This is a genomic window from Blautia sp. DFI.9.10 (assembly GCF_024461705.1).
Classification (GTDB): domain Bacteria; phylum Bacillota; class Clostridia; order Lachnospirales; family Lachnospiraceae; genus Blautia_A; species Blautia_A fusiformis.
Genome location: NZ_JANGAA010000002.1, coordinates 114,954 through 172,624, shown reverse-complemented (window position 1 = coordinate 172,624; position 57,671 = coordinate 114,954). Strand labels below are relative to the sequence as shown.

The following is a 57,671-nucleotide window of genomic DNA, read 5'->3' as shown; positions in this document are numbered from 1 at the left end:
TATACCCTCGGCTTCACACCCTTCGTATCTCTCTTAGCCAGCTTAACTTTATTCAGCACATACGGCTTATCATGATATTCAATGGCATACTCCTGCCTGCTTTCCAAAAGATACGCATGGTGGATCCGGTCTTCGCCGGTAAGCTTCATGCCGCGGACACCCATAGCGTTTTTCTTAGTGACGGAGATCTCGGTTTTCATGATACGGAGAAAGTAACCCTTTTCAGACTGGAACACAACCTGATCCATCTCGTCCGCTGCTCCTACGAATACAAGGCGGTCATCCTCTGCAAGCTTGGTGGAAACAATGGTACGCTTGGAAGCACGGAACTCTTCTCCTTTTACCAGCTTGCACATGCCGTTCTCTGTAACAAAGAGCACTGTGGAGGCTGCCACCTGGCTCAGCGGTGCCACATAAAGGATCTGCTCGGAAGTACTATCATAATTACCCAGATTATCTGCCGGAACACCTTTATCACGGAAACGCACCAGCGGGATATCCTCTGCCTTCACGGTGTGGAGCTTGCCGGTATCTGTAAAGATACAGATCTTGTCCGTATTCATGCAGGTAAAGACATAGCGGCTCTCTGCATGAGCGGCATCCTTATTACGCTCGTAGGCATTCTTGTCAATGAGACGCATATATCCGAAACGATCCATCAGGAAGCAGACTTCGGTCTCTTCCATCTTCTTCTCCTCATAAACAGCTTCCTCGGCGTTTTCAATGGAAGTCTTACGCTTACTGCCGTATTCCTTCTTGATCTGATCCAGTTCACCCATGATCACTGCTGCCATGGAGTCATAATTATTCAGGATATCCTCATAAGCAGCAATGTTCTTCATGGTTTCCTCATGCTCCTTCATCAGAGCATCGATCTCCAGACCGATCAGCTTGTAAAGACGCATGTCCAGAATAGCTGCGGCCTGTTTTTCTGTGAATTTCAGGGTTTTTGCCGCTTTTTCGGAGGTCTTGGTCTTGAATTTAATCCCTTCTGTGATACCATCGGTCAGGCATTTCTTTACCTGGTCACGGCTCTTGCTGCCACGGAGGATCTCGATGATCAGATCAATGACATCGCAGGCTTTGATAAGGCCTTCCTGGATCTCCCGTTTCTCCTGTTCCTTGGCAAGAAGGGTTGTATATTTTCTGGAATTTACTTCAAATACAAAGTCCACATGGTGAGCAATGATCTGCTTCAGTCCCAGTGTTTCCGGTCTTCCGTCTGCAACTGCCAGCATGTTGACACCGAAGGTATCCTCCAGTCGGGTCTTCTTATAGAGCATGTTGGTAAGGTTCTCCACGTCTGCATCGCGCTTCAGTTCCAGAACGATACGGATCCCCTCTTTGGAGGACTGGTTGGAAATATCCACGATATCTGTGGTCTTCTTGGTCTCTACCAGGGTTGCGATATCATTAAGGAATTTTCCGATGTTTGCACCGATCATGGTGTAAGGAATCTCTGTGATCACCAGCTGCTGGCGACCGCCCTTCAGCTTCTCTATTTCCACCCGTCCACGGATACGGAGCTTACCTGTTCCAGATTCATAGATCTTTACAAGGTCGTCCTTATTTACTACGATACCACCTGTCGGAAAATCCGGGCCCTTGAGATAACGCATCAGCCCACGGGTGCTGATATCATTATTCTTCATGTATGCCTTCACAGCATCCACCACTTCGCCCAGGTTATGCGGCGGGATACTGGTAGCCATACCAACGGCGATTCCGTCTGCTCCGTTTACAAGGAGATTTGGGATACGCACCGGAAGTACTACCGGCTCCTTCTCTGTTTCATCAAAGTTCGGCATGAAGTCCACAACGTTCTTATCAAGGTCTTCCAGAAAAACCTCCTGGGTCAGCTTCTCCAGGCGGGCCTCTGTGTATCGCATGGCTGCGGCTCCGTCGCCTTCAATGGAACCAAAGTTTCCATGTCCGTCCACCAGTGTACGACCCTTTTTAAATTCCTGCGCCATGACTACAAGCGCATCATAAATGGAGCTGTCACCGTGGGGATGATATTTACCCATAGTATCTCCTACGATACGGGCACATTTACGGTACGGGCGGTCGTAACGGATGCCAAGCTCATACATATCGTAAAGGGTACGGCGCTGTACCGGCTTCAGTCCGTCACGTACATCCGGCAGTGCTCTGGAAATGATAACGCTCATGGCGTAATCGATATATGATTTCTGCATGATCTCCGCATAATCGGTGCGGATGATATTGTCCTGTTTCGTATTCATAGTTTATTCTCCCAATCAAATATCCAGCTCTGCATCTGTTGCATGCTCATAGATAAAGGCCTTACGTGGCGGAACATCGCTTCCCATCAGGATCTCTGTCACATCGGAGGCCATGCGGGCATCTTCGATCTCCACACGCTTCATCATTCTTGTCTCAGGGTTCAGGGTAGTCTCCCAGAGCTGCTGGGCGTCCATCTCACCGAGACCTTTGTATCTCTGGAGCGTGAAGCTTCCCGGTTTATGGCTCTTACGGTATTTCTCAAGAGCCTTGTCATCGTAGAGATATTCCTCCTGCCCCTTCTTCGGCATTACCTTATAAAGAGGTGGCATGGCAATATACACATGTCCCTCATAGATAAGCTCCGGCATAAAACGGTAAAACAAGGTCAGAAGCAGAGTAGAGATATGAGCACCATCCACATCCGCATCGGCCATGATCACGATCTTGTCATAACGAAGCTTCGTGATATCAAAATCATTTCCGTAGCCTTCGGAAAAGCCGCAGCCAAAGGCATTGATCATAGTCTTGATCTCTGCGTTGGCCAGCACCTTGTCGATGGTAGCCTTCTCTACGTTGAGGATCTTACCGCGGATTGGAAGGATCGCCTGATAGTTACGATCTCTGGCTGTCTTGGCCGAACCGCCGGCGGAATCTCCCTCTACGATAAAGATCTCACACAGTGACGGATCCTTTTTCTCACAGTTGGCCAGCTTGCCGTTGGAATCAAAAGAGTATTTCTGTTTGGTGAGAAGGTTTGTCTTGGCACGCTCCTCGGTCTTACGGATCTTGGCCGCCTTTTCCGCACAGGAAAGGACGATCTTCAGTGTTTCCAGATTTCGGTCAAAAAACAGTACCAGCTGTTCTCCTGCTACCTTGCCGGTGGCTCTGGATGCGTCCTGGTTATCCAGCTTGGTCTTGGTCTGTCCCTCAAAGCGGGGTGCCGGATGTTTGATGGAGACTACAGCAGTCATTCCGTTTCGGATATCTGCACCTGTAAAATTGGGGTCTTTATCCTTCAGTACACCGATCTCACGTGCGTAGGTGTTCATTACCGTTGTGAATGTAGTCTTAAATCCGGTCAGATGAGTTCCTCCCTCTGCATTGTAGATATTATTGCAGAATCCGAGAACGTTCTCACGGAACTCATTGGTAAACTGAAAAGCAACCTCCACCTGGATCCCGTCTGCCTCTCCTTTAAAATAAACCGGATCATGGAGAGGCTGTGCATTCTTGTTAAGGTCACGGATAAAGCCTACGATCCCCTCCGGCTCATGATACTCGATATCCTCAGGAGTGTCCCCTCTTCGATCCTCAAAATGGATGGTAAGCTCCGGATTCAGATAGGCAGTCTCATGAAGACGGCTCTTTACATCCGCTGCTCCAAATCTTGTTTTCTCAAAAATCTCCGGATCCGGAAGGAAATTCACACAGGTTCCGGTACCTCTGGTCTTCCCTAATTTGGGGAGAAGTCCTGCTTCCAGTTCAATGGTAGGGATTCCTCTCTCATAGTGGTCATGATGTATATAGCCATCACGGCTGATCTTAATATCCAGATACGTAGATAATGCGTTCACTACGGAAGAACCTACACCATGAAGTCCGCCGCTTGTCTTATATGCGGAATTGTCAAACTTACCGCCTGCATGAAGGGTTGTAAAAACAAGACGCTCCGCAGATATTCCCTTGGCATGCATATCCACCGGGATCCCTCGTCCATTATCCTCTACTGTACAGGAACCGTCCTTCTCAAGAACTACATGGATACGGCTGCAGTACCCTGCAAGGTGCTCATCCACCGCATTGTCTACGATCTCATATATCAGATGGTTCAGTCCCTTTCTGGATACGCTTCCGATATACATACCGGGGCGCTTTCGCACGGCCTCGAGGCCCTCCAGGACAGAGATACTGCCCGCATCATAAGTGTCTTTTTTTGCCATTCCACTGATTCCTTTCTTTTTTATATTCGAACATTTGTTTGTATTATACTCAAAATATATGTACTTGTAAAGTCCACATGATCATCTTTTCTCTGCAATTTTTCCAAAAGATACGCGTGGCAGTTCAAGGAACCGGTCTTCCGAAAAATCGCTTTCTTCAGCCGCCACAGCCTATCTATTCTATCAAAAGTATCTGTAAACTTCAAGCAATTTGTGTCTGTCTGAATACAACAGGCGGAAAACCCTGCTTTTTATGAAAGCATGTTTTCCGCCTGTTTCTGATCATTTCAGGAAATTTTTTCCAGAAGCTTCTCCTCGCACAGGGGCCTGGAAAAATAATATCCCTGTATCATATCCACACCCCATTTTTCCAGAAGCTTTACCTCCTTTTCGGTCTCAGCGCCTTCTGCGATCACCTTATATCCCATATGCTGCAGGATCATGACAATGCTGCGATAAAAGGTAGCCGTCTGAGGATCGCTGCTGACCCCGGACAAAAGAGAACGGTCCATTTTTACTGCTGAAAACGGGATGCGAAGAACTGCGTTCAGATTTGCATAACCGGAACCGAAATCATCCAGGCACATGTGGATCCCCACTTCTGCAAAATCATCAATGGCTGTGCAGAAGCTTTCGCTGTATTCGGTTGCCACGTTTTCCGTGATCTCAAACTGAAAATATCCCGGATCTAATCCATACCCCTGTATGATCCCGATAAGCACATGGCTGTATCCGGGTTTCATCAGTTCGGAAGGAGAAAGATTGAATTTCACATTCCGGATCTTCTTCATGATATATTCATGTTCTTTTATAAAACGGCAGACCTTGTGAAGCTGAAGACATCCCACTGCAGAGATCATTCCCTGTTTTTCCGCGATCCCGATAAACACATCCGGCGGGATCATTCCCAGAGCAGGATGTTTCAGCCGGCTCAGTGCCTCCAGAGTAATAAAATCCTGGTTTTTTATAGAATATACCGGCTGATAATATACTTCAAACAGATCCTCTTTCACAGCCTTCTGAAGAAAATGCTCCACTTCCTGTTCATAGCGAAAGCCCTCCAGGATCTTGCTGTCCGACTGAATCAGGACCGTATCCTGACGGTTCTGTATCAGAGAGATCATATATTCAATATAAGAAAGAATACTATCCTCTTTTTCCAGTTTTTCCGCATTCATGATCCCGCAGATTGCAGCATGGAACGACACCTTTTCGTTTTCGATAAAAAACGGCTTTTTCAGAAATTCTTCTATGCCATCTCTGGCTTTTTCATAATCTGTCAGCGAGTCCAGCACTGCCAGAAAGCAATTGCCTGTGATACGAAAGATCTGCACTGAATCCGTGATCTCCCGAAATCCCTTCGCCGCCCGGATCAGCAGCTGATCTCCCACTCTGGTACCGTAGATCCGGTTGATCTGCTTCATATTGCGGGCATCCACAGCAAGCAGATGAAAGCTTTCTTTTCGATAGAGCTTTTCTCCGATCCATTTGTCAAAATACTGTTTGTCAAATAAACCTGTCATACTGTCCGTATATTCACCTGGATTGTTCATAGTAAGATAGATCAGCCAAAGTCCTACAGAAAGTCCGAAGCCGGTAAGCAGTATTCTTTCCGCGGCAATCTGGAGAAACAGGCAGGCTGCTTCGATAAACCAAAATCTCCATATGGTGCGCCGTATTTCTTTTTCTGCTGTTTTTCCATAAAGTAACATAAATGCAACGATCACCAGCATAAAAAAGAATACATATCCATAGAGCAGAAAATGAAAACTTCCCCGGATAAATCTACCTTCCTGGTCAAAATAAAAAAGCCATCCCGTCCGTAAGTTTGCTGTAACTGCCAGCAGCATTGCAGCTGGCAGGACCACCCAACCGGTTTTCAGCCATTTATATTTCTCCTTCTGTCTTCCGGTGATGATCCGAATGTAGCAGAAAAGCCCGTAGGTAAGTATGACATCACAGAAATAATAGAGCGTCAGGACCAGCGCTGACATTCTGCAGCCTTCGCTGCTGCCGCCTCCCGCGATCACCGCACTCAGCATATCCAGCAGCACGTAAACGCCGCTGAAAGCCAGAAAACATACAAAATTCCTGTTTTCCGCATTGTTCAGTCTTTTATGAGAAAAATAATGTATCGCGATCATCGTCACCAAAACAAGGGATGTGATCTGAAAACAGTTAATATACTCCATTTTTCAAATCCCCCTTCTTTTTGTTCTCATAAAGCTTCCTGTCTGCCTCATATTTCCATTCTCCCATGGATTTCAGAGAGCCATCCTTATTTCGCAGATGGCTGCATCCCAGGGACAACGAAAAACGATGTCTGCATCCTCTCCCGATATTCCGGAGTTCTTCTTTCAGGCGTTCCGACCAGAATTCGTCCGGTACTTCCGGATCATAGACCAGAACCGCAAATTCATCCCCGCCGATGCGGTAGCAGGTTCCTTTTTCCCGGAAAACGTTCTCCACACATCTGGCCGAGATCACCACCATCTCGTCTCCTGCAGCCCGTCCGTATTCTTCGTTGATCACGCGAAGCTGATCGATATCGATATACATAAGAAGGATATCCCGGTATCTGCCCATATCTGCGGAAATACTTTCCAGTTTTTTCTCAAAATTGGCTCTCGTCTCAAGTCCTGTCATCCCATCCTCTCTGGACAGTCGTTCGTAAGCCTGGGATTCCAGACGGTAACGGACGTTGTCTGCCATCATCATGACTGCGTCTGCAATGACCAGCACAAGAAACACAAGATTTCCCAATTCAAAAATGGATCCATAGTAGGAAATCTCGAACAGCCAGTACAGGATCAGCGCTATGATACCGCTTGCTCCCACGATGATATATGCAATGAGAAGCAGATGTATCTCACGCTGTTTATGCTTCCGGTACTCCCGGATCAGAAGTACCGCTGATATCAGGACCCACACAACCAGCAGGATATGTGTTACAAACAACATATCCTTAAATTCAAAGGCTCCCAGGATCACCAGAACTCCCTGTAAAACAGCATTCAGATAAAATGTAAAGATTCCAAGATCCAGGAGCCTGTATTTTTTCATGTTTCCGATATTCTGCAAAAAACGCAGCATCGGAACTGCCAGCAGCATGAACATATAAAAAGAAATGAGACATAATACTTCGGGGCATCTGCTGTAGCTTTGTGCCAGTGATGAGTCCGTCACCAGCCAGATACTGCACATCATAAGGAACAGTGCCACATCCCGGAACCGTCTGTCCGGCATCTGCCTTATTCTCATATAGATGCAGATGCACAGGGCGATCATACTTAATACGATCATGATCGTTGCCGCCCCTAAAGGAATGGCTGCTTTTCTGATCTGATACCAGGCTATTGCACTTCCGGTTCCTATGCATACCGGCTCTATAACATATTTTCCTCTCTGAGGCGCAGAATAGCTGAACGTCAGGACTTTTCCCTCTGTGTCATTACCCAGAGCGGCGATGCACTGCACCTTGGAACGCATCTGCACATTTTTGGAAAACATGGCCTCCTTATATTCATACAGGATCTTTCCATTCAGGCGTATCACCAGATCGTACTGGGCTCCTGTAGAAACCACGGTCATCCCTCTGCTTTCCGCTCCCAGACTTTCATTGTACAGGATCAGCTTTTCACCTGTTTTTGCCGGAATTTCCGCAGGCAGGGTGATCTCCTGTTTTTTTCCGTCTTTTATGTAGTACCATCCTTTGTTAAGAAGCTGTACACTGTCCTGCTTCTGGATCAGCCCCCCTGTGTGGATCGCCGCAAAGATCGCGCCAAAAACCAGCAGTACCACAACAAAAAGAAAGGATTCTCCCTTCCATATCAAACTTTTCTTTTTTCTGTAATCCATACTCTTCCTCTTTATATTTTTTTATTCCATTTCATTTTGTATCTATCATATCATCAATAGATTTTTCCGTCAAAAAAATTATCAAAAAACAGGGTGAAAATTTTTTTCAAAAAAAGAAAAAAAGTGCTTGCATTTTGTAAAAAAGTATTATATACTAACGAAGTCGGTTGCGGGAAACAACAGAAATCAAGAGCAAACGACACAAATGAATATGGCCAGTTGGTCAAGGGGTTAAGACGCCGCCCTCTCACGGCGGAAACACGGGTTCGATTCCCGTACTGGCTATCAACTGAAAGCAGTTAGGATTTTTATTCTGACTGCTTTTTTGTGATTGTTCTACTTCACTTTTTCCTGTTATTGCTTTCAAACTTTGCTCTGAACATTGCATATAAAAATTTCGTTCTTCCTGTTTATCTGTTTTCTGTATTTTCACATATATTATTTTGCATTTCTTTCTCTTCTGTTTTATAATTTCCCCTGAAAATACTTAAGATAAGGGGTGACTTCTCATGCATCACAAACATTCTTTTCGCAGAAAGCTGCAGACATTTTTTCTTTCTCTGCTGCTTGTTCTGCTAACAGTCGCAGGAGTTCCCTCTGCTGCTTACACAGCCGAGGCTGCTTCTGCTGACACAACAATGGCTGTACACTTTCTGGATGTAGGGCAGGGGCTTTCGATCCTGGTCCAGTCACAGGGGCAGAATCTCCTGTATGACGGCGGTGACCGAGGACATTCCAGTTTCGTGGTTTCCTATCTGCAGAAACAGAATATTTCCATCATTGACTATATGATCTCCTCCCATTATGACGAGGACCATGTGGCTGGTCTTGTAGGATGCCTGGACAGCTTTTCCGTAAAAAATGTGATCGGTGCAGATTATGTACAGGATACAAAGATCTATCAATCTTTTGAAAACAGTGTTGCCGCTCAGGGATTAACTGTGCAGCATCCGGAGCCCGGAACGGATTTTACTTTCGGAGGCGGAAAATTTACGGTGCTTTCTCCTCAATCGATCAGCAGCAACGATAACGACAATTCTGTTGCGATCCGGCTGGAAAACGGAAATAACCATTTTCTTTTTACTGGGGATGCAGAATCTGCCGGGGAGGAAGCGATCTGTGATCTGGGACTTGATCTTTCCTGCGATGTGATCGTTCCGGGACATCACGGTTCTGCCACTGCCACCACCTGGGATCTGCTTCAGAAGACTGTTCCGGAATATGCAGTGATCAGCTGCGGCGCCGGCAATTCCTACGGACATCCTCATAAGGATACCATGGATAAGCTTGCGGATATGGGAATACAGGTATTTCGTACTGATGAGCAGGGTACGGTGATCGCAGTCAGCGACGGAAACAATATCCAGTGGAACCAGAGTCCCTGTAATGATTATTCTGCTGGAGATGAATCGGATACCGGCACACAGCCTTCCTCCGTTTATAAGGATTCCGGTGCGTCCGGCTATGGATCTTCTGATTCGGCTGCTGCAGATCCTCAGACCGGAGTGCAGGCCGATCCGGAGCCAGTGGGTGATATGGTCTGGATCTCCGCTACCGGAAGCAAGTACCACCGGATCCCTAACTGTGGAAATATGAATCCGGATAATGCCACAGAGATGACACGCTCCCAGGCTGAAGCTGCAGGGTATAAAGCCTGCAAGAAGTGTTATTAGAAACGCCCGCATGCTGTCAGGTTTTCTGAATATCATGCAGTATTGACGTAATATGGATAATCTTTGAGAACATTATTTAAGGACAGCTGTATCATAAATTGATATGACAGGCTGTCCTTTTCTTTTACTATTTTATAATATCCTCCGCCGGTTCAGCCGGTACGAAAACTCTCTTCTTTTCTTTTTTCTCCTTTTTTGCTGCCTTTGCCCGCTCGGTAGCCTCCCTGCAAAATTCCATCTGGGAATTTATCAGCGTTTTGCCACGTTTGTCCTGCTTCTCATACAAACCGGAGGGCTGCAGGATATGTGCTTTTACATTGTCACGGAATTCCAGATCCAACACATGCATGATCTCTTCCTTGATCCGCTCATCTTCCACAGGAAAAACAATCTCCACACGACGGTCAAGGTTACGTGGCATCCAGTCCGCACTTCCCATATAGATTTCATCGGAACCGCCATTGCGGAAATAGAAAATACGGCTGTGCTCCAGGAAATTACCGACGATCGAACGCACGTGGATATTTTCGCTGATACCCGGAATGCCCACCTTCAGGCAGCAGATGCCGCGGATCAGAAGATCGATCCTGACACCACAGGAAGAAGCATAATACAGCGCTGCAATGATCTCAGGGTCACACAGAGAATTCATCTTTGCCGCAATGTGAGCCTCTTCTCCCTTTTTCGCATGCTCCGCTTCTCTTTCGATCATTTTTACAAAACGGTCCTTCATCCAGATCGGTGCAACGATCAGGCGATTCCAGCGCTTCGGCTCGGAATATCCGGAAAGCATGTTGAACACAGCAGTTGCATCCTCTCCAAACCGTTCGTCACAGGTAAATATACCACAGTCTGTATAAAGCTTGGCTGTGGAATCGTTATAGTTTCCGGTTGCCAGATGCACATATCTGCGGATCCCGTTTTCTTCTCTTCTCACAACAAGAGTGATCTTACTGTGTGTTTTCAGGCCCACCAGACCATAGATTACATGACAGCCTGCCTTTTCCAGCATTTTTGCCCAGACGATATTGTTTTCCTCATCAAAACGCGCTTTCAGCTCTACAAGAACAGAAACCTGCTTGCCGTTTTCTGCGGCTTGAGCAAGTGCCGCGATGATGGGTGAATTGCCGCTGACGCGATACAGGGTCTGCTTGATTGCCAGTACATCCGGGTCCTTTGCCGCCTGACGCACGAAATTCACCACCGGATCAAAGCTCATATACGGATGATGCAGGAACACATCACCCTCCCTGATCACCTGAAAAATATCTTTATCATTCTGAAATGCAGGCACTGCTGCCGGTTTGTATTTCGGTTCCTTGAACTGATCGTATCCGTCAATACCATAAACCTTCATCAGCATGGTCAGATCCAGCGGTCCGTTGATAAAAAAGATATCATCTCCATGAACCTGAAACTCCATTTTCAGAATATCCAGAAGCCGCGGATCCATCTTATCTTCCACTTCCAGGCGGATCACCTCTCCCCACTGGCGTTTTTTCAGCTGTTTCTGGATCTCAACCAGAAGATCCTCTGCCTCATCCTCGTCAATAGGAAGATCCGCATTACGCATGATCCTGTACGGATGGGCACAGATCACATCATAGCTTAAGAACAGCTTGTCGATGTTGCGCTCAATGATCTGTTCCAGAAGTGTTACGGTTGTATGGTCTTTTTTCTCAGATGGAATGACCACTACTCTCGGAAGTACAGAAGGCACCTGTACAGTGGCAAAATCAATCTCTTCTTTTCCTTTTTTGGTATCTTTTTTGGAAAGAAGCGCTCCGATATTCAACGTTTTATTACGGATCAGAGGAAACGGTCTGGAAGAATCCATTGCCATTGGTGTCAGGACCGGATATACATTATCTTCAAAATACTGATCCACAAATTCTTTCTGCTTCTCGGAAAATGCCTCGTGCTCAAAGATCACATGAAGTCCTGCTTTTTCAAGTGCAGGGACCAGAGACCGGTTTAATGTACTGTACTGTACGTGAACAAGATCATGTGTCTGCCGGCTGATGGCTTTCAGCTGTTCCTTGGCTGTCATTCCTGCAATATCTGTTTTTTTGTACCCTGCATGAACCTGATCCTTCAGGGATGCAACACGGACCATATAAAATTCATCCAGATTGGATGAGGTGATACTCAAAAATTTCAGTCTCTCAAACAGAGGTAGATTTTTGTCTCTGGCTTCACTGAGCACACGATCATCAAATTTGATCCAGCTCAGCTCTCTGTTTACAAAATATTCCGGTTTGTCAAATTCCTTAAATTTCATACAAAAACCTCCTCCGTTATCTTCTTCCCTTCCGTCTCATTACAAGCCGGATTCCAAACACCTCTTCAAAAAATTCCTTTTTATCTTTCAGAAGCCCCAGCTCCAGAGAAACATCCCTTGCGGAATCCACCACCAGGTAAAGAATCCTGTCTTTTAAGGTTACATTAAGCGCTTTTACCTTCTGGTAATGGCTTCTGTCCATAGCATTGGCCAGGCGGAGAATCGCGGTCAGCTTCGCAGTTAGGAGATAATTTTCCCTGCTCATGGATGTTTCACGGTTGATCTCTTTGTAGCAGCCGAATTCTCTGGTATTGTACCTCACCGCACTAGCGATCACCTGCCGCTCCTCTGTGGAAAGACCTATGATCTCCGTAGCCATGATGATCCGGTAAGAGCATTCTGCCACCTCACTCATACTGATATATTTTCCGCAGTCATGAAGAAGAACTGCGATCTGCAGAAGAAGCCGTTCACGTTTTCCCATGCCGTGGATCTTCCTTGTACTGTCAAAAATATCCAGTGCCACATCGGTAGTTCCTGCAATGTGGTTCTTTCCGCTGGAATACCTTTTGGCAATGTTCCTGGATGCCACCAGAATATCATTTTCAAAATTGTGTACACTTTTCAGATATTTGTTTTTTTCCGCATGGTCATAGGCAATCCCGTCCAGAAGAGAAACACCCGGGATCCAGAGTGCTTCTGCCTGAAAGATTTCTATAAAATTTCGGATGATAACCATGTTCGGCACGATCAGAGACGCATATTCCGGTTCCAACTCCATGGATTCGGCAAGGTCATGATCGGACATGTTTACAATGGTCTCGTATTTCTTCAGGAATTCATCCTTTGTGATGATATTCTCTCCGGATCTGTCCTGAAAGATCGTATCTGTGAGAAAATCTCCCATCAGGATCAGATTGGAGATTTCCTTGTCCTTAAGATAAAGACGTTGAAAGCTTATCAGATCATTTCGGATAAATTCCTCTATCAGCCGGTCATAATGTGGAGTTGTTTTCTCCAGTTCTTTCAGACGTTCGCGGATACGAAGACTTCCCATACGGATACTCTGGGTCAGCACCAGAGCATCTTTATCAAAGAGAGAAATCTGCAGATTTCCTCCTCCGATATCCAGGATCGCCGTACCCTTCTGAATAGCCTTTTTGAAGCCGGATTCAATGGCAGCAATGGATTTATATCCCAGAAAATGCTGTTCCGCATTACTCAGGATCTCTACCCGGATACCAGTTCTCTGATAGATCTGCTCCAGGATGATCACCGGATTTTCCAGCTCACGGAGAGAGCTTGTTGCACACGCACGCCAGCTTTCTACCCCAAATTCAGCCATCATGCGTTTAAAATCATTAAGGATCTCGCAGAGCTCATCCACAGTCTCCATCTCAAGCCGTCCTGCAGCATAAGTTCCACGGCCCAGTTCCAGCTGGTAACGGACATCATTGATCTCCCGGAAGCCGATCCGCTTTGACATTTCAAAGATCTTCATACTGACTTCATAGGAGCCTATATCAATTGCCGCAAAGGTTGTCACCGCCATAGTTTTCATCCTTTCCCCCAATACACAGGTAAACTATTTCTTTTTTTCTTCCTCTGTTCCCACAATGTAATCAATAAACTGCTGCGCTGCACGTCCGGTCAGTCCGCCGTGAGAAATCTCCCACTGGTTGGCTTTCAGAAGCAGTTCCTCCTCCGGCATGGTAACTCCATAACGGGCTGCCAGTGTGCGGACGATCTCCTGGAACTGTTTTTTGTCCGGTTTGCCAAAGTAGATACGGACGCCAAAACGATATACCAGGGAAAGCTTCTCCTGCACGGTGTCGGAGGAATGCAGATCATTGTCATCTGCGATCTCCAGCTTGTCTGTGGCACGCTCACGGACAAGATTACGCCGGTTGCTTGTGGCATAGATCAGGACATTGTCCGGTTTTTTCTCAAGACCGCCCTCGATCACGGCTTTCAGGTATTTATATTCGATCTCAAATTCCTCAAAGGAAAGATCATCCATATAAATGATAAAACGATAGTTACGGTTTTTGATCTGGGCGATGACTTCATTAAGATCCTGGAACTGATGCTTATAGGCCTCAATGATACGAAGTCCCTGATCATAATACTGATTCAGGATTCCCTTGATACTGGAAGATTTACCGGTTCCCGCATCACCAAAGAGCAGACAGTTGTTCGCCTTTCTCCCCTGTACAAATGCCTCTGTATTATCAATGAGCTTTTTCTTGGCGATCTCATATCCTACCAGATCATCGATCTTCACATGTGCGATCCTTGTGATAGGCTGGATCTCCACCTTTCCCTCCTCATCGTGACCGATACGGAATGCCTTATGGAGACCAAGCTTGCCAACACCGAAATCTTTATAGAAGGATACCATATCATCCATAAATTCTTCGGTTGTGGTGGCTGCTGCCAGGGTTTTGCTCATCTGACAGATACGGTCACGGATCCTGGTATTAAAGAGCTTGCTGTTCTCATCCGGTGTCTGGTAATCACAGATCACCCTGCAGCATACAGTTCCGAACACTTTATCAAAGACCGTGATGTCAAAATCATACAATTCCTTGAAAATCTGGAAATCATTTTTTGCCAGGTCGTTAATGCTGCCCTTGATCGCTCCTCGTATCTCGCTTGCCATACTGAAAGCATTCTCATGATTTACCAAAAGGAAGGTAAGATATGTATGCCAGATATTTCCGGAAAAACCGTACATTCCTGCCAGCTCCACCAGCCCGTTGACACTTTTGAAAAACTGGTCTTCTCTTGCCTTGAGTGCTTCTTCATCTGCTTCATAAAGATTAATAAGTTCTGTCATATCGTCCAGTATCTCACCGTTTGAAAATCCACGGTAAAGGATACATTCCTGAATTCTTGCCAACATAATAATTTAACTCCTCTGTATCTTAATAGTTTCCAAGAACACGGAGAACATTCGCCTCCGCCTCGATTCCTCTTAACGCATTCTCCACAGCGCTTTCGCCAAGTTTCCCTGTGAAATCCACGAAAAAACGGTATTCCCAGGATTTTCCCGGAATCGGACGGGATTCAATTTTGGTCATGTTCAGTCCGTTGTAGATAATATGGGAAAGCATGTTGTAAAGAGTTCCGCTTTCATGAGGCAGCTCAAAACAGATGCTGATCTTCCCGGCCTTTTCCTCGTATTCCGGTTTCCTGCTTACAATAATAAAACGTGTAGAGTTTGCTTTTTCTCTGCAGATATTTTCTGCAAGGACCTTCAGACCGAATACCTCACCAGCCTCACGGCTTGCGATAGCTGCCACGCCTTTGTCCCCCACCTCACTGACCTTTTTGGCCGCGCCTGCGGTGTTTTCCACTTCCTTCTTTTTCCAGGAAGGGTTTTCCTCCAGAAATGCCTTGCACTGGGCAAGCCCCTGAGGATGAGAGCAGACTTCCCTGATATCCCCTATCTGTGCATCCGGCATGCCCAGAAGCACATGATCCACACGGATGATCTGCTCGCCTACGATATACAGCTTGTACTCCATAAGAAGGTCATAGATATCAGCCACGATACCTGCAGTAGAATTCTCAATAGGAAGTACCGCATAATCGGCCTTGCCATGGGTTACATCCTCCATAGCTGTCCTCCATGTTTTTACATGGTAGCTTTCGATATTTTTCCCAAAGTACTGCCGCATAGCCGCATAGCTGTAGGCTCCCTCTACACCCTGGAACACAACCGTTGCGTTTTCAAGGGGAACATGCTTCACAGTTGTGAAATTGCGCTCTCCGTAAATCCCATGCTCTGTCAACAGCTGGTACTGTCTCTTACGGCTGATGGCCATGATCTGACGAAAAAGCTCCTGCACGCCGAGGCTGTTAAAGTCCCCGTGGGCCTTGTTTTTCAGCGTATGGATCTTCTGGCTCTCACGTGCCGGATCCAGTACCTGCTTACCGGTTTTTATTTTATATTCAGCGACTTCCTCACTCACCTTCATTCGTTTTTCAAAGAGACGTACGATCTCACTGTCGATCTCATCGATCTCGTCTCTGTATCTTTCCAAATCCGTCATTGGTTTCCTCCGTTATGTTTCCTGATAATTTCTGTAAGATCCCCCAGGAACGCCAGGGAACCAAAAGCAATGATCACATCCTCTTTTCCTGCCAGCTGATAGGCCTCTGCCACTGCGGCTTCGATGTTGTCAAAGGGCCTTACATCAGAATGAAATTCCCGCACCGCATCTGCCAGCTCCTGCGGGGTCAGAGCCCTGGGGTTATCCGGTGCCGCAATCGTCAGGATGGTATCTGCGTATTTTTCTGTTTTCTGGATGACCTTGCGGTAATCCTTGTCACGGAACATTCCCATGATGTAAATGATCCTTTTCCCCTTAAAATACCGTTCAATGGATGCAGCCAGCATGTCTGCCGCTGCAGGGTTATGAGCTCCATCAACCACAAAATCCGGTTCTGTCCCGAGAAGTGCAAATCTTCCCGGCCAGGTGGTACGTTTCAATCCATCCTGTCTCTGGACCAGTGTTGTGGGATATCCCTGTTCATTCAGGATTTCCAGTGCCCGGAGCGCTGCCACCGCATTTTCCTTCTGATAGGCACCTGCCAGGGATATTGTATATTTTTCTCCTTTATAAAGAAAGGTCTGGCCGGTTATGGATGCTTCCAGTACCTCTGCGCTGTCCTGGTCTGCTGCCTCGTATGGCACATTCTGTTCTGCGCATATTCTTCGTATGACCGCCTCTGCCTCCGGCTGCTGCTTTACAGTTACCATATGACTGTTCGGTTTAATGATGCCGGCCTTTTTTTCTGCTATCTCGCCTAGGGTATTTCCAAGAAATGCCGTATGATCCATACTGATGGATACCAGAATGGAAAGAACTGTAGTACTTATAATGTTGGTGGCATCCAGATCACCGCCCATACCAACTTCCATTAATACCAGATCGCATTTCTCATCCCGAAAATAAAGAAATGCGGCTGCAGTTTCAATTTCAAATACTGACGGATGCGGTTTTCCCTCTTTTACGATCTCATCGATCACCTCCGCGATCCTTGTCACATATGCTGCAAATTTCTCTCTGCTGACAGGTTCTCCGTTAACCTCCATCCTCTCTCTGTAGGAATAGACCGCCGGGGAAATATATCTTCCGACCCGGTAACCTGCACCTGATAAAGCGGAATACAGATATGCGATCACAGAACCCTTTCCGTTAGTTCCCGCTACATGAACATACTTCAGTTCATCCTGGGGATCTCCAAGCCGCCTCATCAGTTCTCTCATATTTTCCAGTCCCAGAACAATTCCCTTTTTCAATTCCGCAGCTCTGATGTAGGCACGACTTTCTTCATAATTCATCGTCTGTTTTCTCCTTCCGCATGTGTTGATGATCCATTACTGCTTTTTCACTTTGCAGTAATAATTTTGTTCATTATAACCCACGTGTATATTTTTTTCAAGGCAGGGAAGGCTATTAAAGACGCTTTTCCACGTTAAATATATTTAAAGTCCAGGCGGATATTCGCAGCCCCGCAGGGGACTTTCTTAATTCAGTTAAACTGACATTTTTCCGGAAAGCGCAGGATTTCTGCTGATGAGAAGGAGCTTTAAAATGCAAAAGAAGGATTTTTTTCTATGTGGTTTTACAGGCTGGTGTCTGGAGATCTTATGGACAGGACTGCACTCTCTTGTCACCGGACATTTTACTATGATGGGCAAAACCTCTCTTCTGATGTTCCCTGTTTACGGACTTGCAGCACTGATCCGTCCGGCTTACTACAAGCTTGCCCGCTTTCCGGTTATGGTACGGGGGATCATTTACAGCTGCGGGATTTTTTTCGTGGAATTTTTAAGCGGATCTTTTTTTCAGAAGCTTCACATCTGTCCCTGGGATTATTCTCATGTTCCGCTTCAGTATAAAGGAGTGATCCGGCTGGACTATGCTCCTCTGTGGTTTTTTACCGGTCTCTTTTTCGAATGGCTTCTTCGACAAAATCCTCGGAAAGTCTCTTGAAAATCTCACAGTTATATTATATGATAACTGGAAGGAATCTTATTTCCAGTAAATAATTGGAGGTACAACATGAGACATTTAATGAGTCCATTGGATTTCTCGGTTGAAGAGCTTGATAAGCTTCTGAATCTCGCCGACGACATCGGGAAAAATCCAAAAAAGTATGCGCATACCTGTGATGATAAAAGGCTTGCGACATTGTTTTACGAACCAAGTACACGTACACGTTTAAGTTTCGAAGCAGCCATGATGAATCTTGGAGGAAAGGTTCTCGGTTTTTCTTCTGCTGATTCCAGCTCCGCATCCAAAGGCGAAAGCGTTGCCGATACTATTCGCGTTGTTTCCTGTTATGCAGATATCTGTGCTATGCGTCATCCGAAAGAGGGTGCTCCGCTTGTAGCTTCTATGTCATCCAATATTCCGGTGATCAATGCCGGTGATGGCGGCCACCAGCATCCTACCCAGACATTAACCGATCTTTTAACTATCCGCTCCCTGAAGGGCAGACTTGACAATATTACCATCGGCCTCTGCGGTGACCTGAAATTCGGCCGTACCGTTCACTCTCTGATCGAGGCTCTGGTCCGTTATGAAAATGTGAAATTTGTTCTGATTTCTCCGGAGGAGCTTCGTATTCCAAGCTATATCCGTGAGGATGTTCTGAAACGCAACAATGTCGAGTTTGTCGAGGAGGAACGTCTGGAGGATGCACTTCCGGATCTGGATATCCTGTACATGACCCGTGTTCAGAAGGAACGTTTCTTCAACGAAGAGGATTATGTCCGCATGAAAGATTTCTATGTTCTGGACAAACAGAAAATGGAGCTTGCACCGAAGGATATGTATGTCCTCCACCCACTCCCACGTGTTAACGAGATTTCTGTTGAAGTGGATTCTGATCCACGTGCCGCTTATTTCAAACAGGTCCAGTATGGTGTGTATGTCCGTATGGCCCTGATTCTTACATTACTGGAGGTGGAACTGCCATGTTAAACGTAGGTGCTCTTCGTGAGGGTTATGTTCTGGATCATATCAAAGCCGGCAAGGCAATGACGATCTATCATGACCTGAAGCTGGATAAGCTGGACTGTACGGTTGCTATCATCAAAAATGCCCGCAGCCAGAAAATGGGAAAAAAGGATATCATCAAGGTTGAATGCCCCATCGAGGATCTGGATCTGGATATCCTTGGTTTTATCGATCATAATATTACCGTAAATATCATCAAGGACGAAAAGATCGTTGCAAAGAAAGAGCTGAAGCTGCCGAAGCAGGTTGTGAACGTGATCAAATGCAAGAATCCTCGCTGCATTACTTCCATCGAGCAGGGACTGGATCAGATTTTTGTTCTTGCAGATGAAGAGAATGAGGTTTACCGGTGTAAGTATTGCGAGGAGAAATATAGAGGCAAACGGAATAAATAGAGTTCATATGAGCATGATTAACAAACGGACGCGTCCGGTCCCCGCTTCGATATTTGGCTGTTTCGGAGCCTAGTAATACTAAGCCTGCGAAAGACTGCTAAAAACATTTTCCAAAATCATGAACTCGCTCCTGACGTCGCTCAGACAGCATGATTTTGAAAAATAACGCAGTCTCCCGCAGACCAAGTATTACTACGGCTCCTGCAAAGGCCTGAATATCGACGCGGGGACCGGGCGCTGTGTTTTCATAGATTTTGAAATGGTGGGTTTCTGCTCATTGCTCCTCTGTTTTTTTATTGTTGACTTTTTGTGTTAGATATTTTATTCTTTTAGAAACAGATTTGCATTTCCGGAAAGGATTGTCTGTATTACATTTTTTAGTTTTTCTATTTCTATTCTTATTATAATCTACCGATTCTGGTATTTTTTCATTTTATCAAGTTTACATACACATAGCTGTTGCGCAAAGGAAAATGTATTGTCTGTTTTTATTTTTTCTGTTATATTGTAATCAGACAATTTCTTTCTGATTTCCTTTTGCAGGAAGGATTTTTTATGACACAGAAAGAAATGATTACAAATGATAAAATCGGTTCTGCAACTGTATTTCAGCATGAAGATACGGTTCTAAAGACTGCCGCTCAATTCTTTGCCGAGGAGCTGATTCCTTATCTTGGCATTGATGGAAAGGTTGTATCTTCTGCTCCTACAGAGTCCATTGTTCTTAATCTTAAGAAATTCTATGAAGATATCAATCTCATCATGGAAGATGGTACGTGGAAACACTTTGAATTTCAGAGTAAGAATGAAGGGATTCCCGGTTTGAAGCGTTTTCGATCCTATGAAGCTGTGACCAGTTATCAGTATGGCGTTTCTATCACCACATACGTTCTTTATTCGGGAAATATCCGAAATCCGGTCACTTCATTTACTGAAGGAATAAATACTTATCGTATTATTCCGATCATAATGAAGAATCACAATGCAGATAGGCTGATTGAAACGCTGAAAGAGAAATTTTCCTCTGAAGACATTCTTACAAAGGCTGATCTCGTTCCGTTAACACTTATCCCTCTGATGGATGGTCAACTTTCTCAAAAGGAACGATTCATTCAGGCATTCTCTCTGACCGAAAATACAAAAGATATTCCATCGGAAGATCTGCAAAAAATTGAGGCAATGCTCTACACTATGGCAGATAAGTTTCTTGAAAATGATGATTTTGAACATGTAAAGGAGTGTATTCGTATGACACGTTTGGGTCAGATGCTGTTTAATGATGGTTTTAATGATGGTTTCAACAATGGTTCCCAGAAAAAGCAGCTTGAAATTGCCCGAAATCTGATAGGAAAACTCAGTGATACTTCTATCGCTGAAACTACCGGTTTGTCTTTGGATGTGATTTTGGAGCTGAAAAAAGAAAAAACTATGAAACTATAAAAAGCTGTCATTCTTTATCAAAAAAGCAACTGGTATTTCACAGATCAGATCTGCAAAATACAGTTGCTTTTATTATGTGCTTATTATCATACACAGTCAGACCGATAAGCCGGGTTATGTCGTTGGGTGATCATCTATCTAGGCCTTCCGTTGCCAGAAGGCTCCAGCGACCTACCTGAAAGCACGACGGGCCGCCGTATGGCTTTCTTCTCGGTCTTGCTTCGAATGGAGTTTACATGTGCCCGCTCTGTTACCACAGCGGCGGTAGTCTCTTACACTGCCTTTCCACCCTTACCCCGCAAAACGGGGCGGTTTATTTCTGTTGCACTGGTCTGGGAGTTACCTCCACCGGACGTTATCCGGCATCCTGCCCTGTGAAGCCCGGACTTTCCTCGTCTGGACCCTTTCGTCTGTCCAGCCGCGATCACCTGGCCTGGCTGCGCACCTGCTATTTTAACACAGGTGTATAGACTTGTAAAGTTGGAATTTTCTTGGTCTCCTATGTCTTTTACATGGAAATCCATCCAAATGCATTTGCCACAGAACTGAAAAGAATGATCGCCGCAAAGATTGGGCAAAGATACTGGATCATAAAATTAAAGATTCTTTTTCTGCGGAAAGTACCACCTTCCTGCAGTACTTCCTCTTCAATCTTCTTTGTACCAACTACTCTGGATATCAGAAGACAGGTAGCAATCGCTGCAATCGGCATCATGACAGAGTTCGTCAGGAAATCAAAGAAATCAAGGAACTGCATTCCAATGATCTTAACACACGCCAGAGGACCATAGCCAAGAGAAGAAAGACTTCCGAGAACAACCATGATAATTCCGACAAATACTGTCGCCTTCTTGCGCCCCCATTTCAGTTCATCCTGAAAAGTAGATACTGCACTCTCAGTCAGTGCAATAGAACTGGTCAGAGCTGCACAGAGAACCAGTATAAAAAACAGGATTCCAACCAGAGTTCCAAATCCCATGCTTGCGAATACCTTCGGAATCGTAATAAACATCAGTGCCGGTCCCGCCTGTAACGTATCCGGATCTCCACCGGAGAATGCAAACACAGCCGGAATGATCATCAGACCTGCCATCATTGCGATCGCTGTGTCAAAAATTTCTACATTTTGTGTAGACCCTTCAATAGATACATCCTTTTTCATATAAGAACCAAAAGTTACCAGAATACCCATTGCGATCGACAGAGAATAAAACATCTGTCCCATTGCCGCAACCACTGTCATCCAGGAGAAGTTTTTGATATTTGGTATCAGAAAATATTTCACACCTTCCAGTGCTCCTGGCCTCGTTACCGAATAAATGACAATGACCACAGACAAGAATACCAGTATCGGCATCATTAATTTGGAAACTCGTTCCACGCCATTCTGCACACCTGCATAAATGATCACCAGCGTAAGCAGTGTAAAAAACAGGAAACAGGTTTCTGTAGAAAATCCATCCGCTATAAAAGCAGAAAAATATCCGTCTTCAGCAAGAGTCTGACTGCCTCCCTTTACATACTCCACCAGGTATTTAATCACCCAGCCACCGATCACGGAATAATACGGCACGATCAGAACCGGTATGATCGCATTGATCCAACCGCCCAAAGACAGCCACTTTGATTTACCAAAAGTTCCAAACGCACCTACCGGACTTTTCTTTGTCATACGTCCCAGAGCTGTCTCTGCCACGATCATAGAATATCCGAAGGTCAATGCCAGAATGATATAGATCAGTAAAAAAATTCCACCGCCGTACTTTGCCGCCAGATAAGGGAATCTCCATATATTCCCAAGCCCTACCGAAGCACCAGCTGCAGACAGTACAAATCCAATCTTCCCGGAAAATGTACTTCTCTCATGTTTATGTTTCTCCATAATTCTTCCTTTCCCGTCACATTTTTCATATTCTTTCTTTATGTCTTCTCAATTTCCGCTCATATGATAATACCATGCTTTTATCCCTCAGGCAAACAATATATTAAAAAAATGCAGAGCCTATATTTCCTGAATTACTGTTCACTCCATTCTCAATAACACGCTTCGCGGTGCACAGAATTTATGCTAATCACATAAATTCGCGCAGTATGGCTCGGGTTTTCTGTGACCTTCGCTCACAAAAAACACCTCGCGGAATATTACCAGTAAACAGTAATTTTCCTGTTCTGCATCCCACAACCATACTCTCCGCACATTTTATATTTTTCCTGCCAGCTGGATGCACCAGCCTGGGGGAGAGGATATCGGTTTGGGCTGCTGCGGAGGAGGGGTGATAACTACTTGGGCTGCGGGAGTCGGCGTTATTGCGGCAGGGTCAGCTGTCTGAGCCAACGGCGAGTTCTGGCCCTGCCGCAATGCTTTTAGCCGACTCACGGAGTCCTAGTAGTATCCCCCGACGGAGTCCCTGCCCGGACCGATATCCTCTCCCCCAGGCGTCCGTCGTCCGCCATCCGCCATCCATCATTCTGCTTCCACCACTTTCCCCAGCAGTATCCCCCCTACGCAACCATCCACTCTGACGTTATCGTCCAAACATTCGTTCGTAAATTAATTTCCTACCGGATCTCCAACGTCCACTCCCGCCGATCCACAACCTCACCGATCACCCCAGCCTGCAGACCAGCCGCATCCAGCCGCTTCATGATCTCCGGCACATCCCTCTCCGGAACCGCCGCCAGCAATCCCCCAGAAGTCTGCGGATCAAACACCAGATCCTCCCGCCAGAGCTCTGCCACACTTTTCACTCCGGTTTTCTCAGCAAACTCCCGGTTCCTGTAAGCCCCACCCGGAATCAATCCCATAGAAGCAAACTCCTCCACATCCGGAAGCACCGGCAGCTTCTCCGTATCGATCACAACCGTCCGGTCACTGGCCACAGCCATCTCCGTAGCATGTCCCCCAAGACCAAACCCCGTCACATCCGTACAGGCATGAACCTCAAACTCTTTAAAAACCTCACAGGCATCCCGGTTCAGTTTCTTCATGGAAGTCAAAACCGCCTTACGTGCACCTTCCGTCACCAGATCCGCCTTGATCGCCGTATTCACGATCCCCGCACCCAGCGCCTTCGTCAGGATCAGCTTATCTCCGGTCTGCGCTCCAAAATTCTTCCAGAACTTCCTCGGATCTACAAAACCCGTCACACTGAGCCCATACTTTGGTGTATCATCCTGGATCGTATGGCCACCGGCAAGAACCGCACCAGCCTCCATCACCTTATCTGCACCACCACGCAGGATCTCCCCGAGGATTTCCACATCCATATCCTTCGGAAACGCCACAATATTCAAAGCCGTCTTTGGAGTTCCACCCATAGCATATACATCACTCAACGCATTGGCCGCCGCGATCTGCCCGAAATCATAAGGATCATCTGCCACAGGCGTAAAAAAATCCAGTGTCTGGATCAGCGCCAGATCATCACTCACCCGGTAAACTGCAGCATCATCCGAAGTGTCCGTTCCAACCAGAAGATCCGGATCACAGAACTTTGGCAGCCCGCCAAGAACTCCCGCCAGAGTCCCCGGTCCTACCTTAGCTGCACAGCCACAGTTTGGAGCCAGTTTTGTCAATTGTATTTTTTCTTTCATGATCATTTTCCCTTTCCTTTAAGTCCTGTAAATCCCGTCATCCATCCGCAGCACCACAGAGGACTTTAACTTTTCCGATTCACACTCAAAAGGCTCCACACACCACAGATCCTATGCACAGAGAAATCCTAATCTTCTCATCTTTGTGCCAACCGATATCTGCATTGCATAGAGCCTTATATCTACACATAGCTTTTTTTATTCATACAATTAATTTATACATTAAAACAACTACCGCCAATAAACTCCCTCAGAAGCGAATTAAACGGAACGCCTTCACTGGGCACCGGCACAAAATAATCCAGGAACTTCAAAAGCCGCTTCGCCTCCTGATACTCCGGTTCACTCTTGTCAATTCCAAAAAGCAGCGGTTCCGCATAAACCTTCAGGCAGGCAAGCTCATACACAAGAGCTGAATTAAACATCACATCTGCTTCCTCCTGGAACGGAAAAATATTCTGCTCCTCGCCTCTCCGTACAGAAGGCCACCTTGCAATGGTATCCTTTGCGGAAGTTCCACGTGTACGTGCATCACGGACAATTCGGCGTATCAGTCTTCCATCCGTTGTGGGGATCCGGTTATGCTCATCAATGTTCAGCTGTGTCAGTGCACTGATATAGATCTTAAACTTACTCTCTTTTGGAAGGGCATAACTCAATTTGTCATTGAGCCCGTGGATACCCTCAATGACCAGGATATCATCTTTTCCAAGCTGAAGCTGGTCTCCCCGGTATTCCCTGCATCCGGTCTTGAAATTAAATGTAGGAAGATCCACGGTTTTTCCCGAAAGGAGATTCAGCATATCTTCATTAAACTGCTGCGTGTCAATGGCTTCCAGACACTCATAATTCTTTTCTCCGAATTCATCCAGCGGCGTATGTTCACGATCCACAAAATAGTTATCCACAGCAATGGGATGCGGCTTCAGACCATGAGCAGAAAGCTGAATAGATAATCTGTGAGAAAAACTGGTCTTTCCGGAAGAAGACGGACCTGCGATCATTACGAACTTTACATTGCCCCTTCTCCGGATCTCCTCGGCAATCGAAGAAATCTTGGCCTCATGGAGTGCCTCCTGAATCAGCATCAGGCTCTGCACACCTTCTCTTGTGATCCGGTCATTGAGATCTCCTACAGTGGCAACATCCAGCTTATCGCCCCACTCTTCCGATTCCTTCTGCACATGGAAAATCTTATCCTGGGGTTCAAAAGGCTCCAGCACATCCGGGTTCTTCTGCCTCGGAAGGATCAGCACAAAGCCTTCATCATAAAGCTGCAGATCAAAATGCTTCACATAGCCGGTATCCGGTGCCATAAATCCATAAAAATAATCCTCGAAATTTTCCAGGCTGTAAATATTCACTCTGGAAACCCGCCGATAACGGAACAGCTTTTCTTTATCATACATATGATGCCTGTGGAACATGGAAACGGCATCATCCGTGCTGACACTGCGTTTGCAGATCGGAAGCTTCCGGTCTACCAGTTCCCACATCCGCACTTTTACCCGGTCAAGAAGCTCCTGATCCAGGGTAGCACTGCCTTTCATGGTAAAATAAAGAGCATTTCCGATAGAATAATGGATCACAACATGATCCACATTCTCTTTTCCAGCTACATCAAAAATTGCCTTCAAAAGAATAAAGATCGCACTTCTCCGATAGGTTTTTCGACCGGCACTGTCCTTTGCGGTTATAAATCCCAGTGTACAGTCATGCTGAAGCTTCTTGTGAAGCTCACGGAGCTTTCCGTTCTCAGTCACAAGGATCACCGGATACTCTGTTTTGCCCTCATAATCCCTTATGATCTCAGAATACGGTGTCATTTTGGGGTATTCCCTTGTTTCTCCGTTTATGGTCACTTTAATCATTGTCTGTTCCATAACGATCCCCTCCACAGGCTTATATATTTATACAGCTGCCCGATTTTTCGGACAGCCATGTGTTTCACAATTCATTTTTCCGAAACAGATAATCGTATTCCATCCCACTACATATTCATGAATACAAGCACTTTTTGCAATCCGCTTTTACAAAACAGTATATGGATTTTTCACACTGGCGCAGGTTGTCTTAAGCGCAGAGAATGCCGCATTCAGTTCCTTCTCCATAGCTTCCGCAAAAATATACTCCGTACCGTAATGTCCGGCATCTACGATTGCCAGACCATCTGCCATAGTATCGATGGCAGTATGATAATCAATATCTCCGGTCACATATACATCCGCACCGGCGGCCATTACATCACCGATCATACTCTTTCCGCTTCCTGTACAGATCGCCACCGTCTCGATCTTCCGATCCAGATCACCGTAAACCCGCACATCCGGAAGATGATTGCATTCTTTTACATATTTTCCAAACTCATCAAGAGTCATAACATGGGGAAGCTTTCCCACTCTTCCGAACCCCTCCGGCTGCTCCCCGGATCCATCGGTAACTGTAAGCACCCTTGTATCCTGAAGCTTCAGATGCTCTGCGCTTAAATCTGCCATTCCGATCACATCATAATTGGTATGCATGGCAAAATACGGGATATCCTCCTTTATCAGACGGAGGATCTTTCTTCCGGTAAAGGTATGATTGTTGATCTTTTTGATTCCAGAAAAGATCATTGGGTGATGGGTAAGGATCATATCCGCACCAGCAGCCACCGCCTCATCCAACACCGGTTCCGTAAGATCCAGTGCAAGAAATACATGGGAAATCTCTTTCTGGTCATCTCCCACCAGCAGTCCCACATTATCCCAGTCCTCCGCAAATTTTTGCGGATGGTGCTCATTCAGCCATTCGATCAGTTCATATGCTTTCATATCGTTTCAGAGCTGTATGGATCAGCTCCATTTCCTCCTTTACTTCTGCCAGACGAGTTTTTGCGGAAACAGACTCTGCCCCGGAAAGACCGGCAAGTATTTTCTTACGGATCATTTCCTCCCGTAGAAGATACTCTTTAAGGACCGGGTGACATTTTTTCAGAAGGAGAGGTCCAAACCAGGCCTCTTCCTCTGTGTAAACAGTCTTTTCTCCCGCATTGTTACGTACCGCTTTCATCATAGGATAAAATTTTCCGTCTTCTTTTATCATTTCTTCCCTTACGATCTCCCAGCCGATCTCAGAAAGAAAATGCCGGAAATGAGGAAGGTCCGACTGAGGCTGCAGGATCAGTTCCTGAAACCCCTCCCGGACCTTCGCTCCATCCTTTAATATCCTTTCCATCAGAGGACCACCCATTCCCGCGATCACCAGGGTATCACCTTCTCCCGGCTCAAGCTTCGCAAGCCCGTCGCTCAAACGGGTCTCTATGTAATCTTCAAGGCCATAACGGGTAATATTCTCCCTGGCTCTTGAAAGCGGTCCCGGACGTACATCCATGGCAATGGCTGACGGAACTGTTTTTTCACTGACAAGCCAGATCGACAGATAGCCATGGTCACATCCTACGTCTGCCAGCCGTTTTCCTTTTGTTACCATACCGGCAATGGCACGAAGACGCATGGAAAGCTGTACGGATATATTTTTATCAGTCAAGATAATCCTTCAGCTTGCGGCTGCGGCTGGGATGACGCAGCTTGCGCAGAGCTTTTGCCTCGATCTGACGGATACGCTCTCTTGTGACATTGAACTCTTTACCAACTTCCTCCAGAGTTCTGGCACGTCCGTCGTCCAGTCCGAAACGGAGGCGGAGAACCTTCTGTTCACGGTCAGTAAGCGTACTTAAGACTTCTACCAGCTGCTCCTTCAGAAGTGTAAATGCAGCTGCATCTGCAGGTACCGGAACATTATCATCCTGGATGAAATCGCCAAGATGACTGTCTTCCTCCTCACCGATAGGAGTTTCCAGAGATACCGGCTCCTGAGAGATCTTAAGGATCTCACGTACACGGTCTACCGGCATGTCCATCTCCTCAGCAATTTCCTCCGGCGTAGGTTCACGTCCAAGCTCCTGGAGCAGCTGACGGGAAACACGGATCAGCTTGTTGATAGTCTCAACCATATGCACAGGGATACGGATGGTACGTGCCTGATCTGCAATGGCTCTTGTGATAGCCTGACGGATCCACCAGGTTGCATAGGTACTGAACTTGTAGCCTTTTCTGTAATCAAATTTTTCAACAGCTTTGATAAGGCCAAGATTTCCCTCCTGGATCAGGTCGAGGAACAGCATCCCACGTCCAACATAACGCTTTGCAATGCTGACAACAAGACGGAGATTGGCCTCTGCCAGACGTTTCTTGGCAGCTTCATCCCCCTTTTCCATTCTCTTGGCAAGCTCGATCTCCTCATCTGCACTTAACAGACTGACTTTACCGATCTCTTTCAGGTACATACGGACCGGATCCTCGATGCTGACACCTTCCGGTACAGAGAGGTCGATCTTATCAAGCTCTACCTCTTCTTCATCTTCCATCCCATCCATATCCATATCGTTATCAAGGAGGAGTTCGTCACCGCTATTTTCTGTGATACGGAGAACGTCCACACCGCTGGCCTCCAGGAAGTCAAAAACCTTCTCCATCTGATCCACTTCCAGTGGAGAGTCCTTGAAAAAGTCGCTGATCTCCTGATATTCCAGCACATTCTTTTTCTTTTTTGCAAGTTCAAGAAGCTCTACAAGTTTCTCGCTGAATTTTGCCATATTCATTTCCATAGGTGCTCTATACCTCCATATAGTGTTTATATTTTATCCTTAATTGAAAGAAATATGCAGCTGCTGCCTCTTTCTTCCAAGGTCTTCCAGTTCTTTTTTTGCTTTTATCAGTTCCTGAAGCCCGGCCATGTCTGACGGGTCCCAGGTACGGTTTTTTTCTTTGAGGCTTTCTTCCTTGATCCGCAGCAGCGCATCGGAAAAAGCCCTCTGCTGTTCTCCTTCGTTTTCCAGATGGATGGTGGCGTTAAAAAGAGATGCCACCTCCCGCTGCTCCTCACTGTCTGTAAAGGCGTTGAGAAGCTTTCCCGGATTGGTCTCTCCCTCCTTATGCTGTTCAAACAGCATCTGGGCTACCTCTTTATACAGCGGTACCACAAAATCGGAAGGGGAAATGTATTTTTCCACCTGTTCAAAAATACCCGGATAATTTACAAGCCAGGTCAGCATCAGCTTCTGTGCTTTGTCTGCGGCGGATTCCTTTTTCTTTGTTTCCGGAGTCCCGGACTTTGGCTGGATCCGTTTCTCTGCAGGCGTTCCCTTCAGAGCCAGCGTGTTGACCCTTTTCCGGATATCCTCCGTGCCCACTCCATAGCGGCCGTATTCCTTTACAATGGCTTCTATATAAAGATTCCTCTCCAGTTCATCGGAAAGCTCCAGAAGCATCCCGGCACACCGCTCAAAAAACTGATTCTGTCCCTGGGGTGCATCCATGGCAAATTCCTGTTCCGCAATATGTACACGAAACATAAAGCTGTCCATGGCCCGGTTCAGACGTTCCTCAAAGGCCTCCGCTCCTTCATTCTTGATGAACTCGTCCGGATCCTTCCAGGGCTTCAGGCTTACTACCCTGGACGTGACTCCCGCCTCCCGCAGGATCGGAATCGCACGAAGTGCCGCCCGGATCCCTGCACCGTCACTGTCATAAAGAAGCAGGACTTCCTTGGTGTAACGTTTCACAAGACTTGCATGTCCAGAGGTCAGTGCAGTTCCAAGCGACGCCACTGCATTGGTAAAGCCAGCCTGATGCATGGCGATCACATCCATATATCCCTCACAGAGGATCAGATAATTCTTCCTGGTGGTCCTGGCCACATTCAGCCCGTAAAGATTCCGGCTCTTATCAAAGATCTTCGTCTCCGGTGAATTCAGGTACTTGGGCTTGCCATCTCCCATGACACGACCTCCGAAACCAATGACCCGGTTGTTTACATCCATGATCGGGAAGATCACACGATTCCAGAACTTATCATACATGCCTCGCCGCTCATCTACATTGAACAGGCCGGATTCCCGGAGGAGTTCATCACTGTAGCCCTTCCCCTTAAGATATTTGTACAGATCATCACTGTACTTGTCCGAATATCCAAGACCGAATTTACGGATGGTTTCCTCGGAAAGACCTCTTCCTGTCAGATATCTGTAAGCCGCCTTTCCGCCTTCTCTCCGGAGCTGATAATAAAAGTACTGCGCTGCCAGCTTGTTGATCTCCAGAAGATTTGCTCTCTGTTCTGCTTTTTCTCTGGCTTCTCTGGAATACTCGATCTTCGGAAGCTCTACCCCTGCCCGGTCAGCCAGATGTGACAGTGCCTCACCAAACGAGTAATTCTCATATTCCATGATAAAATTGTATACGTTTCCTCCTGCTCCGCAGCCAAAGCAGTAATACATCTGCTTGGATGGTGTTACGGAAAAGGAAGGGGTTTTCTCATTATGGAAGGGACACAGCCCAAAATAGGAACTCCCCCTCCGTGTCAGTTTCACATACTGGGATATCACGTCTACAATGTCATTTTTCATTCGGACTTCTTCTATGATGTCATCTGAATAACGCATGCTTATCCCTCTTTTCCATTTAATAGACCTCCCAGGCTCTCGGTATATAGATCTCCCTGAATTTCTCCATGGAATACTGATCCGTCATTCCCGAAATATAATCACATACTGCCTGTTCCTTAGGTACTCCCCGGTATTCCACCAGTTCCCTGTATTCCCGGGACATTGCCTCCGGATGGTCAGTATAATATCCGTACAGTTCACTCAGCATCTGGATCACTTTATCCTCTTCCTTCCTGGCAACCGGATTCTCATAGACATTCCGGAACATCAGCGCCCGAAGCTCCATCATCGCCTCAAAAACATCCGGCGACATGGAGATGCTGTCTTTCCCCATACTGTTCTCTATAATATTATGTACGAAAGTATTCAGCCGTTCTCTCGTGGTATAGCCCAGAAAAGTTCTCATTGTGACAGGAATATCATCTTCTGTGATGATCCCTGCCCGCTGGGCATCGTCCATATCATGGTGGATATAGGCGATCTTGTCAGAAAAACGTACCACCTGTCCTTCCAGTGTGAAAGGATTTCCGCTGGTGCGGTGATTCATGATCCCGTTGCGGACTTCCCAGGTAAGGTTCAGTCCGTTTCCGTTCTTCTCCAGTACTTCCACAACCCGGACGCTCTGCTTATAGTGTGCAAAGCCACCCGGATGTACCTGATCCAGTGCTCTCTCTCCTGCATGTCCAAAAGGCGTATGCCCCAGATCATGTCCCAGAGCGATCGCTTCCACCAGATCTTCATTTAAGCGAAGTGCCTTGGCAATAGTCCGGGCGATCTGTGATACCTCCAGTGTATGTGTCAGCCTGGTACGGTAATGATCTCCCTGTGGTGCCAGAAACACCTGTGTCTTATCCTTCATACGGCGAAAAGCCTTACAATGAAGGATCCTGTCTCTGTCTCTCTGATACGTTGTCCGCACATCGCATTCCTCTTCCGGGTGCTCCCGGCCTCTGGTATCTGCGCTGTGAGAAGCATAAGGGCTCAAAAGCTCCCGTTCTCTCTGTTCCATGCTCTCTCTGATGTTCATAAGCATTTCCTCCACAGTCTGACAAACAGCGGCGACAAAATACCCTCTGTTAATTATATTCTACACAAAACCACAAATTCCTCTTTTCTGAAAAAATAATTCAAAAAATATTGGAGTTACGGTCTGATCAGCCCTTAAGATGTCCAAAATTATCCTATTGTATATGAAACGAATACAAATATATCACGCAGATCTTCCCATTTCAGCTTCTCACCAGTGCAGGCATGCAATAATTTACTTTCATATAGCCAAAAACAGAGCTGCAATTCACAGCTCTGTTTTAAAGTCATGCGGAAGATGGGACTTGAACCCACACAAGCGCAATGCTTACAAGATCCTTAGTCTTGCTCGTCTGCCAGTTCCGACACTTCCGCATATCGCATTTCATTGGAAATTTCCAATGCGGAAGATGGGACTTGAACCCACACGAGCGCAATGCTCACAAGATCCTTAGTCTTGCTCGTCTGCCAGTTCCGACACTTCCGCATGACCGCATTTCCTTGGGATTTTTTATTTTCTCCCTCGCGACAAGTGATAGTATAGCAAAGTGGATCTTGTATGTCAACACCTTTTTTCAAAAGTTTTCTATTTTTTCGGTTTTTCTGTTATTTTGTCACGATTATCTTTGGTCCGGCACCCTTTGCACGGAGGAGTTTTTTGTATGCACTTACCCTGGAAGCCGGTACTTTAAATCTGCAATTGGAGCGAATTCCTTTAAATGCATTGGCTCCGGTCTTCGCTGTCGTAAGCTTTGTGCCGAAGATCGTTACATTGGAGAGTTTACTGCAGCCGTAGAAGGCTTTCGCACCTACTGTCATTATATTCGCTCCGATTTTCACTGTTGTCAGCTTCTTCGCTCCGGACATTGCAGAGGTGCCAATGGCTGTTACACGAAAGCTCTTTCCACCAATCTTTACTGTCGTCGGGATCGTAAGGGCCTTTCTTGCTGCCTTGTCCGTAGCTCCGGTAAAGACTACGGTTCCCTTGCCGGATGTGTCTGCACTGGATATCTTATATTTCAGCCTGCTGACTGTATAGACCGCGTTTTTCTGAACCGTGATCCGGAATTTTTTTGTAACAGAACCGTTATATTTTCCTTTTCCTTTGATAGTAACGGATGCAGTTCCGATATTTTTATTATTCTTCCAGGTAAGGGTGTAATCCCTTCCGTTTACAAGCTTCTTACCGCCATAGGTTATGGTGAGTGCCTGGGTCAGTGGCTTTCCGGTAAAGGCCCTGGTCTTAAGTGCGGATATCTTTGTTTTGCTGATATTGGTAACCGCTGCAGTCTGTCCACCAATGGAAACAAATTTCACATCTTTAAAAAATACATGATATAAATTTTCACTTTGATGCATTCTCTTTACATATCGTTCCGCTGCCGAGCCTGTATAACCTTCTACTGTAAAACCACCGGGAATAACTTCCTCTGCACCATTTCCCATGTTATAACGTATTCCTAATGCCAGTTCGCCAATATCTGTAACTGATTTCGGAATACGGATCTTTTTCAGCTTAAGGCAATCATGAAACGCCCAATCTTCGATCTTAGTCAGTCCCTCATGTAAGGTCACACTGGTCAGCCCGGTATTGCAAAATGTGGCAGACTCGATCTGCTTCAGACCGGCAGGTATGTCAATCTTATCCAAGGATGTACAATCTCTGAATGCATCTCCTCCTAATTTATTTAACTGAGACGGAAGCTGGATCTGTGCCAGATTTTCGCAGTTAAAAAATGCACCCTCACCCAGCTCTTTTAATTGAGGCGGAAGCTGTACCTGCTTCAGATTTTTGCAGTTACAAAATGCCCCTCCTCCTATCAGCGTCAGTTTTTCCGGAAGCTGGATATTTCTGAGTCCGGTCTCGAAAAATGCATTCCTTTCTATTTCTGTTACGGAATCCGGTAACGCAATAGAACTCAGCGCACTGCAGCCCCAAAATGCTCCGTCACTGATTTTTTCCAATACTGTATTCTCAAATATCACACTCTCCAGACTGCTGCAATCTCGAAAGGCATCCTCTCCAATAGACCTCACTCCATTTTTTAATGTAACCTTTTTCAGCTCGGTACATTTTCCAAACATATCTCTCGGCACATCCACTGCACCGGATATCACCACACTCTCTATATTTGGCACATCGTAAAAGCATTGCTCCGGCATATTCATGCCTGCATTTCCATGGATTTCCAGTTCCTTAATATATTTTTTCAGATTCCACATGCCCCATCTATCAAAGCCTGTGATCCCATTCCCGATTACAAGCTTATTTACTCTAGAAAAATCGATGCCTGCCTTCTCCAAAGCACTTTCAGATATCTCATTTTTTGTCAACTCCATGTTATTTCCCGTAATGGTCAGTGTTCCATTCCCGTCCAGTACCCACGTAAATTTTCCATCAGAGTATTCTGCAGATGCCTGCACTGCATCCTTCGTTCCATCATCAAAAGCTGCGTTTTCTTCTTCCTGTTCGCATTCCTCCAACGCTTCGGCTGCATCCATTGCCGCTTCCGGAGTCTCCGGATCTTCCTCTTCTGCAGTACCCTCTGGTGCTTCTTCACCAGACTCCATTGCGCCTGTTTCCGCATTCTCCTGTACGTTGTTCCCGGTATCTGGCTTGTCTGTATCTGTGGTTTCCTGTTCCTCTGTAGCAGCTGATCCATCTGTGATCTCTGTTTCCGTCTCTGCAGTATCTTCCGGATCTGAGGATGCAGTATCTCCACTTTCTTCTGCCAAAAATGTTGCTTCCGCACCCTCTGTTTCCATTTCTGCCGCCACTGTCAGCTCCACCGGAGTCAGCGCCAGGCTTGCCGCTATAAGTACGGCCATGAGCTTTTTTCCTGCACTTTTTCTTCTCATATGACTATGCTCCTTCCATTTTCTTCTATCATAACATATAAACACGATATATTCTATCCGGATTCCTTTTTTACAGATATTTTTAGGCAGCAAAAAAACCTGCATCCGTTTCCAGATGCAGGTTTCCTAAATAAAAAATGCGGAAGATGGGACTTGAACCCACACGAGCGCAATGCTCACAAGATCCTTAGTCTTGCTCGTCTGCCAGTTCCGACACTTCCGCATATCGCATTTCTTCGGGATTCTTTATCTTCTCCCTCGCGACAAGTGATAGTATAGCAAAGTGCTTTTTGTATGTCAACAGTTTTTTTCTAAAAAAATCCAAAAATATTTTTTGTTTATACAATTAATACATTTCGTTTAATAACAATCTGAGACAGAGAATCTTTCATCCCAGAATTTATACTCCGACACAGGTTACGCCTCAGTCGTAAAAAGAGCAGCCTCTTCAAAAAGGCCGCCCTTCTGTCCCACTTCTGTTTTCTTCTATATGGATCAGTCAAAAATGATCAGTGCCATGAACACAAGATCTGTGTCGCCTGTATTGGTAAGACCGTGTCCTTTTCCATCTGGTGTGATGGTGATGTCGCCAGCCTTTACTGGGCGTTTCACGCCGTTATCGTCGTACTCGCCTTCACCGCTTAAGATATAGTAGGTTTCTGTCTCGCCATGATGCTCATGGTATCCCAGAGAACATCCTTTTTCGATGGTAACCTGTGCGTAAAGTCCGCATTTTCCCTTCAGCTCGTCTCCCTCAAGAATGTCTTTGATGATCACATGGCCTTTACCGCCGCACATATTTTCTACTCTTCTGATACCCATGATAAAATCCCCTTTCGTGATTGCGTAAATTTGTGAAATTTTATGAACACAGGCTTTCTGCGGCCTGTGCCTTACTTCCTGTACAATTATAAATGATATGATAAATTTTCGCAATCCTTATTGTTATTTTCGCAAATTAACTTACAGGCAAATTTTTCCCACTGTTTATTGCTTTTCGCAACCCTGTCTGGAGCTTCTATTCGCAATTGAAGCAGGATACTTCTTTGATTCGGTTAAAAACGAATCAGCTCTTTTCCAAAGACCTGCTCCGCAATTTATACTCATATTACAGATTTTTAATTCTCTCAATTGCCTCAAGAGTATTCTCATAGCTTCCGAATGCTGTCAGACGGAAGTATCCCTCACCATGTGCACCAAAGCCTGAACCTGGTGTTCCTACGATGTGTGCTTTCTCAAGGAGATAATCAAAGAACTCCCAGGAGGTCATCTGATCCGGTGTTTTCAGCCAGATATATGGAGCATTTTTTCCACCAGACACGGAAAATCCTGCTGCGGAAAGTCCCTCCAGGATCGTCTTTGCATTACGCATGTAATAAGCGATCTGCTCCTTCAGCTGTGCTTTTCCCTCCGGAGAGTAAACAGCCTCGCCTGCTCTCTGTACAATGTACGGAGCACCGTTAAACTTGGTTCCGTGGCGTCTTGCCCAGAGACTGTGAAGCTCTACGCCATCACGCACCAGTTCCTTCGGAACAACAGTAAATCCAAGACGAACGCCTGTAAAGCCAGCATTTTTGGAAAAGCTTCGAAGCTCGATGGCACAGGTTCTCGCACCCTCGCACTCATAAATGCTGTGCGGGACATCCTCCTCGGAAATATATGCCTCATATGCTGCATCATAGATGATCACGCAGCCGTTTTTGTTGGCGTAGTCGACCCACTCCTGAAGAGCTGCCTTTGTGATAGCACCGCCGGTAGGATTGTTCGGGAAGCAGAGATAGATCAGATCCGGTACTTCATCTGCCGGTATCTCCGGAAGGAAACCATTCTCCTCTTTGCAGGGCATGTAGATCACACCGTCAAAGTTCTCACGCTCTTTGTTATAAAGACCAGTACGTCCGGCCATAACGTTGGTATCTACATATACAGGATAAACTGGGTCGCAAACTGCAACCTTGTTATCCAGTCCGAAGATCTCCTGGATGTTTCCGGAATCACTTTTTGCTCCATCGGAAACAAAGATCTCGTCTGCGCTGATGTCGCAGCCTCTGGACTGATAATCATTTTTTGCAATGGCACTTCTTAAGAATTCATATCCGAGATCCGGAGCATATCCGTGGAAGGTTTCTGCGTGTGCCATCTCGTCTACGGATTTATGAAGGGCATCGATGATCGCCGGTGCAAGCGGCTGTGTCACATCACCGATTCCAAGACTGATCACAGAATCCTTAAATTCCGGATTGGCCTCCTTATATGCGCTTACCTTCTTTGCGATATTGGAAAACAGATAGCTTCCCGGAAGTTTTAAATAATTCTGATTTACTGTAACCATAGTATTTTATCTCCTTCTCTCAATTTCCTCTGCCAGTGCTTTTCTGACGCTGTCAGGATTTGCCTTGCCTTTCAGTTCTCTCATCAGCTGTCCTACAAAAAATCCCATAACCTTATCCTTGCCGCCCAGAAGCTCTGCCAGCGGTCCAGGGTTTGCATCTACGATCTTTTTCACAGTTTCGGTGAGAAGTCCTGTATCTTCTACGATCTTAAGACCATTCTCTTCTATATATACAACCGGATCAATATCCTCGTCAAACACTTTTTCAAATACTTTCTTGGCATTCTGTGCGCTGACCTCTTTTTTCTCCACCATGGAAAGAAGGTCTGCCAGATGCTTCGGGGTAAAGCTTACCCTTTCCGGATCAAGGCCCTTGTCCTTTGTCAGGCGGAGAACCTCCACCATAAACCAGTTTGCCACCTTTTTCGGGTTTCCGAGAAGAACTGCTGTCTCCTCAAAAAGTCCTGCCAGATGTCTGGATTCGGTCAGGATCCCTGCATCATAAGCCGGAAGCTCATACTCCTTCTGATAACGCTCCATCTTGGCTTCACGAAGCTCCGGAATGGAAGTACGCAGCTCTTCGATCCATGCATCGGAAATGTGGATCGGCGGAAGATCCGGGTCCGGGAAGTAACGGTAATCCTTTGCATCCTCCTTGGAACGCATAGCATGGGAAGACTCTTTGTTATCGTCCCATCTTCTTGTCTCCTGTACAACGGCTCTTCCTTCTTCCAGAAGCTCGATCTGACGTTCTCTCTCTCCTTCGATTGCTCTCGCAATGGCCTTAAAGGAGTTCAGGTTCTTCATCTCTGTTCTTGTTCCGAAGGTCTCACTTCCCACCTCACGGACGGAAAGGTTGACATCGGCACGCATGGAGCCCTCCTGGAGCTTACAGTCAGAAACTCCAAGATACTGCATGGTGCAGCGGAGCTTTTCCAGATATGCGATAACCTCCTCGGAGCTTCTCATATCCGGCTCGGATACGATCTCGATCAGCGGTACCCCACTTCGGTTGTAGTCAACCAGGGAGCAGTCTTCCCACTCATCATGGATCAGCTTACCGGCATCCTCCTCCATATGCATCTCATGGATACGTACAGTCTTTTTGCCTGCGGAAGTCTCGATCTCAACAGCTCCGTCATAGCAGATTGGCAGATACAGCTGAGAGATCTGATAGTTCTGGGGGTTATCCGGGTAAAAATAGTTCTTACGGTCAAACTTACAGTACTGATGGATATGACAGTTTGCCGCAAGACCTGCCTTGATGGCAAACTCTACCACTTTTTTGTTGAGGACCGGAAGAGAGCCCGGCATACCGGTGCAGACCGGGCAGGTATGTGTATTTGGTGCGCCTCCGAATTCTGTGGAGCATCCGCAGAAGATCTTTGTTTTTGTGGCAAGCTCCACATGCACCTCAAGTCCTATGACTGTCTCATACTGTTTCATGCCTTTTCTCCTCCTTCCATTGCTGTTCCGAAATCACCGCGTTTTTTCTCATAGGCGTGTGCTGCGCGGAACAGGTTGTTTTCTTTGAAGCAGTCACCGATCATCTGGATCCCGATTGGAAGTCCTGCTGCGTCTTTTCCGCATGGAACTGTGATTCCGGGAAGTCCGCACAGGTTTACTGCTACCGTATAAATATCGCCAAGATACATGGCAAGAGGATCTTTCAGGCTCTCTCCCAGCTTCGGCGCCGTAAAGGGTGATGCCGGGGCAAGAAGAACGTCATATTTGGAAAAGGCCTGATCAAATTCCTTTTTGATAAGGGCTTTTGTGCGAAGTGCTTTCAGATAGTAAGCATCGTAGTAACCGGAGCTTAACACAAAGGAGCCAAGCATGATACGGCGCTTTACTTCCTCGCCGAAACCTTCAGTCCTTGTCTTTTTGTACATGTCATGAAGTCCCTCGTACTCTTTTGCACGGAAACCGTACTTCACGCCGTCAAAACGCTCCAGGTTGGAGCTGGCCTCTGCGCTGGCAATGATGTAGTAAGCAGGGATCATATATTCTGTTGTCTTCATGGAGAAAAATTCTACCACTGCGCCCATCTCGGTAAGGCTCTTCAGCGTATTCATAAAGGCCTCTTTTACCTCCGGGTTCAGTCCCTCTGAGAGATATTCCTTCGGCACGCCGAATTTCATTCCCACAATCTTATCCGTCATAGAAGCGGAGAAATCAAGATCCTCTCTCTTCATGGAGGTGCTGTCCTTGGCATCGTGTCCGGCAATGATCTCAAGAAGTGCCGCACAGTCTGCAACATCTTTTCCAACCGGTCCGATCTGGTCCAGAGAGGATGCGTAGGCAACCAGTCCGTAACGGGATACTGTACCATAGGTCGGTTTGATTCCGGTAACACCGCAGTAGGAACTTGGCTGACGGATGGAACCGCCAGTATCGGAGCCAAGTGCCAGGTAAGTTTCCCCTGCTGCCACTGCCGCACAGGAACCGCCAGAGGAGCCGCCCGGAACATGCTCCAGATCCCACGGGTTTCTGGTGACACCGTAAGCGGATGTCTCTGTGGTACTTCCCATGGCGAACTCATCCATGTTTGTCTTTCCGATGATCACAAGACCTGCCTGTTCCAGACGGTCAATAACCTCGGCATTGTACTGCGGCACAAAATTCTCAAGGATCTTCGATGCACAGGTAGTTGTTTTTCCCTTAATGCAGATATTATCCTTAATTGCAATAGGTACACCGGCAAGAGGTCCTGTATAGGTTCCATCCTCAATGCCCTTCTGTACCTCTTTTGCTCTTGCATAGGCTTCTTTTTTGTAAGTATCAAGATAAGCGTGGACCTTGTCCTCTTTTGCTTCGATCTGATCAAATACGTATTTCACACCGTCCAGGACGCTTATCTGATGCTGCTTGATCTTTTCCGCAAGCTGTAATGCGGTTAATTTTCCCAAATCCATGTCCTGTCTCCTGTCTTATCCAATTGTTTTCGGAACCTGATACTGGTTTTCTTTCTGTTTCGGTGCATTGGCAAGCATCGCCTCATGATTGTCTCCGTTTGTCACAATATCTTCACGAAATACATTTTCGTCCTCAAAAATATGGGACATGGGCTCTACGGAAGAGGTGTCAAGCTCATCCAGCTTGTCTACATAGTCCAGCATCTTCTGCATGTCCTCTTTTGCTTTTTCCTTTTCATCCTCTGTCAGAGAAAGCTTTGCAAGGATGCAGACATTTTCCATTGTTTCATCATCGATTATCTTTGCCATCTTTTTTCTCCTTATTACGGCTCAAGTCTGTTCATATCACGTGGGAACAGACAGGTCTCACGAACGTTTTCTTCTCCGAGGATCTGCATGGTAAGACGTTCCAGTCCGATTCCAAGTCCTCCGTGAGGCGGCATTCCATGCTTGAAGGTATCCAGGTACTGCTCCATACCCTCTTCATCCATACCACGGGCTGCGATCTTATCCTTCAGCATCTGATAATCATGGATACGCTGTCCGCCTGTAGTTACCTCAAGTCCCTTGAACAGAAGGTCAAAGCTTAATGTAAATTTCTCATCTGACGGATCATCCATTGCGTAGAACGGACGCTTCTTAGACGGATAATGTGTGACAAAAACAAAATCAGCATCATATTCTTCTTTGAAATATCTTCCGATCAGCGCTTCTTCCTCCGGCTCCAGATCATATGGGTTGCGGATCTTACGATTATATTTTTCAGCTACCAGCTCTTTGGCCTTGTCAAAACGTACTGCCGGGATCTTGTCCACCTTCGGAAGCTCCACCTTCAGAATGGAAAGCTCATGAGCGTAGTCTTTCTTAAGAAGCTCTACCGCATACTGGAGAAATCCGGTTTCCATCTCCATGATATCCTCAAATCCGTTGATATAGCCCATCTCAAAATCAAGGCTTGTATATTCGTTCAGATGACGTTTTGTGTTATGCTTCTCTGCACGGAATACAGGGCCGGTCTCAAATACACGGTCAAAAACACCTACCATCATCTGTTTATAAAACTGCGGGCTCTGTGCCAGAACTGCCGGTTTATGGAAATAACTCAGCTTGAACAGATTTGCACCACCCTCTGCACCTCTGGCTCCGATCTTCGGTGTGTGGATCTCGGTGAACCCCTTCTCATAGAGGTAATCACGAAATGCCCGCACCAGAGCCTCCTGGATCTTGAATTTTGCACGCTCCTGCACATTACGCAGGGCGATAGGACGATAATTCAGCTTTGCCTCCAGGGAAGTGTTCAGCTTCCATTTGTCGATGGCCAGCGGAAGAGGCTCTGCAGGTGAGGAAAGGATCTCCACATGGCTGATGCGGAGTTCTCTTCCGTGAGGCGCTCTTTCTTCCTCATGAAGAGTTCCTGTGAGGCGCACACACATTGCCTCCTTCAGATCATGAATGGAAACATTTGTCTTGTCGTTTTCATATACGGTCTGAAAAAGCCCTTCTTTTTTTCGAAGTATCACAAATGCCACGTCACCCATATTACGGATGCTGTGTATTGCACCTTCCACTGTTGCTTCCTGGTCTTTCATGCTCTCAGAAAGAAGCACATCCCAGGCACATTCTCTAGTCTTACAGATTCCATCCATAAATTCCATTCCCTCATCCTCCAATTCAAAGTAGTTTCACCGAATCAGGAAATCCCCTGCGGAATTTTTCCCGATCCGGTGTGATATCAGGCATTCAGAACAGATCATTCCTGTCCGCTCTGCTGTTTTTTGTTGTTTTTTACACAGAATCATATAAAAGCATCAGAACCATCTGGGCCGTCTCCACCATATTGGTCCCGGAATCCATACTGCATTTCTGGATATAGCGGTATGCGTCATCCTCGCTCAGGTGATTTCTTTCCATTAAAAGCATCTTTGCATTTGAAATATAATTCTGTTCTTTCCATGAACGCTGCTTCGGCTTTTTCTTATCTTTTTTCCAGCGCCTTTCGATCTGGGAAAGCATCATGCTTACCGTATTTACCAGATCTCCGACTTTCAGAGGCATTCCCACGCATAAAATGGATGTTGGCGCCTCACTGATCACTCCCCGGGAGGCCATAAGCAGCATTTCAAAATAATCCGGCATATAGTCCAGAAGATCACGGTAGTACATATCCTGAAGATGATAACCGCAAAGCAGAACGCCGCCATCAAGCTCCGAGATACTGGCAAGGGCATTGGCACCTGAATTGCATACTGCCGCCACCGTGAATCCATATCGGTTAAGGACTGTGCGGATCTTTTTGGCATCTTCTATTTTCGGTAATGCAATCACGATACTCGTGTTCATAAGCCGCCACTCTCTTTCGTCCCATTATGCCTCGTTCATCAGATCCGATACAGATACTCCTCGATCTCCCAGTCGGAAATCTCCTGGGAATAACGCAACCACTCTTTTCTCTTTGCCTGCGCATACTGTTTGCAGAAAGCTTCTCCAAGGATTTCCTTCATCCAGCTGCTGTCCTCAAACAGTGTGATCGCTTCCCGCAGGTTCTCCGGTAAATTCTCGATACCCTGTTCCTTCTGATCCGACTCGGAAAGAGAACGGTTAGAAGCTTTTGTAGGATAGATCTTCTTCTGGATTCCATCCAGGCCCGCTGCCAGGCATACCGCAAAAACAAGGTATGGGTTGGATGCAGCATCCGGGCTTCGAAGCTCGATCCTGGTATCAGCACCATTGACTCTCGAAATCCTTACCAGTGAATTCTGGTTATTTCTCGTCCAGGTCAGCTCTGTAGGCGCATCAAATCCAGGTACAAGACGCTTATAAGAATTTACAAGCGGATTGGTAATCAGAGTCATCTCACGGCTGTGAGCCAGAAGACCTCCGATAAAATAGTATGCCTCTTCACTTAATCTGGACGGATCCTCCGGATCCACGAAAATATTTTTTCCATTTTTAAACAGTGAAAAATGGATATGCATGGCTGAACCGTTTACTTCCCGTCTTGGCTTCGGCATAAATGTCGCATGAAGTCCATGACGTTTGGCTACAGTTCTTACTGCCATCTTAAAGGTTATAACTTCGTCTGCCATCTCACGTGCTTCCCCGTAATGAAGGGCGATCTCATGCTGTGCAGGTGCTGTCTCATGATGAGAGGATTCCACCTCAAATCCCATATCCTCAAGAGTCAGTACCATGTCACGTCTTGCATTTTCGCCTAAGTCCACCGGACTTACATCCAGATATCCGGCCTTTTCGTGAGAAACCGTTGTAGGCATTCCGTTATCATCAATATGAAACAGGAAAAACTCGCATTCCGGGTCAACATAACAGGTATACCCTGCCTCCTCTGCTGCCTGCGCTGTTTTTTTCAGAATATATCTGGAGCTCATCTCATGCTCTGATCCGTCTGCACGGCGCATATCACAGATCAGTCTTGCAACCTTTCCCTGCTGAGGACGCCATGGAAGAATTGAAAAAGTATTATAATCCGGATACAGGATCAGATCCGGCTCCTTTTCTCCCACAATGCCCGCAATATGAGAGCCATATACAACGCACTGGTTATCCAGGGCTCTTGGAAGCTCTCTTGCTGTGATCGCAATATTTTTCAGAGTTCCAAACATATCTGTAAACTGGAGGCGGATGAACTCTACGTCTTCCTCCTCTGCCATTGCAAGAATCTCTTCTCTGGTATAATTCCCCATAGTATTCTCTCCTTTATTTCCTCATCACCCAAAATAATTACCCTCAAAATCAGAAAAAGGGTGCACTTCAGAGAGCTTCCGCTCTTGAAGAACACCCTTGTTCATGGACGTAATTATAGCAATCGGTCAATTCTTTGTCAACCATTTTTTAAAAGGGGCAAAAGTTCAAAAGCTTTATCGCGGAAACACGAACAGTTTTTTTGATCTTTTGCCCCTGGTATCTGTTATTTTACTGTAAATATGAATAGCTCATCAGTGATTCATCCACTGCTTTCGCAGCCTCACGTCCTTCATGGATCGCCCATACTACAAGGGACTGTCCACGATGCATATCACCTGCTGTGAACACACGATCTACGCTTGTTGCATACTGCTCCGGTTTTGTTTCCACATTGGTTCTTGGTGTAAGCGCTACACGGAAAGCATCTGTCACATATTTCTCGCTGCCAAGGAAGCCTGCCGCAATAAGAACCACATCTGCAGGGATCACTTCCTCACTGCCCTCAACCGGTACCATATTGAATCTTCCGGTCTTTTCATCCTTTACGCTTTTCAGTTTTACGATCTTGGCCTTGCAGACATTTCCTTTTTTGTCCTTGATAAACTCGGTAACGGTTGTCTGATAGATCCGAGGATCATGGCCGAATACTGCAATAGCCTCTTCCTGGCCGTAATCGGTTTTCAGGACCTTCGGCCACTCCGGCCATGGATTGGAAGGAGTTCTTGCTGCAGGAGGCTGCGGCATCATCTCAAGCTGTGTTACAGATTTCGCTCCCAGACGGATGGATGTTCCCACACAGTCATTACCGGTATCACCACCGCCGATGACCAGAACATTTTTGCCCTTTGCAAGCTCATATGGGAATTTTGCAAAATCTGTATCCAGAAGACTTTTTGTTACCTGCTTCAGGAAATCCACTGCAAAGTAAATTCCCTTGGCATCTCTTCCCGGAACCTTGATATCTCTCGGATGAGAAGCTCCACAGCAGAGAAGGACACGGTCATAATCCTTCAGAAGCTGTTCTGCAGTGATGTCAACACCAACATTGATATTGGTAACAAATTTCACGCCTTCCTCTTCCATCAGCTTCAGTCTGCGGTCAATGACCTTTTTCTCCAGCTTCATGTTCGGAATGCCGTAGCGGAGAAGTCCTCCGATACGGTCGTTTCTCTCAAATACGGTTACGCTGTGGCCACGGCGGTTCAGCTGCTGTGCTGCTGCCAGTCCGGAAGGACCACTTCCGATGACTGCGATCGTCTTTCCTGTGCGGACAGGCGGGATCTGCGGTTTTACCCATCCTTCTGCATAGGCTGTCTCAATGATCGCTTTCTCATTCTCCTTTGTGCTGACCGGATCTCCGTTCAGGTTACAGGTACATGCAGCTTCGCAAAGTGCTGGACACACTCTGGATGTAAACTCCGGAAAGCTGTGTGTCTTGTTTAAACGAAGAAATGCCTGCTTCCAGTTTCCTGTGTACACAAGATCATTTGTCTCAGGAACCAGGTTGTGCAGCGGGCAGCCGGAAGCCATTCCGCCGATCATCATACCTGACTGGCAGAAGGGGACGCCGCAAGCCATGCAGCGTGCTCCCTGAAGTTTCTGTTTTTCTTTATTTAATGGAATACGAAATTCGTTGAAATTCTGAATACGTTCCTTTGGCGGCAGAACCTTTGCCGTTTCTCTTTCATAATCTAAAAATCCAGTTGGCTTTCCCATTTCCTCATCCTCCTTAATGTTTCACGCCGATGCTCTCATAGAACGCTTCCATCTGTGCCTGCTGGCTGGTCAGACCTTTTTCTTCCAGCTTTGCACTTAATGTGATCATTCTCTTGTACTCATCCGGAATGAGTTTTTTGAAGTGAGGCAGATAGGAATCAAAATCAGCCAGCACCTTCTTACCGATCTCAGAGCCTGTTGCTTCCACATGAGCCTCGATAAGATCACGAAGCTCTTTTTTATCATATTTATTATCCACTTTTTCAATGGAGATCATTGCTTTATTGAGGTTCTTGTAAAGAACGTTATCCACATCAAGGACATAAGCGATACCGCCGCTCATACCTGCTGCAAAATTCTTTCCTGTTTTTCCAAGAACTACCACACGGCCACCTGTCATGTACTCGCAGCCATGCTCGCCAACACCCTCAACAACTGCAACCGCACCGGAGTTACGTACTGCAAAACGCTCACCGGCAACACCATTGATAAATGCAGTTCCGCTGGTCGCACCATAGAGTGCCACGTTTCCGACGATGATGTTCTCTTCAGCCTTGTATCCGGCCTTCTCCGGAACCTTAACGATCAGCCTTCCACCGGAAAGGCCTTTTCCGAAGTAGTCGTTGCTGTCACCGGTCAGTTTCAATGTCAGTCCCTTCGGAATAAAGGCACCGAAGCTCTGTCCGCCTGCACCTGTACAGTTTACAGTTACCGTATCCTCCGGAAGTCCATCCTTATGATTTCTTGTGATCTCAGATCCGAGGATGGTACCAAATGCACGGTCTGTATTGGTAACATTTACATCAACAGAAACTTTCTCACCCTTCTGGATCGCCGGTGCACATTTCTTGACCAGAACTTTTTCATCCAGAGTTTTCTCAAGATTGAAATTGTATACAGCCTTCGGATCAAAGGTTACTTTGCCCTTTCCTGCATATGGGTTATTCAGGATGGCACTTAAGTCAACCTTACCCTTATGCGGCTCCTGCACACTGTCAGAAACTGTAAGAAGGTCTGTACGACCTACCATCTCATCGATGGTGGCAACACCAAGGCGTGCCATGTACTCTCTCAGCTCCTGTGCAATAAAGCGCATGAAGTTCTCCACATACTCCGGTTTTCCGCGGAATCTCTTACGCAGCTCCGGGTTCTGTGTAGCCACACCTACCGGGCAGGTATCCAGATTGCAGACTCTCATCATCACGCAGCCCATCGTTACAAGTGGCGCTGTTGCAAAACCGAATTCCTCTGCACCGAGAAGTGCTGCAATGGCAACGTCACGGCCGCTCATCAGCTTACCGTCTGTCTCGATACGTACACGGTTACGAAGTCCGTTCATGATCAGCGTCTGGTGTGTTTCTGCAAGTCCAAGCTCCCATGGAAGTCCTGCATTATGGATAGAGCTTCTTGGCGCTGCTCCTGTACCTCCGTCATATCCGGAGATCAGAACAGTCTGTGCACCGGCCTTTGCAACACCAGCTGCAACCGTACCAACACCCGCCTCAGAAACCAGCTTTACGGAAATATCCGCATATTTATTGGCGTTTTTCAGGTCATAGATCAATTCTGCCAGATCCTCGATAGAATAGATATCATGATGTGGCGGCGGAGAGATCAGGCTGACTCCCGGTGTGGAATGACGGGTTTTTGCGATCCACGGATATACCTTCTTTGCAGGAAGATGTCCGCCCTCACCCGGCTTTGCACCCTGTGCCATCTTGATCTGGATTTCTCTTGCGGAAACCAGATAACGGCTGGTAACGCCGAAACGTCCGCTGGCTACCTGTTTGATCGCAGAGCAGCGGTCATTGTCTGTTCCTGCAGAATCCAGACGCTCATCACTTTCACCACCCTCACCGGTATTGGATTTTCCATGGAGATGGTTCATGGCAATAGCCAGTGTCTCATGTGCTTCCTGTGAAATAGAACCGTAGGACATGGCACCTGTCTTAAATCGTTTTACAATATCCTCAACACTCTCAACCTGGTCGATCGGAATAGGCTCCTTGGCAAACTTAAAGTCCAGAAGACCTCTTAAGTTTCCATGACCCTCGTCATCCACCAGCTTTGTATATTCCTTGAACATCTCATAGCTGCCCTGTTTTGTGGACTGCTGGAGAAGATGAATGGTACGCGGGTTATATTTGTGCTCCTCACCCTGGCTTCTCATCTTATGGGCACCTACGCTGTCCAGAGTAAGATCTGTGGCAAGTCCAAGGGGATCAAATGCCTCAGAATGAAGTTTTTCTACATTATCCTCGATATCTTCCAGTGTGATTCCGCCTACACGACTTACGGTTCCTGTAAAGTAACGATCGATCACATCCTGGGAAATTCCGATTGCCTCAAAGATCTGAGATCCCTGATAGGACTGGATAGTGGAAATACCCATCTTGGAAGCGATCTTTACGATACCGCTGATCACTGCATGATTGTAATCATCAACGGCTGCGTAATAGTCCTTATCCAGCATATGTGTATCGATCAGCTCATGGATCGTATCCAGTGCCAGATACGGATTGACTGCACTTGCACCATATCCGAGGAGTGTTGCGAAATGATGTACCTCTCTCGGCTCACCGGACTCCAGGATCAGGGCAAGGGAAGTGCTCTTCTTTGTTTTTACAAGATGCTGATGTACTGCGGAAACCGCCAGCAGGGACGGGATCGGCATATGGTTCTCATCCACACCACGGTCAGAAAGGACCAGGATGTTTGCTCCCTCACGGAAGGCTTTGTCTACCTCTACGAACAGACGGTCAATGGCACGTTCAAGCTTTGTGCTCTTATAATATAATGTAGAAAGTGTTACAACCTTGAAGCCGTCCTTTTTCATATTCTTGATCTTCAGCATATCGGTGTTGGTCAGGATCGGATTGTTGATCTTCAGCACCTGACAGTTCTCCGGCTTCTGGATCAGAAGATTTCCGTCTTTTCCTACATATACACTTGTAGAAGTAACGATTTCTTCACGGATCGCATCGATCGGCGGGTTTGTTACCTGTGCAAAAAGCTGCTTGAAATAATCGAACAGCGGATAATGTTCCTTGGAAAATACTGCAAGGGGAGTATCATGTCCCATGGCTCCGATGCTTTCTGCGCCGTTTAATGCCATGTTTCGGATCGAAGTACGGTACTGCTCATAAGTATATCCGAAGGCTTTCTGAAGGCGTGCTCTCTCCTCCGGAGTGTATTCGACAACTCTCTGATTCGGGATCTTGATATCACGAAGCTGTACCAGATTGCTGTCCAGCCACTCACCATAAGGCTGTTTTTTCGCATATTTTTCTTTGAGCTCATTGTCATCAATGACACGACCCTGAACGGTATCAACCAGAAGCATTTTTCCCGGATGAAGACGTTCTTTTAATACAATCTTCTCCTCATCCACAGGAAGAACACCAACCTCGGAGGAAAGGATCATATAGCCATCTGATGTGATATAGTATCTGGATGGACGAAGACCGTTTCTGTCAAGAACCGCTCCCATCACATCACCATCTGAGAACAGAATGGACGCAGGACCGTCCCATGGCTCCATCATAGTCGCATAGTACTGATAAAAATCTCTCTTCTCCTGAGAAATCGTATCGTTGTTTGCCCATGGCTCCGGAATCGTGATCATCACTGCAAGTGGAAGATCCATTCCACTCATAACCAGGAATTCCAGGGTATTGTCAAGCATTGCAGAGTCAGAACCATTGCGGTTAACTACAGGAAGGACCTTGTGAAGCTCATCCTTCAGATACGGAGACTCCATGTTTTCCTCACGTGCAAGCATCTTATCGGCGTTTCCGCGGATCGTGTTGATCTCACCGTTATGTACGATGAAACGGTTCGGATGTGCTCTCTCCCAGCTTGGATTCGTGTTGGTACTGAAACGGGAATGTACCACTGCAATGGCAGACTCGTAATCCTGGCTCTGAAGATCGCCAAAGAAGGTACGGAGCTGTCCTACCAGGAACATACCTTTGTATACGATGGTACGGCTGTTCATGGAAACTACGTAAGTATTATCATTACTCTGTTCAAATTCACGACGTGCGATGTAAAGCATACGGTCAAAGGCAAGACCTTTTTCCACATCCTCCGGCTTTTTAACAAATGCCTGCATGATGCACGGCATGCACTCTTTCGCTTTATGGCCGAGAACCTCCGGGAAAACCGGAACTGTACGCCAGCCAAGAAGCTCCAGACCCTCTTTTTCCACGATGATCTCGAACATCTTCTTTGCCTGGGCACGTTTGATCTCCTGCTGTGGGAAAAAGAGCTGGGCTACACCGTATTCTCTCTCTCCGCCGATATCAAAGCCTTCTTTTTTACAGACCTTCTTAAAAAATTTGTGGGAGATCTGAAGAAGGATACCGACACCATCACCGGTTTTTCCTTCTGCATCCTTACCAGCACGATGCTCAAGATTCTCTACGATCTTAAGAGCATTGGCAACTGTATCATGTGTTTTCTTTCCTTTTATATTAACAACGGCTCCGATACCGCAGTTATCATGTTCAAATTCAGGGCGGTAGAGGCCCTGCTGCTGATTTGCTACTTCTCTCATTTTTCTCATCCTTTCATTGCAGCTTCTTCTGCCGTCTTTTTATCAACTGCCGCCTGCACAAATCCACGGAACAGCGGATGTGCATGGTTTGGCCTGGATTTAAATTCCGGATGTCCCTGTGTTCCCACAAAGAACGGATGTCCGGCAATTTCGATCATCTCAACAATGTGAGCATCCGGGGATGTTCCTACAATGGACATTCCCTTTTCGTCCAGTTCCTTACGGAATGCGTTGTTTACCTCATAACGATGTCTGTGACGTTCCTGGATCTCTTTCTTTCCAAAAAGCTCATAGGATCTGGAGCCTTCTGCAAGCACACACGGATAGCTTCCAAGACGAAGAGTTCCTCCAAGATCTTCCACATCCTCCTGATCCGGCATCAGGGCAATGACCGGATGTGTTGTTTCCGGTGCCAGCTCAATACTGTTGGCATCTTCATATCCAAGCACATGGCGGGCAAATTCCACAATAGCCATCTGCATTCCCAGGCAGATCCCAAGGTATGGGATCTTATGAACTCTTGCATACTGTGCCGCAAGGATCATTCCTTCCGTACCACGGTTTCCGAATCCTCCCGGAACCAGGATTCCATCTACAGAATGGAGAGTCTGATCCAAATTTTTTTCATTGAGTTCTTCGGAGTCCACCCAGGTGATATCAACCTTTGCACGGCAAGAGATCCCGCCATGCTTCAGTGCTTCCACAACACTCAAGTATGCATCATGAAGCTGTGTATATTTACCAACCATGGCGATCTTTACTGTTTTATCCGGGTGGCGGAGATTTTCTACCATATTTTCCCAGTCTGTAAGATCTGGTTTGCGATTCTCCAGTCTTAAGCTCTGCAGTACTACGTCTGCAAGCTTTTCTCTCTCCATTGCAAGAGGAGCTTCATATAAATATTCCACATCCAGATTCTGAAGCACATTGCTTACAGGCACATTACAGAACAGGGCGATCTTTCCACGGATATCCTCGGTAAGAGGATATTCACTTCTGCATACCAGGACATCCGGCTGGATTCCCATTCCCTGAAGTTCTTTTACACTGGCCTGGGTGGGTTTGGTCTTCATCTCTCCGGAAGCACGAAGATACGGGATCAGAGTTACATGGATAAGGATCGCATTGTCATGTCCCACATCATGCTGGAACTGACGGATGGATTCCAGGAACGGCTGGCTCTCAATATCACCGACTGTACCACCAACCTCGATGATGGCAATTCTGTCCTCGTCTGCGGATTTTGCTCTGTAAAAACGGCTCTTGATCTCATTGGTAATATGCGGGATCACCTGAACGGTACCTCCGCCGAAATCACCATGACGCTCTTTCTGAAGAACAGACCAGTAAATCTTACCGGTTGTCACATTGGAATTTTTGTCAAGGCTTTCATCAATGAAACGCTCATAATGTCCAAGGTCAAGGTCAGTCTCTGTACCGTCATCCGTTACAAAAACCTCTCCATGCTGAATGGGATTCATAGTTCCCGGGTCAATATTAATGTAGGGATCAAATTTCTGCATGGTCACCTGATACCCTCTGGCTTTCAGAAGGCGCCCAAGAGACGCTGCGGTAATTCCTTTTCCCAGACCGGAAACAACTCCACCTGTTACAAAAACATACTTTACTGCCATCTTCGATTTCCTCCTCCATTTTGTGTCCCACAACAAAAAGGCGTCCGGAACAGATTTCAAGGGGTGAGAATTCCCCTGTGGTATCCGTTCCTGACGCCTTTGTCAGTTATCTTTCATATAAAATATGGTTTACTATAAACTATTTTTTTTTATTTGTCAATAACTGATTTTTCATATAGTCTGCGGAATTTCTTCCTATGAAATGGATGTAAAGAAAAAACAGACGCCTGCTGAGGATTTCAAACTGATCTCCTGTCTCTGCAGTCACGTCTGCCTTTTCTTTTTATGTCTTTCATATCTTGTCTGTCTCTGCACTGTCTGTCAGGCAACTGCATATTTCTGAAGGAAACGATCAAACTCATGATCCTCGCCATGACAGGTTACTGTAAGAACTCTGGTCAGATCCATGCTGAGGATTCCAAGAATAGATTTTGCATCAATTAAAATTCTGTTATATGAAATATCTACATCAAAATCACATTTACTTGCAGCCTTAACAAATTCTTTAACATCCTCTGTCGCATTCAATCTAATTTTTTTAGACATAAATATCATCCTCTCTTTTATCTCGGCAAAAAACCGGCCTTTTTTCGGCCTTGCTGTTTTCCTGTATATTCCAGACCAGCAGCCTTTTTCATCTGGTTGTCCCACATTATGTCTCATATTGTCAGATTTGTCAAGTTGATGTTTTTTATCGTTTTTAAGAGTCTTTCTATAAAAACCCGGATTTTATATGACAAAATCCGGGTTTTTTATATATTTATTGTGCAGTTTTTACATTTTCGTTTTTCAATCCATTATTTTTTACTGTGAGATTAATTCCACATAGTTCATTAATCCTGTTTGATTTCTGCCGGTATTTCCATCGGATAATTGCCATCAAAACATGCTTTACACAGCGGAAGTCCACCTGCCATGCCTTCCAGATAATCGATCTGCATATAACCCAGGGAGTCTGCACCGATCATCTTACGGATTTCTTCCGTGCTGTGCTGTGCTGCGATGAGCTGGTCATTGGACGGCACATCGGTACCAAAATAACAGGGATGTAAAAATGGCGGGGAGCTGATACGTACATGGACTTCTTTTGCTCCTGCTTCTTTCAGCATGTGGATCAGATTGGCAATGGTAGTTCCGCGGACAATGGAATCATCCACCAGAACGATTCTCTTCCCCTTCACCACGGATTCCAGAACGCTCAGCTTCAGATGGACGCTGGACTCTCTCTCCTGCTGTGTAGGCTTGATAAAAGTTCTTCCAATGTAACTGTTTTTATAGAACGCAAAGCCAAACGGGATTCCGGATTCCTCAGAATAGCCTTTTGCTGCCGGAAGTCCGGATTCCGGTACACCTGTCACCAGGTCCGCTTCTACCGGATAGGATTTTGCAAGAGATTTTCCTCCACGGATCCTTGCATCATAGATTTTCACGCCATCCATGGTGCTGTCCAGTCTTGCAAAATAAATATATTCAAAAACACAATGAGCATGCTTTTTCTTCTCAGTCAGTTTACTGGATTTCAGTCCGTTCTTGGTGATCGTGACGATCTCACCCGGTTCAATATCACGGATAAATTCCGCTCCTACAGATGTCAGCGCGCAGCTTTCAGATGCAAGGACATAGGCATTATCTCTTTTTCCAAGACAGAGGGGTTTCAGTCCGTAAGGATCACGGGCACCGATCAGCTTCCGGGGGCTCATGATCACAAGAGCATATCCTCCGCGGATCTTCTCTACGGTTTTATGTACTGCTTCCTCTACAGTGGCAGAATGCACACGTTCTCTTGCGATATGGAACGCGATAACCTCTGAGTCGGTAGTTGTATGGAAAATTGCGCCTGTCTGGATCAGCTCCCATTTCAGAGCTTCTGTATTAACCAGATTTCCGTTGTGCGCAAGTGCCAGACTTCCCTTGATATAAGAAAGTACCAGCGGCTGTGCATTCTCTGCGACAGATTCTCCGGTGGTGGAATAACGAACATGTCCGATTCCGATATCACCATTCATATTATGTACAACATCTTTTCGTAAAACTTCGCTTACCAGTCCGAGATCTTTATGGAACTGTACGTTTCCTCTTTCTCCGTCCGTCCTTGAAACGGCCATTCCGCAGGACTCCTGTCCCCTGTGCTGCAGCGAGGTAAGACCATAATAAATAGATGGTGCAATATTCCCTCCATCCAGATCATAAATCCCGAATACGCCACATTCTTCCTTTACTCCTGACATATTTCCCTCCATCTGTTCTTTCCGTATTGTACATCTTTGTCACTGGTCAAAAAGCTTCTTTTGCCTCAATCACTTATAGCGATTGCTGACTTTTCGACTGTATAACTACGATATCAGATTATAATAAAAGGACAAGATTTGTCAACCCTGCCTATTTTCCGACAGTCCGATCGCCCTGGTCAATTTTTTAGATTTTTTCAAAAAAGCTCTTGACAATATTTTATTTTGGTGTATACTGCAACACATAAAGCAAAGGCGCTTTGGATACGGCAGGTATCTGAAGCGCTTTTTTTGTTTTCCGGTCCGTTTATACCCGGTTCTTCCGGCAGCGGTCCTTATAAAATAATTAAAAATTATAATGAATGAGTGAAATCGAAAGGAGTGTACCTATATGGCACAGAGTATCCCTGAAATGTATGGCAGCCTTGTATTCAATGACAAAGTGATGCGAAGCAAACTGCCAAAGGACATGTACAAAGCATTAAAGAAAACAATTGAAAACGGAACTCATCTGGAACTGGACGTTGCAAATTCCGTAGCAGTTGCAATGAAAGAATGGGCTACTGAAAACGGTGCGACACATTACACACACTGGTTCCAGCCGATGACAAACGTAACTGCTGAAAAGCATGACAGCTTCATCTCCCCTACAGGTGACGGACAGGTGATCATGGATTTCTCCGGTAAAGAGCTGGTAAAAGGTGAGCCGGATGCATCCAGCTTCCCGTCAGGCGGACTTCGTGCTACTTTTGAAGCAAGAGGATATACAGCATGGGATCCTACTTCACCTGCATTCATTAAAGATAAAACTCTTTACATTCCTACTGCATTCTGTTCCTACAGTGGAGAGGCACTGGATAAGAAAACTCCTCTTCTTCGTTCCATGGATGTTCTGAACAAAGAAGCGGTTCGTATTCTTCACATCCTCGGAAACAAAGAGGTCCGTCACATCGACACAACCGTAGGACCTGAGCAGGAATATTTCCTGGTTGACAAGGATCTTTACAAAAAGAGAAAAGACCTGATCTTCTGCGGCCGTACTCTTCTGGGCGCTTCTGCACCAAAAGGACAGGAAATGGAAGATCATTACTTCGGAGCCCTGAAGCCTCGCGTTGCTGCTTACATGCATGATCTTGACGAAGAACTTTGGAAGCTTGGCATTCCAGCCAAAACAAAACATAACGAGGTTGCTCCTGCACAGCACGAACTGGCTCCTGTATTTGATACCACAAATGTTGCTGTTGACCACAACCAGCTGACCATGGAGATCATGAAGAAGGTTGCCGACAAGCACAACATGGTCTGCCTCCTTCACGAGAAACCATTTGAGGGAATCAACGGAAGCGGTAAACACAACAACTGGTCCATGAGCACAGACACAGGTGTAAACCTTCTTGATCCAGGAAAAACACCGGCAGAAAATACACAGTTCCTGGTATTCCTGGTAGCTGTCATCAAAGCCGTTGACGATTATGCTGATCTTCTCCGCGTATCCGTTGCAAGCGCCGGAAACGACCACCGTCTTGGAGCAAACGAGGCACCGCCTGCGATCGTATCCATCTTCCTTGGAGATGAGCTGACAGACGTACTGAAATCTATTGAAAACGATACCTTCTTCAGCAATAAGCATGCGGTACAGATGGATATCGGAGCAAAGGTACTTCCGCACTTCATAAAGGATACCACAGACAGAAACCGTACTTCACCATTTGCATTTACCGGAAACAAATTTGAGTTCCGTATGCTTGGTTCTGCAGCATCTGTCGCAAACCCGAACATCGTACTGAATACCGCTGTTGCAGAGGTTCTTGCAGAATTCAGCGCAGCTCTTAAGGATGTTCCGGAAGAAGAAATGGAAAGCGCAGTACATGCACTTCTTAAGAAGACCATTGAAGAGCATAAACGCATCATCTTTAACGGAAACGGATATACAGACGAATGGGTTGAAGAAGCTGAGAAACGTGGTCTCTACAATCTGAAAACAACTCCGGATGCACTTCCGCATTTCATTGCTGAGAAGAACATTGAGCTGTTTACAAAGCATGGCATTTTTACAAAGGAAGAGCTTTTCTCCCGTTACGAGATCTGGCTTGAGAACTATTACAAGACCATCAACATCGAGTCCAACACTCTGGCTGAGATGATCCAGAAGCAGGTAATTCCTTCTGTATATACATATGTTGAAAAGCTTGCAGATACTGCAGCTGCAAAGAAATCCGTAGTAGCTGATATTTCTGTAGCAAGTGAAGCTGCTCTGATCTCCAAACTGAGTACACTTGCAGACACCATGGCAAAAGATCTGGAAACTCTGAAAGCAGATACAGCAAAAGCTCTTGCTTCTTCTGACGATGTACTTGCATGCTCCAAGGCTTATCAGGAAACTGTTCTGGAAGACATGGAAACTTTAAGAAAATCTGCAGATGAGGCAGAGGCTCTGATCCCGGATGAGTTACTTCCTTATCCGACCTACGACGAGCTGTTATTCTCCATCTGATCACGGATATCAGATAACAATTTCATACGGTAAATACAGGGGATATCCTTTATGAACTCTACTTCATAATTCATTATCGATTTCCTCATCCATTAATCACACGATACAGATATCCCCTGTTTTACATATACTGATTTTGATTTCGTAAAGGCGCGGAAGAGAATTTCCTCTCTCCTGCGCTTTTTCGTTATACTGATACTGGATAAATTCTGTCTGTTTTTTTCTGTCCGGTATTACAAAAATTCTTTCTATACATAATAGGAAAGAAAAAAATTGGGAAAGGGAGTGTTACTATGTATTCTTCAGTAAACACAACTTGGGTCCTCGTCGGTGCAGCACTGGTCTTCTTCATGCAGGCTGGATTTGCAATGGTCGAAACAGGATTCACAAGAGCAAAAAACGCAGGAAATATCATCATGAAAAACCTGATGGACTTCTGTATCGGTACACCGGTCTTCTGGCTGGTTGGATTTGGCATCATGTTCGGTGCAGGAAACGGTTTCTTCGGCAAGATCGGCGGAATCGCCTCAGAGGCAAACTACGGAAACGCAATGCTTCCGGATGGAGTTCCTTTCTGGGCATTTCTCATCTTCCAGACTGTATTCTGTGCTACTTCTGCTACCATCGTATCCGGTGCCATGGCAGAGCGTACTAAATTCATCTCCTACTGTATCTATAGTTTACTGATCAGTCTCGTTGTATATCCGGTATCCGGTCACTGGATCTGGGGCGGCGGCTTTATCAGCCAGATGGGATTTCACGATTTCGCAGGTTCCTGTGCCGTTCACATGGTTGGTGGTGTTGCTGCACTGATCGGTGCCATCATCCTCGGACCTCGTATCGGAAAATATTCCAAATCCGGTAAATCCAGAGCAATCCCGGGACATAACCTTACGGTTGGTGCACTTGGTGTATTCATTCTCTGGTTCTGCTGGTTCGGTTTCAACGGTGCATCTACTGTCAGCATGGAAGGCGATGCCATTGTAAGCGCCGGAAAGATCTTCGTAACAACAAACCTTGCAGCTGCTGTTGCTACTGTAACAGTTATGCTGATCACATGGATCCGCTACAAAAAACCGGATGTTTCCATGTCCCTGAACGGTTCTCTTGCAGGACTGGTAGCCATCACAGCAGGCTGTGATACCGTATCTCCTACATCTGCAGCTATCATCGGAATCCTCTCCGGATTCATTGTAGTATTTGGTATTGAATTTGTTGATAAAGTTCTCAAAATTGATGACCCGGTTGGTGCTGTTGG

General features: G+C 46.2%; 38 protein-coding genes, 4 tRNA genes and 1 other RNA gene (2 of these 43 cut by a window edge). 8 read left to right on the top strand and 35 right to left on the bottom strand.

Features of this window, described 5'->3' with window-relative positions; all coding sequences use genetic code 11:
- The 4 genes from NE671_RS01960 to NE671_RS01945 form a co-directional block, all read right to left on the bottom strand.
- Positions 1–2,246, bottom strand: the 5' portion of a protein-coding gene (locus NE671_RS01960; protein ID WP_022426614.1) for a DNA gyrase/topoisomerase IV subunit A. It extends 1 nt beyond the left edge of the window; the window shows 2,246 of its 2,247 coding nt (coding positions 1–2,246); it begins with the start codon at positions 2,244–2,246; its stop codon straddles the left edge of the window (only 2 of its three bases are visible, at positions 1–2).
- Positions 2,247–2,261: 15 nt separating this feature from the next.
- Positions 2,262–4,187: a DNA gyrase/topoisomerase IV subunit B gene (locus NE671_RS01955; RefSeq protein ID WP_022426613.1), complete on the bottom strand. Its 1,926-nt coding sequence runs from the start codon at positions 4,185–4,187 to the stop codon at positions 2,262–2,264.
- Between the two features lie 287 nt (positions 4,188–4,474).
- Positions 4,475–6,379 carry a GGDEF domain-containing phosphodiesterase gene (locus NE671_RS01950; RefSeq protein WP_022426612.1) on the bottom strand — a complete coding sequence of 635 codons (1,905 nt, stop codon included), beginning with the start codon at positions 6,377–6,379 and terminating at the stop codon, positions 4,475–4,477.
- Positions 6,366–8,045, bottom strand: coding sequence for a GGDEF domain-containing protein (locus NE671_RS01945; RefSeq protein WP_022426611.1), 1,680 nt, complete (start codon positions 8,043–8,045; stop codon positions 6,366–6,368). Before NE671_RS01945 ends, NE671_RS01950 begins: the two co-directional genes overlap by 14 nt.
- 213 nt (positions 8,046–8,258) lie before the next feature.
- Between NE671_RS01945 and NE671_RS01940 the strand changes: the two genes are divergently transcribed.
- Positions 8,259–8,330 (top strand) — tRNA-Glu (locus NE671_RS01940).
- 224 nt (positions 8,331–8,554) lie between these two features.
- Positions 8,555–9,718, top strand: a complete 1,164-nt coding sequence (locus NE671_RS01935) for a ComEC/Rec2 family competence protein (protein ID WP_022426610.1) — start codon at positions 8,555–8,557, stop codon at positions 9,716–9,718.
- 127 nt (positions 9,719–9,845) lie between these two features.
- On the opposite strand, the gene NE671_RS01930 is transcribed toward NE671_RS01935, so the two are convergent.
- From NE671_RS01930 to NE671_RS01910, 5 genes are read right to left on the bottom strand one after another with little or no spacing between them, the layout of a single operon-like run.
- Positions 9,846–11,999, bottom strand: a complete 2,154-nt coding sequence (locus NE671_RS01930) for an RNA degradosome polyphosphate kinase (protein WP_022426609.1) — start codon at positions 11,997–11,999, stop codon at positions 9,846–9,848.
- Between the two features lie 16 nt (positions 12,000–12,015).
- A complete protein-coding gene (locus NE671_RS01925) occupies positions 12,016–13,551 on the bottom strand; it encodes a Ppx/GppA phosphatase family protein (protein WP_022426608.1) in 1,536 nt (511 codons plus the stop codon).
- Positions 13,552–13,584: 33 nt separating this feature from the next.
- On the bottom strand, positions 13,585–14,901 hold the full coding sequence (locus NE671_RS01920; RefSeq protein ID WP_044960616.1) for an ATP-binding protein: 1,317 nt from the start codon (positions 14,899–14,901) through the stop codon (positions 13,585–13,587).
- A 25-nt stretch (positions 14,902–14,926) separates the two neighbouring features.
- Entirely contained in the window at positions 14,927–16,057 is a 1,131-nt protein-coding gene (gene pheA / locus NE671_RS01915) for a prephenate dehydratase (protein ID WP_021650329.1), read from the bottom strand.
- A complete protein-coding gene (locus NE671_RS01910; protein ID WP_022426607.1) occupies positions 16,054–17,352 on the bottom strand; it encodes a bifunctional folylpolyglutamate synthase/dihydrofolate synthase in 1,299 nt (432 codons plus the stop codon). Before NE671_RS01910 ends, pheA begins: the two co-directional genes overlap by 4 nt.
- 253 nt (positions 17,353–17,605) lie before the next feature.
- On the opposite strand from NE671_RS01910, the gene NE671_RS01905 reads away from it, so the two are divergent.
- The 4 genes from NE671_RS01905 (at position 17,606) to NE671_RS01890 (ending at position 20,871) form a co-directional block, all read left to right on the top strand.
- On the top strand, positions 17,606–18,007 hold the full coding sequence (locus NE671_RS01905; protein WP_022426606.1) for a putative ABC transporter permease: 402 nt from the start codon (positions 17,606–17,608) through the stop codon (positions 18,005–18,007).
- A 69-nt stretch (positions 18,008–18,076) separates the two neighbouring features.
- Positions 18,077–19,000: an aspartate carbamoyltransferase gene (gene pyrB / locus NE671_RS01900; protein ID WP_022426605.1), complete on the top strand. Its 924-nt coding sequence runs from the start codon at positions 18,077–18,079 to the stop codon at positions 18,998–19,000.
- A complete protein-coding gene (locus tag NE671_RS01895) occupies positions 18,994–19,431 on the top strand; it encodes an aspartate carbamoyltransferase regulatory subunit (protein ID WP_015525765.1) in 438 nt (145 codons plus the stop codon). The genes pyrB and NE671_RS01895 overlap by 7 nt, the downstream gene beginning before the upstream one ends.
- Positions 19,432–19,986: 555 nt before the next feature.
- Entirely contained in the window at positions 19,987–20,871 is an 885-nt protein-coding gene (locus NE671_RS01890) for a hypothetical protein (RefSeq protein ID WP_059085225.1), read from the top strand.
- A gap of 89 nt (positions 20,872–20,960) precedes the next feature.
- Here the strand turns inward: NE671_RS01890 and rnpB are convergent.
- The 26 genes from rnpB to purF all read right to left on the bottom strand — a co-directional run bounded on the left by rnpB (position 20,961) and on the right by purF (position 53,919).
- An RNA gene (rnpB, locus tag NE671_RS01885) (RNase P RNA component class A) lies at positions 20,961–21,311 on the bottom strand.
- A gap of 68 nt (positions 21,312–21,379) precedes the next feature.
- Positions 21,380–22,753, bottom strand: a complete 1,374-nt coding sequence (locus NE671_RS01880; RefSeq protein WP_173740832.1) for a sodium-dependent transporter — start codon at positions 22,751–22,753, stop codon at positions 21,380–21,382.
- 677 nt (positions 22,754–23,430) lie between these two features.
- Complete coding sequence (gene selD, locus NE671_RS01875) at positions 23,431–24,465, bottom strand: selenide, water dikinase SelD (RefSeq protein ID WP_330641764.1); 1,035 nt, start codon at positions 24,463–24,465, stop codon at positions 23,431–23,433.
- A 215-nt stretch (positions 24,466–24,680) separates the two neighbouring features.
- A complete protein-coding gene (locus NE671_RS01870; RefSeq protein ID WP_173740833.1) occupies positions 24,681–26,348 on the bottom strand; it encodes a nucleoside kinase in 1,668 nt (555 codons plus the stop codon).
- Positions 26,349–26,495: 147 nt separating this feature from the next.
- Positions 26,496–27,278 carry a Nif3-like dinuclear metal center hexameric protein gene (locus NE671_RS01865; protein WP_022426757.1) on the bottom strand — a complete coding sequence of 261 codons (783 nt, stop codon included), beginning with the start codon at positions 27,276–27,278 and terminating at the stop codon, positions 26,496–26,498.
- Positions 27,265–27,993 carry a tRNA (adenine(22)-N(1))-methyltransferase gene (locus tag NE671_RS01860; protein ID WP_244096000.1) on the bottom strand — a complete coding sequence of 243 codons (729 nt, stop codon included), beginning with the start codon at positions 27,991–27,993 and terminating at the stop codon, positions 27,265–27,267. Before NE671_RS01860 ends, NE671_RS01865 begins: the two co-directional genes overlap by 14 nt.
- A complete protein-coding gene (rpoD, locus tag NE671_RS01855; protein WP_021651146.1) occupies positions 27,986–29,113 on the bottom strand; it encodes an RNA polymerase sigma factor RpoD in 1,128 nt (375 codons plus the stop codon). The genes NE671_RS01860 and rpoD overlap by 8 nt, the downstream gene beginning before the upstream one ends.
- 39 nt (positions 29,114–29,152) lie before the next feature.
- A complete protein-coding gene (gene dnaG / locus NE671_RS01850; protein ID WP_022426755.1) occupies positions 29,153–30,946 on the bottom strand; it encodes a DNA primase in 1,794 nt (597 codons plus the stop codon).
- A gap of 19 nt (positions 30,947–30,965) precedes the next feature.
- Positions 30,966–31,976, bottom strand: a complete 1,011-nt coding sequence (locus NE671_RS01845; RefSeq protein ID WP_022426754.1) for a deoxyguanosinetriphosphate triphosphohydrolase — start codon at positions 31,974–31,976, stop codon at positions 30,966–30,968.
- Between the two features lie 289 nt (positions 31,977–32,265).
- A tRNA-Leu gene (locus NE671_RS01840) sits at positions 32,266–32,350 on the bottom strand.
- A 27-nt stretch (positions 32,351–32,377) separates the two neighbouring features.
- A tRNA-Leu gene (locus NE671_RS01835) sits at positions 32,378–32,462 on the bottom strand.
- A gap of 119 nt (positions 32,463–32,581) precedes the next feature.
- A complete protein-coding gene (locus NE671_RS01830) occupies positions 32,582–34,834 on the bottom strand; it encodes a leucine-rich repeat domain-containing protein (protein ID WP_173734709.1) in 2,253 nt (750 codons plus the stop codon).
- A 138-nt stretch (positions 34,835–34,972) separates the two neighbouring features.
- Positions 34,973–35,057, bottom strand: a tRNA-Leu gene (locus tag NE671_RS01825).
- 272 nt (positions 35,058–35,329) lie between these two features.
- Positions 35,330–35,656, bottom strand: a complete 327-nt coding sequence (locus NE671_RS01820) for a cupin domain-containing protein (protein ID WP_015525755.1) — start codon at positions 35,654–35,656, stop codon at positions 35,330–35,332.
- Positions 35,657–35,942: 286 nt separating this feature from the next.
- The gene (locus NE671_RS01815; protein WP_021651140.1) at positions 35,943–37,166 is read right to left on the bottom strand and encodes an LL-diaminopimelate aminotransferase; all 1,224 of its coding nucleotides are present in this window, start codon (positions 37,164–37,166) and stop codon (positions 35,943–35,945) included.
- Positions 37,167–37,172: 6 nt separating this feature from the next.
- Positions 37,173–38,612: an Asp-tRNA(Asn)/Glu-tRNA(Gln) amidotransferase subunit GatB gene (gene gatB, locus NE671_RS01810; protein WP_092069315.1), complete on the bottom strand. Its 1,440-nt coding sequence runs from the start codon at positions 38,610–38,612 to the stop codon at positions 37,173–37,175.
- Positions 38,609–40,081: an Asp-tRNA(Asn)/Glu-tRNA(Gln) amidotransferase subunit GatA gene (gatA, locus tag NE671_RS01805; RefSeq protein ID WP_173733608.1), complete on the bottom strand. Its 1,473-nt coding sequence runs from the start codon at positions 40,079–40,081 to the stop codon at positions 38,609–38,611. The genes gatB and gatA overlap by 4 nt, the downstream gene beginning before the upstream one ends.
- 15 nt (positions 40,082–40,096) lie before the next feature.
- On the bottom strand, positions 40,097–40,390 hold the full coding sequence (gene gatC / locus NE671_RS01800) for an Asp-tRNA(Asn)/Glu-tRNA(Gln) amidotransferase subunit GatC (protein ID WP_110102034.1): 294 nt from the start codon (positions 40,388–40,390) through the stop codon (positions 40,097–40,099).
- Between the two features lie 14 nt (positions 40,391–40,404).
- Positions 40,405–41,736 carry an aspartate--tRNA(Asn) ligase gene (aspS, locus tag NE671_RS01795; protein WP_059085246.1) on the bottom strand — a complete coding sequence of 444 codons (1,332 nt, stop codon included), beginning with the start codon at positions 41,734–41,736 and terminating at the stop codon, positions 40,405–40,407.
- A 130-nt stretch (positions 41,737–41,866) separates the two neighbouring features.
- The gene (locus tag NE671_RS01790; protein ID WP_015525749.1) at positions 41,867–42,421 is read right to left on the bottom strand and encodes an ANTAR domain-containing response regulator; all 555 of its coding nucleotides are present in this window, start codon (positions 42,419–42,421) and stop codon (positions 41,867–41,869) included.
- A gap of 38 nt (positions 42,422–42,459) precedes the next feature.
- A complete protein-coding gene (locus tag NE671_RS01785) occupies positions 42,460–43,782 on the bottom strand; it encodes a glutamine synthetase family protein (protein WP_118608257.1) in 1,323 nt (440 codons plus the stop codon).
- Between the two features lie 229 nt (positions 43,783–44,011).
- Positions 44,012–45,499, bottom strand: a complete 1,488-nt coding sequence (locus NE671_RS01780) for a glutamate synthase subunit beta (RefSeq protein ID WP_021651136.1) — start codon at positions 45,497–45,499, stop codon at positions 44,012–44,014.
- A gap of 13 nt (positions 45,500–45,512) precedes the next feature.
- Positions 45,513–50,066: a glutamate synthase large subunit gene (gene gltB / locus NE671_RS01775; protein WP_173740661.1), complete on the bottom strand. Its 4,554-nt coding sequence runs from the start codon at positions 50,064–50,066 to the stop codon at positions 45,513–45,515.
- Positions 50,063–51,691 (bottom strand): CTP synthase, encoded by a 1,629-nt coding sequence (locus tag NE671_RS01770; protein WP_022426745.1) that lies wholly within the window; start codon positions 51,689–51,691, stop codon positions 50,063–50,065. Before NE671_RS01770 ends, gltB begins: the two co-directional genes overlap by 4 nt.
- 321 nt (positions 51,692–52,012) lie before the next feature.
- A complete protein-coding gene (locus NE671_RS01765; protein WP_431833604.1) occupies positions 52,013–52,246 on the bottom strand; it encodes an HPr family phosphocarrier protein in 234 nt (77 codons plus the stop codon).
- Positions 52,247–52,524: 278 nt separating this feature from the next.
- Positions 52,525–53,919, bottom strand: coding sequence for an amidophosphoribosyltransferase (gene purF / locus NE671_RS01760; RefSeq protein ID WP_015525743.1), 1,395 nt, complete (start codon positions 53,917–53,919; stop codon positions 52,525–52,527).
- A 391-nt stretch (positions 53,920–54,310) separates the two neighbouring features.
- Between purF and NE671_RS01755 the strand changes: the two genes are divergently transcribed.
- Positions 54,311–56,413: a glutamine synthetase III family protein gene (locus NE671_RS01755; RefSeq protein WP_059086298.1), complete on the top strand. Its 2,103-nt coding sequence runs from the start codon at positions 54,311–54,313 to the stop codon at positions 56,411–56,413.
- A 293-nt stretch (positions 56,414–56,706) separates the two neighbouring features.
- Positions 56,707–57,671 carry the 5' portion of an ammonium transporter gene (locus tag NE671_RS01750; RefSeq protein WP_173740662.1) on the top strand. Its footprint extends 760 nt past the window's final position, so 965 of the gene's 1,725 nt are visible here — the first part of the coding sequence; it begins with the start codon at positions 56,707–56,709; the stop codon falls past the right edge of the window.

What these genes read in the sequence shown, in the direction of transcription:
- NE671_RS01955 (WP_022426613.1), bottom strand. Translation starts at nt 4,187, where the DNA reads ATGGCAAAAAAAGACACTTATGATGCGGGCAGTATCTCTGTCCTGGAG.
- NE671_RS01950 (WP_022426612.1), bottom strand. Translation starts at nt 6,379, where the DNA reads ATGGAGTATATTAACTGTTTTCAGATCACATCCCTTGTTTTGGTGACG.
- NE671_RS01945 (WP_022426611.1), bottom strand. Translation starts at nt 8,045, where the DNA reads ATGGATTACAGAAAAAAGAAAAGTTTGATATGGAAGGGAGAATCCTTT.
- NE671_RS01935 (WP_022426610.1), top strand. Translation starts at nt 8,555, where the DNA reads ATGCATCACAAACATTCTTTTCGCAGAAAGCTGCAGACATTTTTTCTT.
- NE671_RS01930 (WP_022426609.1), bottom strand. Translation starts at nt 11,999, where the DNA reads ATGAAATTTAAGGAATTTGACAAACCGGAATATTTTGTAAACAGAGAG.
- NE671_RS01925 (WP_022426608.1), bottom strand. Translation starts at nt 13,551, where the DNA reads ATGGCGGTGACAACCTTTGCGGCAATTGATATAGGCTCCTATGAAGTC.
- pheA (WP_021650329.1), bottom strand. Translation starts at nt 16,057, where the DNA reads ATGACGGATTTGGAAAGATACAGAGACGAGATCGATGAGATCGACAGT.
- NE671_RS01910 (WP_022426607.1), bottom strand. Translation starts at nt 17,352, where the DNA reads ATGAATTATGAAGAAAGTCGTGCCTACATCAGAGCTGCGGAATTGAAA.
- NE671_RS01905 (WP_022426606.1), top strand. Translation starts at nt 17,606, where the DNA reads ATGCAAAAGAAGGATTTTTTTCTATGTGGTTTTACAGGCTGGTGTCTG.
- pyrB (WP_022426605.1), top strand. Translation starts at nt 18,077, where the DNA reads ATGAGACATTTAATGAGTCCATTGGATTTCTCGGTTGAAGAGCTTGAT.
- NE671_RS01895 (WP_015525765.1), top strand. Translation starts at nt 18,994, where the DNA reads ATGTTAAACGTAGGTGCTCTTCGTGAGGGTTATGTTCTGGATCATATC.
- NE671_RS01890 (WP_059085225.1), top strand. Translation starts at nt 19,987, where the DNA reads ATGACACAGAAAGAAATGATTACAAATGATAAAATCGGTTCTGCAACT.
- NE671_RS01880 (WP_173740832.1), bottom strand. Translation starts at nt 22,753, where the DNA reads ATGGAGAAACATAAACATGAGAGAAGTACATTTTCCGGGAAGATTGGA.
- selD (WP_330641764.1), bottom strand. Translation starts at nt 24,465, where the DNA reads ATGAAAGAAAAAATACAATTGACAAAACTGGCTCCAAACTGTGGCTGT.
- NE671_RS01870 (WP_173740833.1), bottom strand. Translation starts at nt 26,348, where the DNA reads ATGGAACAGACAATGATTAAAGTGACCATAAACGGAGAAACAAGGGAA.
- NE671_RS01865 (WP_022426757.1), bottom strand. Translation starts at nt 27,278, where the DNA reads ATGAAAGCATATGAACTGATCGAATGGCTGAATGAGCACCATCCGCAA.
- rpoD (WP_021651146.1), bottom strand. Translation starts at nt 29,113, where the DNA reads ATGGAAATGAATATGGCAAAATTCAGCGAGAAACTTGTAGAGCTTCTT.
- dnaG (WP_022426755.1), bottom strand. Translation starts at nt 30,946, where the DNA reads ATGCGTTATTCAGATGACATCATAGAAGAAGTCCGAATGAAAAATGAC.
- NE671_RS01845 (WP_022426754.1), bottom strand. Translation starts at nt 31,976, where the DNA reads ATGAACATCAGAGAGAGCATGGAACAGAGAGAACGGGAGCTTTTGAGC.
- NE671_RS01830 (WP_173734709.1), bottom strand. Translation starts at nt 34,834, where the DNA reads ATGAGAAGAAAAAGTGCAGGAAAAAAGCTCATGGCCGTACTTATAGCG.
- NE671_RS01820 (WP_015525755.1), bottom strand. Translation starts at nt 35,656, where the DNA reads ATGGGTATCAGAAGAGTAGAAAATATGTGCGGCGGTAAAGGCCATGTG.
- NE671_RS01815 (WP_021651140.1), bottom strand. Translation starts at nt 37,166, where the DNA reads ATGGTTACAGTAAATCAGAATTATTTAAAACTTCCGGGAAGCTATCTG.
- gatB (WP_092069315.1), bottom strand. Translation starts at nt 38,612, where the DNA reads ATGAAACAGTATGAGACAGTCATAGGACTTGAGGTGCATGTGGAGCTT.
- gatA (WP_173733608.1), bottom strand. Translation starts at nt 40,081, where the DNA reads ATGGATTTGGGAAAATTAACCGCATTACAGCTTGCGGAAAAGATCAAG.
- gatC (WP_110102034.1), bottom strand. Translation starts at nt 40,390, where the DNA reads ATGGCAAAGATAATCGATGATGAAACAATGGAAAATGTCTGCATCCTT.
- aspS (WP_059085246.1), bottom strand. Translation starts at nt 41,736, where the DNA reads ATGGAATTTATGGATGGAATCTGTAAGACTAGAGAATGTGCCTGGGAT.
- NE671_RS01790 (WP_015525749.1), bottom strand. Translation starts at nt 42,421, where the DNA reads ATGAACACGAGTATCGTGATTGCATTACCGAAAATAGAAGATGCCAAA.
- NE671_RS01785 (WP_118608257.1), bottom strand. Translation starts at nt 43,782, where the DNA reads ATGGGGAATTATACCAGAGAAGAGATTCTTGCAATGGCAGAGGAGGAA.
- NE671_RS01780 (WP_021651136.1), bottom strand. Translation starts at nt 45,499, where the DNA reads ATGGGAAAGCCAACTGGATTTTTAGATTATGAAAGAGAAACGGCAAAG.
- gltB (WP_173740661.1), bottom strand. Translation starts at nt 50,066, where the DNA reads ATGAGAAAAATGAGAGAAGTAGCAAATCAGCAGCAGGGCCTCTACCGC.
- NE671_RS01770 (WP_022426745.1), bottom strand. Translation starts at nt 51,691, where the DNA reads ATGGCAGTAAAGTATGTTTTTGTAACAGGTGGAGTTGTTTCCGGTCTG.
- NE671_RS01765 (WP_431833604.1), bottom strand. Translation starts at nt 52,246, where the DNA reads ATGATATTTATGTCTAAAAAAATTAGATTGAATGCGACAGAGGATGTT.
- purF (WP_015525743.1), bottom strand. Translation starts at nt 53,919, where the DNA reads ATGTCAGGAGTAAAGGAAGAATGTGGCGTATTCGGGATTTATGATCTG.
- NE671_RS01755 (WP_059086298.1), top strand. Translation starts at nt 54,311, where the DNA reads ATGGCACAGAGTATCCCTGAAATGTATGGCAGCCTTGTATTCAATGAC.